This window comes from Arthrobacter oryzae, assembly GCF_031454875.1.
Taxonomy (GTDB): Bacteria; Actinomycetota; Actinomycetes; order Actinomycetales; family Micrococcaceae; genus Arthrobacter; species Arthrobacter oryzae_D.
Genome location: NZ_JAVDRQ010000002.1, coordinates 454,221 through 511,277 on the forward strand (window position 1 = coordinate 454,221; position 57,057 = coordinate 511,277).

Below are 57,057 nucleotides of genomic sequence, written 5' to 3' on the forward strand. Positions count from 1 at the left end.
GCAGCATGCAGGCCGGCCGGCAGGAAAGTTCAGCCATGGATATCACCACACGTCATCAAGGAGCGCAGTCATGAACGCCAACCATTCAACAGGCATGCTGGACACGCTGGTCATCGGCGGCGGGCAGTCGGGCCTGGCCATCGGCCACTACCTGAAGGAGCAGCAACGGAAGTTCCTCATCCTGGACGCGAGCCCACGCACCGGCGACGCGTGGCGCCGGCGGTGGGATTCGCTCCGGGTGTTTACGCCGGCCAAGTATGACGGGCTGCCGGGGGTGCCGTTCCCTGCGGATCCGCTGTCCTTCCCCACGAAGGACGACGTCGCTGGCTACCTTGAGGGGTACGCGGCCCGCTTTGACCTGCCCGTCCTGAACGGTGTCCGGGTCGAGCGGCTGTGGCGGGAAGCGGACCGATTCATCGCCGCCGCCAACGGCCAGCGCTGGGAGGCGCGCAACGTCGTCGTCGCCACCGGCTGCTCCCAGGCACCAAAAACGCCTGCGTTCGCCGCGGAGCTGGATCCCGCCGTCGTCCAATTGCACTCCTGCGACTACCTCAACCCGGACCAGCTGCAGCCCGGCCCGGTCCTGGTGGTGGGGCTCGGGAACTCCGGCGCGGAGATTGGCCTCGAAGTCAGCCGGACCCATCCCACCACTGTGGCGGGAAAGCCCGGCGGCGAGCTTCCGGTCAGGCACGGCCGGAATGCAGCACGCTACTTCCTGCCCGTGGTGCGCTTCCTGGGCCTGCACGTCCTCACGCTCGGCAACCCGGTTGGACGCAAAGCCGCGCCCTTCTTCCATGCCACCGCCACACCCCTGATCCGGACCAAATCCAAGGACCTCGCGGACGCCGGCGTGAACCTCGTGCCGCGGGTCGCCGGGGTGCGGGACGGGATGCCGGTCCTGGCCGATGGAACCCGGCTGGAAGTGTCCAACGTGATCTGGTGCACGGGGTTCAGGGATGATTTCGGCTGGATTGATCCGGCAATGCTCGACGGCGGGGCGCTGCCGCCGCAGCAGCGCGGCGTTGCGGCGGGAACGCCGGGGCTGTTCTTCCTGGGCCAGGAATTCCAGTACGCCGCGGCATCGGCCACCCTCCCCGGGGCCTGCCGGGACGCCCGATACCTGGCCGGGAGGATCCCCGCGGCGCGCTAGCCTTGGGCACGCAGCGCCTGGTTCCTGAGCCGGCGGGCCATGTTCTCCGGCAACCGTCGGGTGATCACTCGGTAGAAAATCAGTACGGCCAGTGCCGCAGCCACAATTCCCACGAGGTTCAGCAGCAGCTGAATCGCCGATCCTGCCGCCTTTTGGTATTCGCCCAGGACCAGTGCAACCGCCACGAAGCCTGCAGCCGGAACGGTGGTCACGGAGATGAAGACTCCCACGAGGGCGGCTGAGCGGCGACTGATCATGGAGAGCATCCCGGCGGCGCCGGCCAGGACTGCAACGATCAGCGAGTAGGGGCCGGGGTGGTAAATGAACTCGACGGCGGACCCGGTGTCGAGGGCGTTGGCCGGAAAGAGCCCCAGCGGCACTGAAAGCCAGGCTGCCAGGGCAGCCAGGAGCATGGCGACAGGGAAGCCGATGCCTAGCGCCAGTGCGGCGCTGCGTCCCAGCTTCCATTTGCGCTGGGCCAGCGCAACAGCCAGGGCGGCGAGCGGCCCGAACTCCGGCCCCACCGCCATGGCCCCGACAATGGCGATGGTTGAATTCGTGACGATGCCTATGGCGGCCAACTGGGTCGCGAGTACCAGGAACGCCAAATAGCTCCAGGTGAGGCGCGCATCCTCGCCGGTCTGGCGGGTCACCTCGTCCCAGATCATCGCATCGGCACCGTCGCCGGGTGCTGCGGCTTCGGCCTGCTCGGCACGCCGGGAAAGCATCAGCTGCGGCATGGAGATGGAAATGGAACCCAGCTCCTGCACCTTCAGGACATGCAGCTTTTCCAGCAGCTCCTCCACCGATTCCCTGGCGACGTGGACCACCACCACATCGCCGGGCGGCTGGATGGAGGCCCCTTTGTGGACAGCCACTTCCGCTGCCCCGGTCTGCTGCGTGCAGCTTTCCACCACAAGCTCCGAGAGCTCCGCGGGTATGCAGATCCGCACCTGAACGATCACGTTGGCCACTCCTCAGTGTTTGCCGGCCCGTCCGGCCTCGCCACCAGCCTAGTTTCCGGACCCGGCCGGGGGCCCGGAGCACTCCTCTGGATACTCCCAGCTTGCAGTGACTTAATGGGATGCGGGGCTCCTTCGCCTGCTCGGCGATTGGCGATGAAAATTACGATTCGGTAACATGGATGCTTTGTCTATCCGCTTGAGGGGTTTTTCTATGTCTGTAGCGAGAGCCCTGGCCTCGCCGCGCCGTAATGGCGTCGGTGTTGAGTCGAGCCGGAAATCAAAGTTCCGGCCCGAAATCCAGGGCCTGCGTTCCCTGGCCGTGCTGATGGTGGTCGGCTACCACGTGTGGTTCGGGAGGGTATCCGGCGGGGTTGATGTGTTCCTGCTCATCTCGGCTTTCCTCATGACGCTGCAGTTCGTAGGCAAGTACGAGCAGAACCGGCCCATGGCATTGCTCAAGCACTGGCTGCACCTTTTCCGGCGCCTTTTGCCGGCAGCCGTGACGGCCATCGTCGCGACCCTGGCCGCAAGCTACATCCTTTTGCCCCGCACCCGCTGGCTGGACATCGTGGACCAGGCCTGGGCGTCCCTTTTCTACTATGAAAACGCGTTGCTCCAGGCTCGTGCGGTGGACTACTACGCGACCGACCACAGCCTGGCCAGTCCGTTCCAGCACTTCTGGTCCCTGTCCATCCAGGGCCAGGTCTTCATTCTTTGGCCGCTGGCGTTCGCCGGTGCCGCATTACTCGCCAAGCGGTTCCGGCTGCATTACCGGATCCTCCTCTGCTACATCTTCGCCGCCGCCTTCCTGGTGTCACTCGTCTACTCGATCGTCTTCACCATCACCAACCAGGCACAGGCGTACTTCGATACCGGCGCCCGCTTGTGGGAATTCGCGCTCGGAACCCTCGTGGCGCTTATCCTGCCCGGTCTCCGCATTCCCCGGACGGGACGCATCGTCCTCGGCTGGCTGGGCATTCTGGCCATGCTCAGTTGCGGCATCCTGCTCAACGTCCAGGCGGCCTTTCCTGGCGTGGCGGCGCTGTGGCCGACGCTCGCGGCGGCCAGCGTGATCGCGGCGGGACAAACCGGAAGCCGCTTCGGAGTGGACAGGATCCTGAGTGCCGGTCCGCTGGTCCGGCTCGGGGACAATTCCTACGCCCTGTACCTGTGGCATTGGCCCGTCCTGGTCATTTCCCTCGCAGCAACCGGACGCGACCACGCCGGACCGCTCTCGGGGACCGTCATCATCGTCGTGTCGCTGGGACTGGCGTACCTCACCACCCGGTTCATCGAGAAGCCCTGGCGTGAGTGGAAATGGCCCGAGGTCAACCGCCGTCGTGCCGTTGTTTCCGTGGCCGCCTGCCTGCTCACCGTTGTGGTCCCCCTGACCGGAATCCAGCTGCAGCAGCACCTCGCGGCTGAAGCGGCAAAGGCCGCTGCGCAGCGAAACAACCCCGGCGCGCAGGCATTGCTTCCCGGATTTGTTGACCAGAGTGACCGCGACGCCGCGATACTGCCGGCCGCGGAGCAGCTGCCCGTGGACTGGGCAACCCTGTCCGGACCCTGCACCGGCGAACTGGAGCCGGCTGACGATGCGGTCCGGAACACCTGCAGCCAGAGCCGGGAATCCGATGGCTCGACGAAATCCGTGCTGGTGCTGGGTGATTCGCACGCGCAGCAATGGCTCGCAGCCATTGCGGGCGTCGGGGAGCAAAAAGGCTGGACCGTCTACGCCATGCTCAAGGGCGGATGCCAGGTTCAGCCGTCGACGGACGAGCTCCGGGCAGCGAACCCGGACTGCGCCAGCTACAACGATGCGGTACGGGAGCAGATTGCCAGGAACCCGCCGGATGCCATCATGCTCGTCGGTACCGCAGCCGCACCCTCATCCCCGGCGGAAGTCCTCATCCCCGGGCTCGAAGAACTTGCCACAGCCTGGACGGGCCAAGGCATCGACGTGATTGCCATCCGGGACAATCCACGTTTTAACTTCAACATGGCCGACTGCGTGGTGACGAAAGGCAAGGACAGCCCTGATTGCCGGCCGGCCCAAGCCGACCTGCTGGCGAGCGAGAGTCCCTTCGCAGCTCTCGAAGGGAAAGTCCGCGGCATGGCCTTCATGGACATGACCGACCTGATCTGTGACGGCACCTACTGCCCGGGAGTCGTTGGAAACACCTTTGTCTACCTGGACAACAATCACCTCAGCCGCACGTATGTTGCCAGCATGTCTCCCGCATTCGGGGAGCGGCTGTTGGCGGCAACCGGCTGGAAGGAACAATGACGGCGCAAACACTCAGCGAATCCAACAAAGCAAACGGCGGCAAGGAAACCAGGAAGGGGTACCGCCCGGAGGTCCAGGGCCTTCGCGCCCTCGCCGTGCTGATGGTGGTCACGTACCACGTCTGGCTGGGCCGGGTGTCGGGCGGTGTGGACATCTTCCTGCTCATCTCCGCGTTCCTGCTCACCCTCTCGTTCATCCGCAAGGTGGAAAACGGCAGGCCGCTCAAGCTCGTCAGCCACTGGCTGCACCTTTTCAAGCGGCTGTTGCCGGCCGCCGTCGTGGTGATCCTGGGAGTCCTCGTCGGCACGTGGGCCATCCTGCCGCAAAGCCGCTGGCCGGACGTCCTGGACCAGGCCTGGGCTTCCCTGCTCTACCGGCAGAACTGGTTGCTCGCGGACTCGGCCGTTGACTATTACGCCCAGGACCACTCGGGTGCGAGCCCGCTGCAGCATTTCTGGTCGCTGTCCATCCAGGGGCAGGTCTTCATTCTGTGGCCCCTCGTGTTCGCGGGAGTGGCGGTCCTGCACAGGGTCCTCCGCCGCAGAGTCCTCCGCCAGCGGGCCGGCAGCTACCGGCTGCTCCTGGCCCTCGCCTTCGGGGCGATCTTTGCCGTATCGCTGGCCTACTCCATTGACCAGACCGCCACAAACCAGGCCTACGCGTACTTTGATACCCGGACCCGGCTGTGGGAATTCGCGCTGGGCTCCCTCCTGGCCCTGGCCCTGCCCTACCTGAAACCGGGGAAAATCCTCCGCGTCATCCTGGGCTGGGCGGGCGTGGCGGCCATGGTCTCCTGCGGCCTGCTGCTGACCGTGGACCGGTCCTTTCCCGGTTTCGTGGCGCTGTGGCCCACGTTGGCGGCCGCTGCGATCATTGTTGCCGGACAGAGCGGCAGCCGCTTCGGCGCCGACCGCCTGCTGAGCTGGAAACCGCTCGTATCCCTCGGCGACAACTCCTACGCGCTGTACCTCTGGCACTGGCCGCTGCTGGTGCTTGCCCTGGCCGGCACCGGGGTGGTGTCACCCAACCTTGTCCAGGGCCTCGCCATCGTGGCGGCGTCCGTGGTCATGGCCGTGCTCACCACCCGCTTCGTGGAGAAGCCTTTGCGGGAATGGCACTGGCCGCAACGGCGGATCTGGCGGAACGCCGTCGTGATTGTGGCCTGCGGAGCGCTGCTCGCGGGGCCGGTGTCCCTTTGGCAGACGAAACTCACTGCGGACGAAGCCGCCGCCGCGGCGCAGCCCAGGGAACTGACTCCCGGTGCCGCCGCCCTGACGCCGGAAAACGCGGGGAAGCCGACACCGGAGGCGAAGATCATTCCGGCACCGGCCGCCATGAAGGATGAGTGGGCCGATATCGACGGACTGTGCACCGACGGCAACGTGCCCAGCGACCCGCTGCTGTCCGGCTGCCTGCAGAACAGCAAACCGGAAGTTGTCACCAAGCGGATCGTGGTGCTCGGCGACTCGCACGCGCAGCAGTACATGGCCGCGCTGGGCCCGATCGCCAAGGAGCACGGCTGGGAAGTGGTCACGCTCCTGAAAGGCAGCTGCCGCTTCGGCGCTGACTCAGCCGAGCGGGACGCGGAGTGCAATGCCTTCAACAGGGCCAGCACCGAATATGTGCTCGAGCACAAGCCGGACGCGGTGTTCACGGTTGCCTCGCTGACGCACGTCGAGGCGCCGTTCGAAACGGAAGTGCCGGGTTACCTTGACGGCATCAAGCCGTTCACGGACGCCGGAATGGACGTGGTGGGAGTCCGGGACAACCCGCGCTTCGGTTTCAACATGCCGGAGTGCGTGCAAAAGAGGGGCGCCGCCGCGGAGGAGTGCAACCCGCCGCTCAGTGAGTCGCTCGCGGGCTCGTCACCGCTGGATGAGTACCGCGGCAAGGTGGATGGCCTTCACCTGATGGATCTCAGCGATTTCATCTGCGCAGACGGCATATGTCCGGCCGTTGTGGGCAATGTTTACGTCTATAAGGATGACAACCATCTGACCAAGACGTACGTGCAGAGCATGATCCCCATGTTCGAGCAGCGGCTGCTGGCCGCCACTGGCTGGACCTGAGCCCTCCGCGAATACTGGGGCCACGCCCGCAAGGTTCCCTGGCCGAGCTTGCGAGGCTGGGGAGCGGGTGGTGGGGCCACGCCCGCAGGGTTCCCTGGCTGAGCTTGCGAGGCTGGGGAGCGGGTGGGGAGGGTGCGGTTCCTCACATTACCGCCGCGGAATATGGGGATCGCCGCCGAGGTTCTAGAATTTATTCAATACTTCCGCACGAACGCAGCATCCCCCGCACCACATTCTGCACAGGCCAGTCCCGTAATGACGGGCTGGTCATCAGCTGCAACCCCTACCCGTGAACCCCAGAAATTAAGGTAAGAGGCGCACTCATGACCCAGCCCGAACACAACCCGTTCGGCTTCATCGGCCTGACCTACGATGACGTCCTGCTCCTGCCCGGGCACACTGACGTCATCCCGTCAGAGGCAGACACGTCCTCGCGTATTTCCAAGCGCATTTCCGTCCAGACCCCGCTGCTGTCCGCGGCCATGGACACCGTCACGGAGTCCCGGATGGCCATCGCCATGGCCCGCCAGGGCGGCTTGGGCGTGGTTCACCGCAACCTGTCCATCCAGGACCAGGCCGATCAGGTGGACCGCGTGAAGCGCAGCGAGTCCGGGATGATCACCAACCCGCTGACCATCGGGCCGGAAGCGACCCTGGCAGAGCTCGACGAGATCTGCTCGCAGTATCGTGTCTCCGGCCTGCCCGTCGTGGACGAGGGCATGAGGCTGCTGGGCATCGTGACCAACCGCGACACCCGTTTCGTGCCGGAAGCGGATTTCCCGATCCGCCTGGTCAGTGATGTCATGACCAAGATGCCCCTGGTCACCGGGCACGTGGGCATCAGCCGCGAGGAAGCCTCGCACAAGCTGGCCACCAACAAGATCGAAAAACTTCCCCTCGTGGACGAGCAGGGCCGGCTCAAGGGCCTCATCACCACCAAGGACTTCACCAAGGCCGAGCAGTACCCGCTGGCCACGAAGGACGACGAAGGCCGCCTGCGCGTCGGTGCCGCCATCGGTTTCTTCGGTGACGGCTGGGAACGCGCCATGGCCCTTATCGACGCCGGTGTGGACGCCCTGTTCGTGGACACCGCCAACGGGCACTCCCAGGGCGTGCTGGACATGATCCGCCGGCTGAAGTCCGATCCCGTGGCGGCGCACGTTGACATCATCGGCGGCCAGGCCGCTACCCGCGAAGGTGCGCAGGCGCTGATCGACGCCGGTGCCGACGGCATCAAGGTGGGCGTAGGCCCCGGTTCCATCTGCACCACACGCGTTGTTGCCGGTGTGGGCGTTCCGCAGATCACCGCTATCTACGAGTCCGCGAAGGCGGCCATCCCGGCCGGCGTTCCGCTGATTGCCGACGGCGGCCTCCAGTACTCGGGCGACATCGGCAAGGCGCTGGTTGCGGGCGCCGACACCGTGATGCTCGGTTCCCTGCTGGCCGGCTGTGACGAATCACCCGGCGAACTCATCTTCGTCAACGGCAAGCAGTTCAAGAGCTACCGCGGCATGGGATCGCTCGGAGCCATGCAGACCCGCGGCAAGAACACGTCCTACTCCAAGGACCGCTACTTCCAGGCTGACGTGTCCGGCGACGACAAGCTGATCCCGGAAGGCATTGAGGGCCGGGTGGCCTACCGCGGCCCGCTGGCATCCGTGGCCTACCAGCTGGTGGGCGGCCTCCGCCAGACCATGTTCTACACCGGCGCCCCGACCGTGGCTGAGCTGAAGGCGCGCGGCAAGTTCGTCCGCATCACGCCGGCCGGCCTCAAGGAATCGCACCCGCACGACATCCAGATGACGGTGGAGGCACCGAACTACGGTTCACGCTAATCCCCACCGGCACCCTCGCCTCGCAAGCTCGGCCAGGGAACCCTGCCGGCGTGGGCCCAACCGGCACCCTCGCCTCGCAAGCTCGGCCAGGGAACCCTGCCGGCGTGGGCCCAACCGGCACCCTCGCCTCGCAAGCTCGGCCAGGGAACCCTGCCGGCGGCCCAGCCCACCCAAGAGGCCGCGGGAACCTTCCCGCGGCCTCTTTTGTGTCTGTGCGCGGAACTAGGCTGTAATCATGCCCGAACCACGCCATCCCGCCGAACTGAGCCCCAAGCGGGATCCCAAGGGAAAACTCGCCGTCAGGCCCTACGCCCGGGCAGTGGCGCAGGTGCTGCGGGTCAGCTTCCGGGCCTCGCCGGCGGCCGTTGTGATGAAGGTGGTCGGCTCGCTGATCTCGGCATTGCTGCCCCTGGTCACCACCTACTTTGCTGCGCTGACCACCACCGCCTTGGCCGCCGCTTATTCTGGTGATGCCGCTGCGGGCCAGCAGGCCATCGTCTACGTGATCATCACCGCGGCCCTGGGCCTGTTCTGGGGTGCTTTCAGCAGTGTGGACCGCTACATCCAGCAGCTCATGAGCTTCAAGGTGGGGGCGATAGTCGGCGACCAGATGTACGAGCGGTTCCTGGCGCTCGAGTTCTGGCGGTACGACGACAAAGAGACCGTTGACCTCTATGACCGCGCCAAGCGGTTCTCCGATTCCTACGCCCGCGTCCTGGACCGGATTGCCGCAATCTTCACGCAACTCGTTTCGGTGATCCTGGCTGTCGGAGCGCTCCTGCTGGTGAGCTGGTGGATTGCGGTGATTGTGCTGGTGGCCATCGTCCCCAGCGTGTACCTGCAGTTCAAGCTGTCCCGGGAACAGATCGCCCACTGGAACACGCAGGTCGATTCCCGCCGCCAGCGGCGGATGATCGAGACCAACCTGCTGCGGCCCCAGCACATTGCCGAGATGCGCCTGTACGGGATAGTCGGGCATCTCATGGGGCTGCGCTCCCGGCTCCGGGACGCCGATGAGAAAAGACGTCTGGATTTCCAAAAGCGCTATATCCCCAAGCAGCTCGCGGCGGACGCCCTGCAGTACGGGGCCGAGGTTGTTTCGCTGATCTGGGTGGTGGGCCAGATCATTGCCCGCGCCCAGCCGGTGGGGCAGTTCCTCTACGTCCAGCAGATCGTCAGCAGGGCACTGTCCACGGCCAACAACCTGGTCTCTTCGCTCAGCTCCATCGACGAGGACTTGGCGAACCTCAAGGACTACGAGCTATTTATGGCCATGCCGGTTCACTCGGAGCATTCGCCGCCGCTGCTGCAGGCTCCCAAGACTGTGGAGCTGCGGGATATCCGTTTTACGTATACCGGCAGCGACATCGAGGTGATCCGCGGCATCACCATGACCATCCGCGAGGGCCAGCACATCGCCATCGTGGGGGAGAACGGCGCCGGGAAGTCCACGCTGATCCGAATTCTCGCGGGGCTCTACCGGCCCGATTCCGGGCAGGTGATGCTCGACGGCGTCGACCTCGCCGCCGTCGACGTCAAGTCCTGGCACCGCCATCTGGCGGTGCTGAGCCAGGAATTCCTCAAGTACGAATTCGCCACGGCTGCGGAAAACATTCTTTTTGGCGACGTCGATTCGCCGCGGGACGATGAGCGGATCCGGCGGTCAGCGTCCGACGCCGAGGCCCTCGAGTTCATCAACAAGCTGCCCAACGGCCTCGACAACCACGTCAGCAACTGGATGGAAGATCCGCGGGGCCGGAAGGGCAGCGGACTCAGCGGCGGCCAGTGGCAGCGGCTCGCGATGGCCCGTAACTTCTACCGGAACGCCACCTTCATGGTCATGGACGAGCCGACGTCGGCCATCGACGCCCTGGCCGAACACCGGATCTTCACCAGGCTCTTTGCCGACCGCAGCAGCACCATCATCGCCATCAGCCACCGGCTCGCAACGATCGAGAAGGCGGACATCGTCTACATGCTGGAGGACGGCCGGATCGTGGAACAGGGCACCCACCGCGAACTCGTGGCCCTCCGGGGCCGGTACTTCCGGATGTTCGAATCGCAGCTCTCTGTGGACGAAGCGGAGGGGATCTGACTCAGGGCGAGTGTTGGGCGGGGCTAACGGCGGGCCAGCCAGCGGGCGTACAGTTCCTCGCGCCGGGTCAGCAGGTGCCGGCGCGAATAGAGCAGGCCTGCGGATATCGGGACGGGAAAGACCGCGAGGGCCGACAGGATCGGCAGGACTTCCGGCGATGTGCCTTTAGGCGTGAGGGTCACTAATGCGACCAGAATCGCCAGCATCGTAATCGGGGCTCCGGCGGCAACTCCGGGTGCTATCCCAATTTCCCAGTCCGTGCGGGCAAAGTCCGTTGCCGGCCGCGGCGGCTTCCGCGTGAACCTCGGGCCAATGGTCAGCAACCAGCCGACGCCGGAAAAGACGAGGCCCAGGGCCGCTGTCATAAGGCCGGTTTCGGGGGACTGCCCGGTGGCCGCCGCTGCAATGGCATACGCCAATCCCGGAATCGCGAAGACCATGCCAATCCACCAAAAACAAAACACGCGGTTGCGGCGGTGTGCGTGTCCCAAGGCGAGTTCCTGGAAAGTGGATGGCTGAGCAGCAACCGGTGTCATCAATGCGTCCTTCATGGGTTGTCCCGTCGGTTCACCCAGCGGGAGTAAAGTTCAGTGCTGTTCTTCATAAGCCATCCGGTGTGGGCCAAGCCCGCGGCCGCGCCCAGCAGGACCGCCGCGAGCATTCCGACCAGGGGGACCGCCTCCAGCGAGCCGCCCATTGGCGTTAGCAGCACCAGGGCGCCGATACCCAGGGCTCCGGCGATGAGCACGGTCCGGATCATGCCTGGGGTGATCCGGATTCCCTGCTCCACCCTGGGGATGTCCGAGGCGGGCCTTGGCAGCTTACGGGTGAACCGCGGCCCGAGGGTGACGACCCAGCCCAGGGTCGCCAATACCCCGCCAAGGATCGCCATGACGATGCCAGTTTCCGCACTTCGTCCAATGACGGTGGCGAGTCCGGCGTTCACGGCTCCGGCCATAGCAAGCACGGCCGGGTACCACCATGCCCAGAAGACCCAGGATCGGCGCTGGGCGAAACCAAACGCCGGCGCGCGCGGATCCGTGGCCGTCGTGATGGTGCTGACAGGAGTGCGCGCCATGAGTTCCCCAAACTATTCGTGCCCGCATCGCCTGCCCGCGGTTCTTCATTTCAACCTATTCCATCCACGCCGGACCCCGCGATGGGGACTAGTCCCCTCGTGGGCGCCGAGGCGTAGGGCGGGAGACGGCAGGCAAGAAACCGCCGGCCGCGCACCCTGCGCGGCCGGCGGTTCCAGGATTTCTCCCAGCCAGGAGCTAGGAAGTGGTCACAGCGGTGTCATCGAGGAAGAAGTACGTCGACAGCGATGAATCCTCGACGCCCAGGAAGCGCAGCGTCACGCTCTTGCCCTTGTAGGCGCTGAGGTCCAGTTGTTTCTGGACGTAACCGGTGGACTCGTTGAGGTTGGAGTACGTTGCCAGCGTGGCGGTGGTGCCGCCGCTGATCACCTGGACTTTGAGGGTGTCGTAGGCCGAGGTGGCGGTTGTCTCGTCCGACTGCACCTTCAGGTGGAAGGACAGCGAAGCGGCCGACACTGCGGAGGGGACAGCAAAAGACTGGTCGAGTTTGTAGGACGTGGCCTGGCCCCAGCCGTTGAGGCCGGCGAAACGGGAACCCGTCCTGGCGTTCGCGCCGGTCTCAAACGTGTCGGCGTGATCGGACGTCCAGGAAACCGCGCCCTCTTCGAAGCCCGGGTTGAGCAGGAGATTGCCCGTCGGCGGGGGAGTGGTCCCGCCGAGCAGGCCCATGGTCTTGGTGGCGTCCGACAGTCCCGCACCGCAGCCGGCGGTGCAGCCGCCCGGCATGGCCCGGGTTCCCTGCTTGAGCGTGGACTCAACCTGGGCCGGCGTGAGGGAAGGCGTTTTGGATTTCATCAGCGCGGCCAGGCCTGCGACATGCGGAGCCGCCATGGACGTGCCCTGGTAGTTTGCGTAGCCTGCCGAGGCCGGTGTGGTGGTGCCTGTGTTGATGGTGGAGAGGATTCCGCCGCCGGCCACCCTGACATCGCCGCCCGGTGCGGTCAGGTCAACGGTTGCGCCGAAGTTGGAGTAATACGAGAGGCTGCCGCTCGGATTGCTGGCAGCCACGCTGACAACGCTGCTGCAGTTGGCCGGGCGGAAACCGGAAGCGTCCTGATTGCTGTTGCCGGCCGCGACAACCACCGTCGCGCCGCGGGAAACCGCGGAGTCGATGGCTGCCTGATAGGTGCTGCCGCAGGCGCCTGATCCGCCCAGGCTCATGTTGATGACCTTGGCGGGATTGGCGTTGGCCGGGATACCTGCAACGGTTCCGCCGGCTGACCAGATGATGGCATCGGCAATGTCGGACAGGGAGCCGCCGCACTTGGCCAGGACACGGACCGGCACCACCTTGGCGTTGGGAGCAACACCGGCCACACCGGAGGCATTCCCGGTGACGGCTGCTACGGTGCCCGCGACGTGGGTGCCGTGCCAGGAACTGTTGCCTGCCGTCGCCTGGCCGCACTCGCCGGCGGCGTACCAGTCGCCCTGGTCCTGCGCATTGGCATCGCGGCCATTGCCGTCACGGGCGGCGGTGGCGTCCGCCACGAAATCATAGCCGGGGAGCACATTCGCGTCGAGGTCGGCGTGGGCCGTAATGCCGGTGTCGATGACCGCCACGATCACGCCGGTCCCCGTTGCGACGTCCCACGCGCCGGGGACCCGCATGCCGTTCGTGGCGGTGAAATCCCACTGTTCGCCGTAGCGCGGGTCGTTCGGGGTGAGCGCCACGGTCATGCGGGCGTCAGGCTCCACGGACTCGACCGACCCGGATGCTGCAATCTCGGTCATGAAGTCTTCGGCAGCCTGGCCGGATAGGGCCCGGCCCGCCTCAATCAGCGTTCCGCCCGTGGCCAAGGTACGGACCTCCTTCACGGCGACTCCCTGTTCCCTGGCCGCCTTGCCCCAAGCGTTGGCGCGGCCGTTCGGGGTGTCGTTTGCCGCACCCTCCTTGTAGTCCACGATGAACTTGGTATAGGCCTCGCCGGCGGATACGTCCGGCACGGTAGCGCCTTGGACGGTTGCGGTTTGAACAGTCGCGCGCCCGGCCGCCGAGGAACCGTCCCCGCCTTCAGTGGTGGCGAAGACGGGCGAACTGGCGAAGGCCAGAGTGCCGACTGCAGCTGCGAGCGAAAGGGCCAACATGCGGTGGCGCCTGATTGATGAACTTCCTGCTTTGACCAAGAGGGTCTTCTTTCTCGGATCGGGCACACGGGTGGCCCGGATAATGGAGTGATGGGTGGTCACATGGTGAATCAGGTGGTAACCGAGAGTAAACGTAAAGGTATTTTCATAACTTGTAAATGGTTGACAAATCATGTCAATAAAGTGTGGACTATCAGTTTCTGGGCGGCGTTCGGGGGAGTCGCCCCGTCGTATCCCGCGTGGTCAAGTAAAGTGGTCACGTGACTTATGAGATTGAGATTGGCCGTGGCAAGCGTGGGCGTCGTGCCTACTCCCTGGATGACATCGCGATCGTCCCCAACCGTCGGACGCGTGATCCCAAGGACGTTTCGGTCTCGTGGCAGATAGATGCCTACAAGTTCGACATGCCTGTTATTGCCGCGCCCATGGACTCGGCCATGTCGCCGGAGACCGCCATTGCCCTGGGTCGCCTCGGCGGACTCGGCGTGCTGGACCTCGAGGGGCTCTGGACGCGGTACGAGGACCCTCAGTCCGTGCTCGACCAGATCGGAGCGCTGGAGGACGAGACGAACAGCCCGGCCGTTACCCGGCGGATGCAGGAGCTTTACCAGGCGCCCATCCAGCCTGAACTGATTACGTCCCGCCTGGCCGAAATCCGGGCCGCCGGCGTGACAGTCGCCGGCTCGCTCACCCCGCAGCGCACCCAGGAGCACTACAAGACCGTCGTCGCTGCCGGCGTGGACATCTTCGTGATCCGCGGGACCACCGTTTCCGCGGAGCACGTCTCCAAGGATCATGAGCCGCTGAACCTGAAGCAGTTCATCTACGAGCTCGATGTTCCGGTGATCGTGGGCGGCGCCGCAGGCTACACCCCAGCCCTCCACCTGATGCGCACCGGCGCTGCCGGCGTCCTGGTGGGCTTCGGCGGCGGAGCCACCACCACCACCCGCCGTGCCCTCGGCATCCACTCGCCGATGGCATCGGCGATTTCCGACGTCACCGCGGCCCGCCGCGATTACATGGACGAGTCCGGCGGCCGTTACGTTCACGTAATTGCCGACGGCGGTATGGGCTCTTCCGGCGACATCGTGAAGGCCATCGCCATGGGCGCAGACGCCGTGATGCTCGGCCATGCGCTGGCCAGGGCGGAAGAAGCTCCGGGCAAGGGCTGGCACTGGGGCCAGGAGGCCCACCACCTGGAACTCCCGCGCGGCGACAGGGTCAACGTCGGCACGGTAGGCCCGCTCGAAGAGGTCCTCTTCGGCCCCGGCCACCACACCAACGGCACGTCCAACCTGATCGGTGCCCTCCGCCGCTCCATGGCGACCACCGGCTATTCGGACCTGAAGGAATTCCAGCGGGTCGACGTCGTCGTGTCCCCGTACTCCGGAATCTGACGCTCCAGCCGGTCCCGGGATGCCCGGGGCCGGCGGCCATTGCGCCCTGCCCATCCGCATGCCTAACAAGTAGTCTGGTGAACTACGAGGTTTGATGCGGATGGAGGCTCGAAATGTTCAGTTCTTCCGGTGGTTCGTCCTTTCCCCAAGGGGCCCTCGGCCCCGCCGCCCGGGAAGCATCGCTTGCCGCGCTCAAGGCGACAACGGAACCGGGCAAGGAACTCGACATCCTCATCGTCGGCGGTGGCATCGTTGGCACCGGTGCTGCCTTGGACGCGGTCACGCGCGGCCTGAGCGTTGGCATCGTGGAGGCCAGCGACTGGGCCGCAGGCACGTCGTCGCGTTCCTCCAAGCTCATCCACGGCGGACTGCGCTACCTCGAAATGCTGGACTTCGGGCTCGTCAAGGAAGCTCTGCATGAGCGCGGGCTGCTGCTGTCCGAGCTGGCTCCGCACCTGGCCAGGCCGGTACCTTTCCTCTACCCGCTCACGAAGCCATTCCTTGAGCGGCCCTACGTTGGCGCGGGCATTGCCCTGTACGACGTCATGTCCATTTCCGGCGGGCATAAGCGCGGCGTGCCGTTCCACAAGCACCTGTCCCGCCGCGGCACCCTTCGCGCCGCGCCGAGCCTGAAGGACGACGCGTTCGTCGGGTCCATCCGGTACTACGACGGGCAGGTGGACGACGCCAAATATGTGGCCAACCTCGTCCGCACCGCCGCGCACTACGGCGCCCACGCCGTCAACCAGACGGCGGTTGTCGACTTCTTGCGCGAAGGCGAGCGGGTGGTGGGCGCCAAGGTGGTCAATCGCGAGGACGGCTCCACTTTCAGCATCCGCGCCAAGCAGGTCATCAACGCAACGGGCGTGTGGACCGACGAAACCCAGGCCATGGTGACGGACCGCGGCCAGCTCAAGGTGCGGGCCTCCAAGGGCATCCACCTGGTGGTGCCGCGCGACCGCTTCCAGTCAACCGTCGGACTGATCCTCCGGACCGAGAAGTCCGTGCTCTTCGTGATTCCCTGGGGCCGGCACTGGATCATCGGCACCACGGACACTGACTGGCACCTGGACAAAGCCCATCCGGCGGCGTCCAGCAAGGACATCGACTACATCCTTGAGCACGTCAACAAAGTGCTCAAGCGGCCCCTGACCAGGGAAGATGTTGAAGGCGTCTACGCCGGGCTTCGTCCGCTCCTGGCCGGCGAGAACGACTCGACCGCCAAGCTTTCCCGCGAGCATGTGGTGGCCCATCCGGTGCCGGGCCTCGTGGTGGTGGCCGGCGGAAAATGGACCACCTATCGCGTCATGGCCAAGGACGCCGTCGATGAGGCCACACGGAGCATGGATGAACGCGTCCCGCCGAGCTGCACCGATACCATCCCGCTGCTCGGAGCCAACGGCTTCAAGGCGGCCTGGAACCGCCGTAACCGGACGGCGGAGGAGACCGGCGTGCATGTGGCCCGGATCGAACACCTCCTCAACCGGTACGGCTCCATGGCCACCGAAGTCCTGGCACTCATCAAGGAAAACCCGTCGCTGGCTGAGCCGTTGCCGGGCGCCGACGACTACCTCCAGGCCGAAGCCGTCTACGCGGCCACGCACGAGGGGGCCCGTCATGTACATGACGTATTGACGCGCAGAACCCGTATTTCCATTGAGTCCTGGGACCGGGGTGTGTCCGCTGTCCCGGTTGTCGCTAAGCTGATGGGAGAAATTCTTGGCTGGAGCGATGCGCAGCGCGAAAGCGAAATCAAGCATTACCTTGCCCGGGTGGAAGCCGAACGGCTCAGCCAGGAGCAGCCTGACGATGAATCTGCCGACGCCGCTCGCCTGGGCGTCGAGGACATCGTCCCGTTGCGGTGACAAGGTGAATGACTGACGTGCGCCTCCTGCCTCACTGAAGGGAAACACCTCTTGGCGGAACCACTGGACCGGTACGATGCCGAACTCACCACACCGGAAATGGTGATTCTCGAGCTTGATGCCAAGGACAAGGCGGACGCGGCAACCCAGCTCGCGGAACGCCTCTATGCGGCAGGGCGGGTTTCGGACCTGGACGGCTTCCTGAAACACGTGAACGCCCGTGAGCACCAGCTCGCCACCGGGCTGCCGGGCGGCGTCGGGTTGCCGCACGCCCGCAGCGAGTTCGTGTCCCGGACCTCCATCGCCGTGGGGATCACCAAGTACGGCAAGGCCTTGGACTTCGGGGCAACTGACGGGCCGGCAACCGTGATCCTGCTGATCGCGACGCCGGCAAGTTCGTTCTCGGACCATCTGGAGGTCCTGGCCACACTGGCCCGCTCGCTGTCCAAGGAGTCGTTCCGGGAATCCCTGCGCCGCGCCTACGATGCCGAAGTCATCGCCGAACTCATCAACTCAAGCCTGGTGTTCTTCGACCACTAGGGGATCAAGCTGCCCCGCAACAGCGCGAACGGACAGTTGAGGCCCTCCGCGAGGGGCCCTAACTGTCCGTTCGCGCTACCCCCGTTTCGTTGTTCTACGCAGGGACGAAGTACGGTTAATGTGTGTTGAAAACTGCCCTCAAACCCCGCTGGATCGCAGGCCTGGTCTTTGCGATCGTCATTTCCGGGGTTTTTGTGCTGCTGAGCCAGTGGCAATTCGGCCGGTCAACCCAGCCTGAAGCCCCGGTTTCGACCGGGACCGAGGACACCAAGCCGCTCATTTCCGTGTTGCAGCCGGGTGATTTCTTCCACGGGTCCGTGGCGGACCAAATGGTCGCCGCCACAGGTTCCTACGCTCCCGAGAAGCAGGTGCTGGTCCCGGGCCGCCTCCACGAGGGCGCCACCGGATACTGGGTGGTCTCGGCGTTTTCGGTGCAGGACGCCCCCGTGCTGAGCGGAGTTGCTGCGTCGCCCAAGACCTGGATCCCGGTGGCCCGCGGGTGGGTGGCCGATCCCGCGGACGCGGGCCCCCCGCCGTCGGGCACTATTGAACTGACCGGACGGCTCCTGCCGTCCGAGGCCCCGCTGCCGAACACCGCTCCGGAACCCGGACGAGCCACTGCCGTATCCGTCGCCGAACTCATCAATGCCTGGGAAATCAGCAGCTATCCGGGCTTTGTGGCCGCCACGTCCGAGGTTGTTGGCGGCAGCGATGCCAGTGCTGCGGCCGTCAGCAGCGAGCTGAAGCCGTTGCGCATCGGCCCGCAGCCTCCGGCCCAGCAGGTGAACTGGCTCAACCTGTTCTACTCCGTGGAGTGGATCGTGTTCGCAGGCTTCGCCCTGTTCATCTGGTGGCGGATGGTGAAGGACGACTACCGCCGCGACCTCGAGGACGAGTTCGACGACGATCACGATGAACACACCGAAGACCCTCCGCAGACCCAACAGCAAACCAACCCGCCGGAAAAATCCAGCCCGTCTGAACAAAAGGTACAGCCATGATCGATCCCAAGCCGGCCATCCAGCCCGAGCAGTCCCGGACCACCGGATCAGGCACCGTCAAGAAGCGTCGGTTCGGCGGCACGGAAGCCCAGATCCGGTCCGCGCTGAAGTTCTACAAGGTCATGGCATACCTGACCGGTGCGATGCTTCTGCTGCTCTGCGCCGAACTGGTTGCGCGGTACGGCTTCGGCCAGTATCTCTTCGCAGGCGGAACCAATGCGGTAACCGGCCAGCCGTTTGGCTTCGGGTTCGCCGATGCCGAGCCGCAGGGCGTCCTCGGCGGTGTGAACCTCTCGGTGGCCGTGCTGATTGTCCATGGCTGGATGTACGTCGTGTACCTGATGTCCAACTTCCGCCTGTGGTCGCTGATGCGGTGGCCGTTCGCGAAACTGATCCTCCTGGCACTGGGCGGCGTGATTCCGTTCCTGTCGTTCATTGTGGAGAAGAAGTTCCATGCCGAGGTGGAGGCGGAACTCGCCGCGAACCCGCAGGCGTCCAAGCGCTACTGACTCGCAGCTGACCGAGCCGGTGGTCTCCCGGGGTCCATGCAGCCGCCCGGGAGTTCACGCGGTCGCCCGGAAGTCGCCTGTCCGGGCGGGGCGGTGTGAGATCGCTAACGCCGGGGGCCGATTCAGGCCGTGGACGGCCGTCTCAACGTGCGACTCGTCAAGCGCCCAAGTAGTCTTGGACGGTGACTACTCCCACTGCATCCCAAACTTCCCAGAAGCCGGTGCTGGTTGTTGACTACGGTGCCCAGTACGCGCAGCTGATTGCCCGCCGCGTCCGGGAAGCAAATGTGTATTCGGAAGTGGTTCCGCATACGTACAGCACCGAGCAGCTGCTGGCCAAGAACCCCGCCGCCATCATCCTTTCAGGTGGCCCCTCCAGCGTGTACGCGGACGGTGCGCCGAGTGTCGGTGCGGACCTGTTCGAAGCCGGGGTTCCCGTTTTCGGCATCTGCTATGGCTTCCAGGCCATGGCGAACGCGCTGGGCGGCAAGGTGGACAGGACCGGCCTGCGCGAGTACGGCTCCACCCAGACCACCATCCTCGGCGAGGGCCGCTCCGTTCTTGAGGGCATGCCGCAGCACCAGAACACCTGGATGAGCCACGGCGACTCCGTGCACGAGGCACCGGAAGGCTTCGAAGTGCTGGCCACCACCGCCGGAGCCGAAGTGGCAGCCTTCGCGAACGAAGAGAAGTGCCTGTACGGCGTGCAGTGGCACCCCGAGGTGAAGCACTCGGCCTATGGCCAGCAAGTCCTCGAGAACTTCCTCTTCAAGGGCGCCAAGCTTGAACCGAACTGGACCACGGGGAACATCCTCGAGGAACAGGTTGACCGTATCCGCAAGCAGATCGGTGATGCCAGGGTCATCTGCGGCCTCTCCGGCGGCGTCGACTCCGCCGTGGCAGCGGCCCTGGTCCAGCGCGCAGTGGGCGACCAGCTGACCTGTGTGTTCGTGGACCACGGACTGCTGCGCGAAGGCGAAGCAGAACAGGTCGAACGAGACTTCGTGGCAGCCACGGGCGTCAAGCTCTACGTCGCCAACGAGCAGGAGCGGTTCCAGGCAGCCCTGGCCGGGGTCAGCGATCCCGAGACCAAGCGCAAGATCATCGGCCGCGAGTTCATCCGTGCGTTCGAGGAAGCGGAGCTGGCCATCATTGCCGAGGCGGCTGCGCACGGCGAAAAGATCAAGTTCCTGGTCCAGGGAACGCTGTACCCGGACGTCGTTGAATCCGGCGGCGGCGAAGGCGCGGCCAACATCAAGAGCCACCACAATGTGGGCGGCCTGCCGGAAGACCTGCAGTTCGAGCTCGTCGAGCCGCTCCGTGCCCTGTTCAAGGACGAGGTCCGCGCTGTCGGCGCCCAGTTGGGCCTGCCGCAGGAAATCGTCGGCCGGCAGCCTTTCCCCGGGCCCGGCCTCGGGATTCGCATCGTCGGTGAGGTCACCAAGGAACGCCTGGACCTGCTGCGGAAGGCTGACGCTATCGCGCGTGCCGAACTGACCGCCGCCGGACTGGACAACGACGTGTGGCAGATGCCGGTTGTCCTCCTGGCCGACGTCCGCAGCGTTGGTGTCATGGGCGACGGCCGTACCTACGGTCACCCGATCGTGCTTCGTCCCGTTTCGTCCGAGGACGCCATGACCGCTGACTGGTCACGGCTTCCGTACGACCTGCTGGCGAAGATCTCCAACCGCATCACCAACGAGGTGGAAGGCGTTAACCGCGTGGTGCTGGACGTAACCAGCAAGCCGCCGGGAACCATCGAGTGGGAATAGCACTTTGAGTGGCCGGTCTCAGCGATGAGGCCGGCCACTTTGCTTTATTCACGCTAAATCCGGCGCAATTTTGTGCCGTCCCAGTGTTGCGGTCTCTCACTGGGCCCCGATTCGGGCTACGCTCGAAAGTATGCCGGTATGGTCCAGGGCGTCACGTGCAAGCGCAGAAAAGAAGGCAGTAGTGTCAGTTGGTCAAGGCCTCCCAGAGGGCTCCGAGGAGCTCAGGAAATGGCTGTCGGGGCTTAAACCGGTCACCGGAGCAGACACCATGCTGCGCTTCACCAAGACGCCGGAAGGTTCCATCGACCTGACGCACGCCCACCCGTCCGGGCTGGCTCAGCTGATGGCCGGACGGCGCACGCGCCTGTCCACCCTGATCCGCGACCACGATCAGTACGTTGTCGCCGCGAGGGCTTCGCGCAACCTCCGCTCGAAGATTTTTGAACTGGGAAACGACCGCGGCATCGATGCCGGCTATTTTTCAGCCGGGACAGTGTCCTGGACATCTGCAGTCGGCGGTAAACCCCAGCGGGTGTCTGCACCGGTCATGCTCACCGCCATTTCCCTGACCGTCCGTCCGGGCGAGGATGACTACGAGCTCCAGCTGACGGAGCAGGCGCACATCAATCCGGCCCTGATCCGGCACCTGAAGAGCATCCACGGCATCGTTTTCGACGTAAACGCCGTCACCCGGATGGCTTACAGCACGGCCCGGTTCGATCCCCAGCCGGTCCTGGACCGCCTGGGCACCCTGATCAAGCCCATCCACGGGGCCGAGGTGGAGCACAACCTGCTCGTGTCAACGTTTGCAGACCTTTCCGGGAACCTCGATGACCCGTGGATCAACCAGAACAATGCCATCGTGGCAGCCCTGGCCCGTGCCGCCGCCGGGGAGGCCGTGGAAGTGCCCGAGCTGGCGGAAGACCGCTTCCAGGACATCGACCAGCGTGATCCCGCCGACGAACTGCTGCTGCTCGACGCCGACGCCGATCAGCAATACGTGGTGGACGCCGTGCGGGCGGGGGATTCCCTCCTTGTCAGCAGCCCGCCGGGAACGGGCCAGACCCAGACCGCCATCAACACCATCGGCGCGCTGGTGGACGAAGGCAAGACGGTCCTGGTGGTGGGCGACCGCCGCGCCAGCCTCAGCGAGATTGCGGCCCAGCTCGAGACACTTGGCCTGGAGTCCATCCTGTTCGCGCTGTCCGGCACGGCCACACCCCTGCAGCTCAAAGGGCAGCTGGTGCGGGCCATCGTACGGAATGAGAAGTCCCTCCAGCCGCAGCTCGAGAACCTGCACACCACGCTGGCCGAGCACCGGCATGCCCTCATGGACCACGTGGCCTCGCTGCACAACGTACGCCAGCGCTGGGGCTGCTCGCCCTACCAGGCCATGCAGTCGCTTGCAGAACTGACGTCAATCCAACCTGCTCCCGCCACCACCGTGCGGCTGAAGCGGAGCGTCCTGGACAACATCCGCGACCGCGAGGAACTGGCCGGCCGGCTGCACCGCGCCGCCGAACTCGGCAGTTTCAGCCGTGCATCCACGGCCAGCCCCTGGCACGGCGCACGGCTGCTGACCCGCAAGGAAACCGAGGAGGCGCAGGACGTCGCGCGCTCGGTGGAGAAGAACCTGCCGGTGCTCCGGAACCGCATGAACGAGGTGGCCGAGCACGCCCAGATTCGCCTGGGCGCCACCTTTGCAGAGTGGGGCGCCCAGCTCGAGCTGCTGATGGCCGTCCGGGAGAGCCTGGACAAATTCACCCCCGATATCTTTGACCGGCCGGTTCACGACCTCATCTCCGCCACGGCCACCTCCCCGTGGCGGCGTGAGCGGAATATTGAGATGCCCTCCATGCAGCGTTCGCGGCTACGCCGTGTCGCCAAGGAATACGTCCGCCCCGGCGTGCACATCTCCGACCTCCACAGCTCGTTGGTGCTCGTCCAGGAGCAACGGGCCCTCTGGGCAGGCTACGCGACCACGCAGCGCCACCCTGCCGTGCCGTCCGGCCTGGGCGAAGTGAACGTGATGTACCGCAGCCTCGAACGCGAACTGGTCCAGCTGGGTGCGGCAGTGAAGCACACGGCAGCCGGCGGCGACCTCCAGCACACTCCGTATGAAGAACTGATGGAGCGCCTGGAACGGCTGGTGGCGGACACCCGGACCCTCAAAACGCTTCCGGAGCGGACGCTGCTTATTGAGAACATGCGTGAGCACGGGCTCGGCGAGTTGCTGGCCGACCTGGCTGACCGCGAAGTTCCCGCGGACTCCGTCGCATCCGAACTGGAGCTTGCCTGGTGGCAGTCCGCCCTGGAAGCGATGATCAGCGGCGATGACTACCTGGCAATGTCCGACGGCGACGCCCTCCGCCAGCTCGAAGCCGAGTACCGTTTGGCGGACAACGCGCACATCGCCAGCGGGGCCGCCCGGCTGCGGTGGACCCTGGCCGAGCGCTGGCGCGCCGGCATCGCCGAGAACCCCCGCCAGGCCGACCTGCTCCGGAGCCTCCTGAAGGACGGCCGCGTCACCCTGGCCGCCCTCACCGCGCAAGCCCCTGCCCTGGTTCCCATGCTGGTGCCGGTATGGTCCGTGAGCCCCTACCTCATGACCGGACTGCTGCCCGCGGAGCAGAAGTTCGACGCCGTGGTCATCCTCGATGCTGAAGCGACGTCCCTGCAGGCAGTCCTTCCGGCGATCGCACGGGCCAGGCAGGTCATCGCCTTCGGCGACGACAAGATCGCGAGCCCCCGCACTTTCACAGTGGGCGTTGAGCGGCTGGCTGCGGGCGAAACCGCCCACCAGAGCGTTGAGAGTGCCTACACGGCCCTGTCTGCTGTGCTGCCCACGCGTCGGCTGACCTGCGTATACCGTGCCGTCGACGAAGACCTCGTGCTGCAGCTGAGCAAGAGTTTCTACGGCGGCCGCCTCCGCAGGCTTCCCGAAGGGCAGACTGCGACCGGCCTGGACCGGGCGCTGCTAGTGGAATATCTGCCCGACGGTACCGGGCTCCCGAGCGCCGACCACGAAGGCGTGGAATCCGCCGTCGCCGAGGTGAACCGGGTGGTTGGCCTCGTGTTCGAGCATGCCCGGCTGCGGCCGCGGACCTCGCTCGCCGTGGTCACGGCAAGCCTCCGCCACGCTGCCAGGATCGGTGAAGCCATCCGGCTGCAGCTGCCCAACTACCCGCTGCTGGCAAGTTTCTTTGGCGCCGGACCGGAGTCCTTCCGGGTGGTGGACCTGGAACGCGCCCAGGGCCTGGTCCGCGACCACGTGATCTTTTCACCGGGGTACGGCCGTACGCCGCACGGCCGCGCGCTGCACAACTTCGGTCCGCTGTCCGCCGAGGGCGGCAGGGCGAAATTTGCGCTGGCCATGACCCGTGCCCGGCGTTCCCTGCACGTACTCAGCTGCTTCAAGCCGGAAGACCTTGACGTCAGCCGCCTCAGCCACGGCGCCGCCGATTTCTATGAACTGCTCGACCGTGAGATTGCCGGCAACACCGACCTCGGTACCCCGGCTTCCCGCGCGGCTGCGAGCGAACAGGCACTTGGCGCCGACCCCCTCGTGGCCGACCTGGGCGACAGGTTGCGTGCCCGCGGCGCCAGGGTCTGGCACCAGTACGACGGCGTTATTGACGTGGCTGCGGCCGCGGACCCGGTGAATTCCATCGGTCATGATGATGCCGAAATCCCCAGGCCCGTAGCCATCGAGTCCGACGGTACGGAGCAATACCGGCGAATGAGCGTCCGGGAACGGAGCCGGCTGCGTCCGCAACTGCTGGAGCGGCTGGGCTGGCGCTACATGCCCCTCTGGACCATCGAAGTGTTCACCGACCCGTCCGCGTGCGCGGACCGGATCGGCGGCTACCTGGGGCTGGAGAAGCCGCCAGCAACCGGCTTCTCGCCCACCTCACAAGGGTTCTTCGAGGACGACGTGGACAACCTGACGCTGACCAGTGCAGAGCCTGGCAACGGCGCTCCGGAGGGGGACGCGACCGACGTCGAGTTCCGAGCTGAACCTGGCGCTGAGCCCCCGACAGGGTCATACGGCGTGGCATACGACGGCGTGCAGTCCGACAGCGTGGCATCCACAGGAGGGCCCTCGGTACCCTTGGAACAGGGCGGCACGAGGGGGGATGAGCCCCTCAGGGCCGGAACCGGTTCAGTGGAAGACAGCAAGGAAGACGGTATGGACACGAACAGCAGCGAAGCGGACCGCAACGGAGTCCCTGGCCCAAGTGCCGATGAAGCGGCGCCCGACCGGAGCCTCCGCACGGCAGGTGCCGCCGTGCCCGCGGGAGTGCTGCCGAACAAGGCAGCTGAGGATGACCCGAAGCGCTGGGGCGACCATTCATCGGATTACGACCACGATGCGTGGCTTCAGGAGCAGAAACCGCCGCACTGGGGCTGACGGGCTCCTACTACGGGGCTGGTAGCACAGGGCTGGCCGCTTCATCGCTAGCCCGGCGTTCCCACGAGCACGAAGAAGAGTTTGCCCTGCGTCGAGGCACCGGCGAGGCGGCGGGCCTGGTCGGGATCCGCGGCGACCACCATCAGCCCCTCGGTTTCTCCCGTACCCAGCCACTGCCCGGTTTGTCCGCCCTGGCCGGAGGTCCACAGGACCGGCACAGCGGCCGCCAGCACCTCAGATTCCGCCGTATGTCCGTAGTCGGTGCCGTTGGTCATGACGATGTTGACCAGCTGGCCGGGTGCCACCAGTTGGATGGAGGACGGATCCGCCATCCTCAGGGGCACGGCCACCGAGCCGGGGGCAGTTCCCGCCAGCAGCCCGGGGCCGAGCAGCTGGGTGTCGGAGATCAGCTGGCCTTTGCGCAGCGGGGCGGCAAGCTGTTTGCCCTGGATCGCGGCGGTGTCGGTGAATGCGCCGGCGGGAACCATCCCGGGCGGCACCCTGACGGCCACCACCTCATTGCCGGACAGGGTTGCTCCGGCAGGCAGGTCCCGGGCTGAGGCCATGGCGGTCACAGTGTGGGCCGGCGCCGGTGTCAGTTGCTGTACGGCGATGCCGGCGGCAGCGCACAGCAGGAACGCGACGGCGAGCCTGCGGTTGCGGTTGAGCCATGCAGCAAAGCGTCGCCGGCCGGATGGGTCCGGCCGCCCGGAGCGTCCCGACCGAAAGCTGCGCCGGCGTAGCGAAAATCCGTTGTTGCGGAGGGTGGATGGCATACCGTCAGGCTAAAAGGGCCTGCGTGGTGCGGACAGCCCGGTCCAGGCCTATGTGGAAAAAAGCCCGCTCCGCGAAGAGAGGGGCCGCCGGGTGTGCGGCAGCCCAGGACGGAAGTGCTGGCTAGCTGGCGGCGGCGGCAGCAGGCGCGGGAGCCGCTGCCGGGGCGGGCGAGACGCTGCTGCCCTTGGTGTCGCGGGAGTCGGTCCGGTAGAAGCCTGAGCCCTTGAAGACGACGCCGACGCTGTTGAACTTCTTGCGCAGCGTCCCCTCGCACTCGGGGCAGGACGTGAGGGAGCTGTCGGTGAACGACTGCACGATCTCGAAGGCGTGGCTGCAGTCCTTGCAGGCATATGCATACGTGGGCACTGGAAATCCTCCTCTGGGACAAACGAACAGGTCCCGTGCTGCCGGGTGCGGATTCCAGCCGATGTTTCCATCAGCGTCTTCCGTCCCTTAGCAGTCGCAGGGCCTGAGTGCCAATTCTATCACCAGCGGCAGGGGAGCATTACATCAGCCGGGTGAGGCCCGACGGAGTGACTGCAACGGGGACCGGGCGGTCGAAGGACTCTGCGGCGATGCTGCCGGCCGGAAGGACCTCGGCGTCGTAGACCACCGCAGCCGCGGGCAGCGCCAGGCCTTCAGCGTCCAGCCCCGCCAGGAACTTGTCGTAGTAGCCGCCGCCCTGGCCGATCCTGTTGCCTGACAGGTCCACAGCGGTGGCGGGGACAAAGATGCCCGTCACGTCGCGCATGACATCAATACCGTGCCGTTCTCCCACCGGTTCCTCGATGGGGGCGTAGCCGCTCCGGACGAACTCGGTGGCCGGTGTCCAGTAGACCCAGGCCAAGCTAAGCGCCGGTCCGCAGACCGGCAACAGCACCCGGTGCCCGGTGGCGTGAAGTGCGGCGATGAGCGGAAGCGTCGGCGGTTCGAATGCCACGCCCAGGTATGCGGCAAAAGTGCCTCGCTCGCCGGCGGCAACCGTCGTTGCCCACTGGAGTCCGTGGCGGGCGATGCCGGCTCCTGCGGCTTCCAGCCCTGCGGCAGAGGCGGCGGCACGTTCGGTTCTATGGGCGGAGCGGATCTCTTCCTTCGATGGCATAGCGCCTGTCCTTCCATGCCCGGAGGCCTCAGTGCGGGGTGAAACCGGGCGGTCCGTGCAATTACCCAATGTTTGGTCCCTGACGTTAGATTAGTCCAGTGACTACCACCAATACTTCCGTCCGCAAGGCTGTCATCCCTGCTGCGGGTCTCGGCACCAGGTTCCTCCCGGCGACCAAGGCCATGCCCAAGGAAATGCTGCCCGTAGTGGACAAGCCCGCGATCCAGTATGTCGTGGAGGAGGCAGTCAGTGTTGGCCTCAATGACATCCTGATGATCACCGGCCGGAACAAGCGCGCCCTGGAAGACCACTTCGACAGGGTTCCCTCCCTGGAGTCAATGCTGGAAGCCAAGGGCGACACCACCAAGCTCGAATCCATCCAGGCCGCCAGCAACCTCGGCGACATCCATTACGTCCGCCAGGGCGACCCCATGGGCCTTGGCCACGCTGTGCTGCGTGCCAAGCAGCACGTCGGCTATGAGCCCTTCGCCGTACTTCTTGGCGATGACCTCATCGACGCCCGGGACGAACTGCTGAGCACCATGATCGAGGTCCAGGCCAAAACCGGCGGCTCCGTGGTTGCCCTCATTGAGGTGGAGCCGTCCCAGATCAGTGCCTACGGCTGCGCAGACATCGACGAAACCGATATGAACGGCTACGTGCGGATCAGGAAGCTCGTGGAAAAGCCGGACGTCGATGAAGCGCCGTCCAACCTGGCCGTGATCGGCCGCTACGTCCTGCACCCCGCCGTCTTCGACGTCCTCGAACGTACCGAGCCGGGCAGGGGTGGGGAAATCCAGCTCACCGACGCACTCCAGGAACTTGCTGCGGGAACCGGTGAAGGCTACGGCGTCTACGGTGTGGTGTTCCGCGGCCGCCGCTATGACACCGGGGACAAACTCAGCTACCTCAAGGCCTGCGTCCAGCTCGCCTGCGACAGCGATGACCTCGGCCCCGGGCTGCGCGAATGGCTGCCGGAGTTCACTTCCTCGCTGGCCAAGTAACAGTCCCATGCGGGGCAGCATCTGGCCGGTGACGCTGGAGTGCGGCGACCTTGTGCTGCGCCCCATCCGGTACCGCGACCGTAAGGAATGGATGGCGGTCCGTTCCCGGAATTCGGAATGGCTGGCACCGTGGGAGGCGTCCAACCCGGCTCCCGGAGGGGCCCTGCCGGACTACCGGCAGATGGTCAGGTCGCTCAACGCGCAGGCGGCGCAGGCCACGGCATTGCCCTTCGTGATCACCGAGCGGACACCGGGGCAGCGCGATCCCGTGATTGTTGGCCAGCTCACCGTGTCCTCCATCATCTGGGGCTCAGCGATGATGGCGACGCTGGGCTACTGGGTGGACAGGTCCTGTGCCGGCCGGGGGATTGCGCCCACTGCGGTGGCCATGGCCACGGATCACTGTTTCGGCACCCTCGGGCTGCACCGGATGGAAATCAACATCCGACCCGAAAACTCGCCAAGCCTCCGGGTGGTCGAAAAGCTCGGCTTCCGTGACGAGGGCTACCGGCCGCGGTTCCTGCACATCAACGGGGAATGGGCGGACCACCGGTCCTTCGCCCTCACCGCCGAAGAAGTTCCCGAAGGGCTGCTGGCGAGATGGCTGAAGAACAGGCCGTCCTGACCGTTCCGCCACGCCCTTTCCGACACCCTTACTGACTCCGCCCCGGACGCCCGCCGCTGTGTCATTTGTCATAAATCCATTGATTTGCCAGCTGCCCGGCGACACACCGGAGGTAATGCGAGTGCGGGGGGCGAATTGCTCATACGGTTTTGATTGTGGACTTCCCCCTTAGCAGCTCAGTGATCCTTGTTGTCGCTGTCGCGCTCTGGATTGTTTGGGTAGCCCCATATGTACTCCGGAACCGCCGGCATCAGCTGCAACCCGCCGTCGAGCTGATCCCCGAACTCAACTTCGCCGAACCCGCAGACCCCCAAGCCGGAAACGTCATGAAAATGGCCGCCCAGCAGGAGAACTCAATGGAAACCAAGCAGGCCACCGGATCCGCCCAGGGATCCCGGACCCCCGCCGCCGGCCCGGTCCCGGCGAAGGCGCGTCCGGGAGCACTAAGGATCCGGTACGGACGATGTGCGATTGCGCTCATGGCGCTGGTGTCCCTGCTGACCGGCATCGTATCCGGCGTCCTCCTCGTGTTCGGGATTGGTTGGTCGTGGCTGCCTGCAGGTTCCCTGCTGACAGCTGTGGTGGCCCTGGCATTGCTTCGACGGCTGGCCGTACGCGACAGGCGCGCCAGGATGAACGCGGCTTTCCGTGCAGCCATGACTGCACCGGAGCGCCAGATGCGTGCAGCTGTCCCGCGTCCCACGCGGGAACCGGCCGTGGATGCCCCGGAAAGCCAGCTTTTCGACGCTGAGGCGGGGAACAGGCCCACCGTGAAGCCGCTGACGGCGCTGGAACTTCGTGAAGCCGCCCTCGCCGAGGCCAAGGCCTCGGGCGATACGGCCCTGCGGACCGCCACCGCGCCGGGATCTGCGGTCAGCGCGGAATCGAGCTGGGAGCCGGTTGATGTTCCCAAACCCACCTATGTGGAGGCAGCCAAAGCCGAACGCGCAGCCCCCGAGCCGCTTGACCTGCCCGAAGCCCCGAAGGCTGCCGGCAAGCCGTCCCTGAAGCAGGGGCCGGCGGCGGCTCCGGCCGCCGGAGCCGCGTCCGCCAAGCCCCTCACCAAGGCGCAGAGCGCACTGAGCAACCTGGACGACGTCCTCCAGCGCCGCCGCGCCTGACTTGTAAATTTTGTCCCGGGCAGCCCACGCGGCCGCCCGGGGCTTTTTTGCGCCCGCAAAGAACCAGCGCGCTGCAACGCGACGTGCGCCGCGCGCCCGCCGGGCTTGCGTCGTGGGCCCGTGCCTGCCTGTAGCCTCGGAGCATGACTCGCATTTGTGTTGCCGGCGGTACCGGACAGGTTGGCCGTCAAGTCGTGCGCCAGGCGCTGACGCTCGGCCATGACGTTTCCGTCATCTGCCGTAACCCGCCGACTTCCGGCGGTCCAGGGTACGACGACGGCGCCACATACTTCCGTGCAGACGTCACCACCGGGGAAGGCCTGTCCGACGCGCTGGCCGGTGCCGCCGCCGTCGTCGTCGATTGCCTGGAAGGCAAGTCAGGCAGTGCCCTGAAGAACTTTGCCGACGGCGGCGCCCGGCTCCTTGGAACGGCGCACGCGGCCGGTGTCCGCAAAGCCGTTCTGCTATCCATCATCAACTGCGACCAGGTGCCGCTGCGGTTCTACCGGTCCAAGGCGGACAAAGAGGATGTCTACGCAGGATCGCCCCTGGAGACGGTCACCGTCCGCACAACCCAGTTTCACAGCCTTCCTGTGCAGCTGTTCGCTGCCGGCGCCCACATACGGCTCATTCCGGTGCTCAAGGGCGCGCGCTTCCAGACCATCGCTCCGGCTGAAGTGGCTACCGCACTGCTCGATGTAGCCCTCGAGGAGCCCGCGGAGGAACTCCACAGGCTCCGGACCGTGGGCGGACCCGAAGTAATCGGGATGGGTGAACTGGCGGAGACCTGGAAGCGCCACACCGGCTCCCGCGGCCGGCTTGTACGACTGCCCCTCCCGGGTGCCGTGGGCAAATTCCTGCGGGAGGGGCGGAACCTGATCCCGGAGCAGCGCTACGGAAGCGAGACATTCGGGAGCTGGCTGGCGAAGCAGGCAGATAGTTTGTAGCCTAGGGACACCGGTTTGCCTGTTTCTGAGGGAAGATCCCAAGGAACGGCGGCGGCCCGGGGGCTATAGCTCAGTTGGTAGAGCGCTTCGTTCGCATCGAAGAGGTCAGGGGTTCGAATCCCCTTAGCTCCACAAAATCAGCTCCCTGATCCGGCGCCAGCGCTGGGTCAGGGAGCTTTCTCTTTGCCGGGCACGCCCTGTGCGTCCATGCACCACCCCCTCGAGAGGACAGCAATGAGCCTTATCCGGCTGCACGACGTCAGCGTGCGATTCGACAACCACCAGATCCTTCGCGAGGCGTACTTTCGCCTGGAACCAGGCGACAGGGTGGGGCTCATCGGCAAAAACGGTTCCGGCAAGACCACGATGCTCCAGCTGATCCTTGACCGGATCACGCCGGAATCCGGAACCGTCACCGTGGAACAGGGAACCACGGTCGGTTACTTTTCGCAGTTCTCCGAGCTGAACGGGGAGTCCAGCATTACGGACGTCCTGGACGGGCTGTTCGGGGAGATCAAGGCCGTCGAAGCCGAACTGGCGTCCATCGATGGTGCCATCGCCGGGGACCCCGCCGGAGCAGAACTCGACCGGCTGATCTCCCGCCAGGCCGAACTCTTCGAGGACATGGACCGCCTGGACGGCTGGGACTACCCGCGGCGAATCGACAGGGTCCTGACGACGCTGGGGTTCAGCGACGCCCACCGGCTCTGCGCCATCGACGAGCTGTCCGGCGGCTGGCGCAACCGCGCGGCCCTGGCGAAGATCCTCCTTGAGGACCCGGACGTGCTGCTGTTGGACGAGCCCACCAACTTCCTGGACGTGGCCGGCGTCGAATGGCTCGAAAGCTGGTTCCGGGACTTCAAAGGCGCGGCGATCATCGTCTCGCACGACCGGAAATTCCTCGACGCCGTGGTCACCCGGATCATCGAAGTGGAAAACTTCCACCTGCACGAGTACCCCGGAAACTTCGGCGAATACATCATCCAAAAACAATTCCGCCTCAAAACCCTCGAGCAGCAGTTTGTGCACGAGTCCGAGCTGCTGGCGTTCGAGGCTGAAGGGATCGCCGACCGCCGCGAGGCTGCCAAGGCGGCCAGCCGCGGGCTCGGCAACCAGCTGGCGAAAATCAAGAAGTCCCGCACGCCCCGTCCCGTGGACCAGATCGTCACCGAGATCTACGGCGGCCTGCATGTCAAGGACGTCCTCTGCCGCGTGGAAGGGCTGGGCAAGTCCTACGGCGACAAGGAACTCTTCGCCGGCCTTGGCTTCGAGATCAGGCGCGGCAACCGGATCGTGGTCCTGGGCTCCAACGGCAGCGGCAAATCAACCCTCCTGAAGGTGCTCACCGGCGAGGAAGAAGCGGACACCGGCGTCGTCACCTGGGCCAAAGGACCCGGCTTCGTGTCCTACAACCGGATGCTCGAAGAACTCGACGACGCCGACACTGTTTCGCACGCAGTCAACGCGCTGCCGGACAGCCTGGCTTTCAGCGCCACCAGGAAATCGGTCAACAGGTTCCTCGCGATGTTCCAGTTCTCCGAGGCGGACCTCAAACAGAAGATCGGAAACCTTTCCGGAGGCCAGAAGGCGCGCGTCGCGATGGCCCAGTGCCTGCTTTCCGGCGCATCGGTCCTGCTGCTGGATGAGCCCACCAACCACCTTGACCTGTCCAGCACCCAGGTCATGGAGCGGGCGCTGCTACATTTCCCCGGAGCCGTGGTGGTGGTCAGCCACGACCGGTTCTTCAGCGAGAAGATCGCCAACCGGTACTTGGTCTTCGGTGCTGACACTGCCCTGCCCGGCGAAGTCGAGGTGCGCGCCGCCTGACCGTCCGCGGCCGGCGGAGCGCCCTGATCCGCCTGCCCTTGACGCCCGCCGAAGGGGAGGGGCAGAGTTATGGTGCTGCGACTGGGGGCAGATGTGTGATCTCCGGGAACCTGAGGTTCGTGATGGTTCCTTCGCCACATCCGCGATCTACCTTCAGGCAATGATGAGGAGCCACCTCATGCGCAACGGCAAGCCCACGCAGACCACGCCCAGCAACAGTGACACGATCCAGGCACGCTCCGGACGCCGCCGCAGGCGACCCGTTGCACAGCTGCTGTCGGTTCTCGTCACCGCAGTCCTGACGGCCGCAACAGCGACACCCGCACTCGCAGTATTCAACGGCAGCAGGGCGGATTCGGACGATTACGCGTGGGCGGTCAGGGTGCAGTTGGCCTACCCGGAAGGCGTTGCATCCTGCACCGGGTCCCTGATCAAGGAGGACACCGTGGTCACGGCCGCGCACTGCATCCGGAACAACGGACGCAGCCCCTCCGCCATAGACGTGACATTCCACTATGGCCAAAAACGCGATCAGTACACCATCGGCGTGGCAAGGGCCGTGCCCATGCCGCACTACGACCCGGCACTGATCAAGGACGATATCGCGCTGCTCTTCCTGCAGTCGGCCGTTTCCGAGCCGACCATCGGGCTGGCCTCCACACCGGCGCCGGTCGGCGCTGAGGTCACCGTGGCCGGTTTCGGCTGCACGGGGGACCCCTTCAAGGCGGTGGAACCCTGCGATGCGCCGCGCAGGCTCATCGAAACCCAACTGACGACGGTCCCCTCGGCGTCATGTCCGGACATCGCCGGACCCTGGCAGTTCTGTACGTATTCGCCGTACACATCGGCGAACCGCGGCGACAGCGGCGGGCCGGTCATCTGGTCCGATCACGGCGAACAGAAGCTTGTGGGGGTTACGAACGCCATTGAACTGCCGCCGGCCCCTGCCTACCTGAACCTCTCGGCGTCCATTCCCTATGAGCTGGACTGGATCAGGGCTACCGCCGGCTTGCGCTGACGGTTTTGTTTGCACCGGCCGAACAGGAGGCGGCTCGCTCATGGGCTACATCAGTGAATTGCGCGAGGTTGGCCGTGACGACGTTGCCGTGGCGGGCGGCAAGGGCGCAGGGCTGGGCGAGCTGGTACGCGCGGGAATGCCCGTACCGCGGGGATTCCTGCTGAACACAGCCGCCTACGAGCTGTACGTTCGGGAGAACGGCCTGACCAGGCTTATTCAGGCGGAAGCCGCCTTGCCGGCTTCCGCGACAACGCAGGACTACGAGGAGGCCTCCGGGCGGATCCGCGGTCTCTTCAGCGGCGGCGGGATGCCGGCGGTGGTAGCAGCCGAGCTCCGCGACGCCTACCACCAGCTGGCGGCTGGCGCAGGCGGGGAAGCCGCTGTGGCAGTGAGGTCCTCCGCCACCGCCGAAGACCTGGCCTCGGCGAGTTTCGCAGGTCAGCAGGACACATACCTCAACGTTCGCGGCAGCGATGCCCTCACGGAGGCGGTCATCAACTGCTGGGCCTCCCTCTGGACCGCGCGAGCGATGGCATACCGGGCCCGGGAGGGCATCCGGCCGGAGGACGTCCGGTTGGCCGTTGTGGTTCAGGAAATGGTGGAGGCGGATGCAGCGGGAGTGCTGTTTACCGCCAACCCTGCCACGGGACGCCGCGACCAGATCGTGATCGGCGCTGCCTGGGGACTGGGGGAGTCCGTGGTGAGCGGCGCTGTTTCCACGGACGACATCGTCGTCGACGGCCCGACAGGCAGCGTGGTGTCCCGGCGCACGGCCGACAAGGACACCATGACGGTCTACGCGGACCGGGGTACGCGCGAGGTGCCGGTGCCGCCTTCCCGCCGTCGTCAATCCGTGCTGGACGACGCCGCCGCGGCCACGCTGGCCGGCTACGGGACACGCATCGCGCAGCACCTTGGTTCCCCGCAGGACATTGAGTGGGCGCGGCGCGACGGAGAATTCTTTATCCTTCAGTCCCGGCCCATCACGGCGCTGCCCGAACCCGCGGGCGAAACGCCGACCGACTGGAGCGTGCCGTACCCGAAGGGGCTTTACTTCCGGGCGAGCATCGTGGAGCAGCTTCCCGATCCGCTGTCACCCCTGTTCGCGGACCTCATCGACGGGTCAGTCTCGCGTTCGCTGAATGCCCTGCTGGATGAGGCGTTCGGCAAGAGCAGCCTCCGTGACGGCGATCTGGGCCTGCCGGTCATCAACGGCTACGCCTATTACTACTACCGCACGTCCGGACTGTGGCGCATGATGGGCAAGCTCCCTGCAGCGGTCCGGGCCCTTATCCGCGGTGACGCCCACATGGGAATCCCCGGCTGGCGGGACTACTCCCACCCGCGCTACGTGCACGTGGTGGAATCCTGGTCCGCCAGGCCCGTTGCGGAACTCACCGGACAGGAGCTGCTCGAGGGCATGTCGGCGCTGCTTGACGCCGGTACGGTGTACTACACCGCCGTCCAGTCCATCATCCCGGTCGCTTCATCCAGCGAACTCGCCTTCCAGAAGTTCTACGACGCCTTCGTTCGGCGCGAGGCCGATCCGCCCGCCCAGACGTTCCTGCTCGGCTACGAGAGCGAACCCATCCGGGCCGAAACGGCCCTCTTCGACCTTGCCGGGTGGTCCCGCGGGGTCCCGGGACTCTCGGACGCCATCCTGGCGACGCCGACAAAATCGCTTGCCGCGGCACAACTGTCAGGAACACCTCCGGCCGGCATGGACGAAGGACTGTGGCAGCAGTTTGAACACCGCTTCCAGCTGCATTTGGACCGCTTCGGCCATGCGGTCTACAACCTGGACTTCATCAACCCCGTGCCGGCCGATGACCCGTCCCCGCTGCTGGACACACTGAAGTTCTACCTCCGCGGCCAGGGCAACGACCCGCACCGGAGGCGGGAGCTCGCGGCTGCCCGCCGGGAGGACAGCACGAATCGAATTCTGGCCCGCCTGCACCCTGCTCGCCGTGCCGCCTTCGTACGGCTGCTCCGGTGGGCCCAGGGGTCCGCGCCGATCCGCGAAGATGCTCTGGCCGACGTCGGACTCGGCTGGCCGCTGATGCGCCGGATGCTGCGTGAACTGGGGCGGCGGCTGGTCGCGGCCGGACTCATTGCCGAGCCCGATGACGTGTTCTGGCTTCGGCGCCAGGAAGCCGGCAGCGCCGTCGAATTCGGACTTGCCGACCCCAGCGGCCCGGCGGCAATCACAGGTGCTCAGCGGCCCGTGCTGGCTGAGGCGGTCGCTGACCGCAGGATGCGCTGGCGGGGCCAGCGCAAGGCCGCAGCCCCGCAGATGCTCCCCGAAATCCGGTGGCTGCAGCGCTCCATGGCCGGAATGATGCCGGAGGGATCCCAGGACCAGCAGGGGAACACGATCAAGGGTGTGGGCGCCAGCCAGGGCCGGGTCAGTGCTCCGGCCCGGGTGCTGGCCGGTCCCGAGGACTTCGCCCGGATGCAGCCGGGGGAGGTGCTGGTGGCCCGCATCACCACTCCGGCCTGGACCCCGCTGTTCGCCATGGCCTCGGCCGTAGTGACGGATGTTGGCGGGCCGCTGAGCCACAGTTCCATCGTGGCCAGGGAGTATGGCATCCCCGCGGTGCTCGGGACCGGGGTGGCGACCCGCCGGATCGCGAGCGGCCAGCAGATAGAGGTCGACGGCGACGCCGGCACCGTGACCCTGGGTCAGCCCGGAACGGCCTAGCTGCCGGAGGAGTGCCCGGCCGGCAGCTCTTCGTCTGACTCCACGCGCCGCAGCCGGGACAGCGGGCTGTCCGTGCCGAAGTCCGGGAGCGCCGTGCCGATGAGGAACAGGGTGACGTCCGCAGCGAACAAGGCGTCCATAATGTCCATGAACTTCCGCCACTCCGGCGAACCGGCAACGGCGTCGGCAGGTGCCGGAACGCCGTCCACCACCCATTCCGCGAACCGGCCCGCAAGCGATGCCACATCCCCTGCAGCCGCCCGCGTCAGTTCGGGATAGCCGATCCACAGGAGGTCCCCCTCGGCGCTCTTCGCGTCCAGCGACGTGCCCGCCACCTCCACGGTTCGCCGCTGGCCGGGGGCCGGGACGAACAGCCCGAACGTGCCCAGCTGCCGTGCTGTGCCGGGAATGATGATCCGTCCCGGCCGAAGCCCGGGCTGCGGGTCGCCCGCAAATGAATTGGTCATGCCGACGGCTCCTAGAGCCAGCCCTTCCGTTTGAAAATGATGTACATCAGTGCCGCGGTCGCGGCCATCATGGCGATGGCGAGAGGATAGCCGAGCGTCCAGTGCAGTTCGGGCATGTGATCGAAATTCATGCCGTAGACGCCGGCCACGAAGGACGGCGCGAAGAAGATTGCCGCCCACGACGAGATCTTCTTGACCTGCTCGTTCTGCTCGGCGCTCGCCTCGTTCTGCCGGTTGGCGGTCAGCGTGCCGTCCAGTGTGAGCGCATTCTGCAGGATGTCGCGGAACGAGTCCGCCCGGGAGACCAGCCGTTCCACGTGGTCCTCCACATCGCGAAGGTGGTGCTGCAGATCGGTGACCACATCATATTTGTCGAACCCGCGCTTGAGCAGCTGCATCATTGCGGGCAGCGGATGGATGGCGCGCTGGAACTGGATGACTTCGCGGGCCAGCTCGTAGATCCGGCGGGAAACAGCGGAATCGCCGCTGAACAGCTGGTCCTCGATCTCATCAATGTCGTTTTCCAGTCCTGCCACGACGGGAACGTAGTCATCCACCACCTGGTCCATGAGTGCGTAGAGCACCGCCTCCGGTCCGTGCTTCAGGAGGTCCGGGCGCTCCTCCAGGCGTTGCCGCACCCGGGCCACGCCGGCGGTTTCCGCGTGCCGGACGGTGACCACGAAGTTCTTGCCCGTGAAAATGTGGAGTTCGCCGAACTCGACGGTTTCCGTCGCGTCCAGATACCTGGCCGGACGGAGCACCGTGAAGAGGACGTCGTCATACCGTTCCAGCTTGGGGCGCTGGTGCGCGGAGATCGCATCCTCCACGGCGAGCCCGTGAAGGTTGAACTCCTTGGCCACGGCGGACATTTCAGCCTCCGTGGGCCGGTACAGTCCGATCCAGGCCATGCCCCCATGGTCCGCCAGGGTCTCGAAGGTCTGTTCAAGATTGTGCGGCTCGGCGGTGCGGTGGCCGTTGACGTACACGGCGTTGTCGATGATGGTCACGGGCCATTATCCCAGTCACTTGGCGCGTATGGCGGGCGCGGCGCTCTGGGCGAGCCTGCTGATCAGCGGCTCCGTGCGGTAGGGAATGTGCGTATGCAGCGCCAGGACAGTCTCCGTGCGGATCACGCCTTTGATCCTGAGGATTGAGCGCAGCGCCGTCTGCAGGTTGTGCGTATCCGTGGCCACCACCCGGCACCAGACATCGCCCCGCCCGGAAATCTCGTGGACCTCCAGGACCTGCGGGATCAGGCGCAAGGTGCCCACCACGCCGTCGAGTTCCCGGTGGCTGACTTCGATTGTCACGAAGGCGACCACGTCGTACCCCACCGCCTCGAGGTCGATCTCCCGCCCGCCGTCGTGCAGCAGGCCGGAGCGGAGCATCCGGCGGATGCGGGACTGCGCCGTATTGCGGGCGATGCCCAGCGAGTCGCTGAGTTCGCCGATCTGGACCCGGGGGTCCCGGATCAGTTCCAGCAGGATCTTCAGGTCCGTGCTGTCCAGGCTGTTCAAATCGTCACTCCGGTTCATCGTTGCCAGGGATCATTGACTGTTTTGATCAATTTTGGCATGGTTTTCGGTGCTGAGGGTCAGCCGTGTCCCATTCTGTAGGTATCAATTGTTTCGCCCGGACTTCGGGGCTGTTCCCATCAGGAACGGACCGGTCCGGCACTGCAGGCAAAGGCACGCTCATGACTGTCTTCAGCGAACTGCGCATGCGTCCGGCCACCGCCGGACGCTGGGCATGGGACGCTTCCACCACGGCGCGGCTCGTTATGGCGGGCGTTGTGATCTTCACGCTGCTCGTTGGCGCGAACCTCGCAACCCCGCTCTACCCGCTGCTTCAGGCCAGCCTTGGCATCGGGTCATTCGGAATCACGGTGGCGTTCTCCGCCTACGTGCTGGCTCTCGTGTCCACGCTGTTGCTGGCCGGGCACTGGTCCGACCACATCGGCCGCCGGGCGGCTCTGCTCCTGGCGGTGGTCGTTGGTCTGGCCGGCGGCTTGATTTTTGCCAACGCGGACAACCTGGCGATGCTTTCCGCCGGGCGTGCCCTTCAGGGCATCGCCGTGGCCCTGGCCACCGGTGCCAGTTCCGCTGCGCTGCGTGAACTGCTTCCCGCCCGCCCCGACTGGGCCTCGCGATTCACCCTGCTGGCATCCGCCGGGGGAGTGGCCGCCGGACCGGCCATTGGCGGCATCCTGTCCCTCCTGCCGGGACCGACATCCACGCCGTACTACCTTCACTCACTGGTTCTCATCGCCATGCTCGTCCCGCTTTGCCTGCTGAAGGCGCGGCCGGCCATCTCTTCCGTTGCCGGCCCCCAGCCGCTGAAGGTGCTCGCGCCGCGCCGTCCGTCCGTTTCGAGCGAGGCCCGCGGCGCCTTCTGGCTCGCCTCAGCCGTCGGGTTCCTCAGCTTTGCGGTGTTTGGCTTCTGCCTTTCGCTCGCTCCCGGCTACTTTGCCCAAATCGTCGACGCCGATTCCCGCCCGCTCATCGGCGTGCTCGCCGGACTCACGCTCGGCGCTTCCGCCCTCAGCCAGTTGCTGGCAGTCCGTGGGAGGTTCGTGGCGCCTGCCGGCCTTGCCGTGCTCGCCGTGTCGGTGCTCCTGATCGCCGCTGCCGCTGCCTGGAGCAGCCCGTGGCTGCTTATTGCGGCCAGCCTGGCCGCCGGCGTGGGCCAGGGGGTGTCTTTCCGGACGGTGTTCAACGACGTCGCAGGGAAAGTGGAGGCGTCGAGGCATGCGCAGATCATCAGCACTGTTTATGTGATCACCTACCTTGGCAGCGCCCTCCCCGTTATTGGTCTGGGGCTGGCGACGGCGGCGTACGGCCTGCAGGCGGCAGTCGCCGGCTTTGTGGTGATCTGCGCACTCCTGGCGTTCGTCCTCGCCGCCGTGACGACTACCCAGGCGGTCCGCCAGGCGGGCTGAGCGGACCGCCCGAACCAGGCTGGGGTCTGGGGAACGGGGAGCGCGAGCGCGGGAAGAACCGGTGGCCCTGCCGGGCTCTCGATCGGCCCGCTTGCAAAGAAATTGTTGCAAACAAAGCATTGCAAAGAAATGCTTGCAAAGGTTTCTTTGCAAGAGTATTTTTGGAGGCATGAACAGTTCAGCTGATGTCGATCTCCCGGCAAATGAGGACCAGGAGTTCCCTGTCCGCCGTGTGGACACCGTGTCGCTGAAGGCGCTCGCGCACCCGCTGCGCGTGCAGATCCTCGAGATGCTCTCGCGCTACGGGGCGCAAACGGCGTGCAGCCTGGGCGAACTGCTCAACGAGTCCAGCGGTTCCACGAGCTACCACCTTCGCCAGCTGGCCAAGCACGACTTTGTCAGGGAAGTGGAAGGTAAGGGCACGGCGCGGGAGCGCTGGTGGGAACGGCCACGCGGGGCAATCCAGATCACGTCACCGGAGCTGGCAACGTCGCCGGCAACGGAGGAAGCCTCCCGGCTGGTCACCCGCGAGTTTGAACACGGCAGGCAGGCCGTGCTGGCGGACTTTATGGCGCACGGCAACGAAAGCCTTGACGCCGAATGGCTCCATGCGGCCCTCATCAGCACTGCGAATGCGCGCCTGACCGCGGACCAGCTGGCGAGGTATACCCATGCACTGGAAGCCTACGGACACCGCCTGTTGGAGGACATCAGGAGTGAAGGCGAGCAGGAAGGCGCCCGCCCGGTGCAGATCCACCTGAATGCCTTCCCCATCCTTGGTGTACCCGCTTCGGCGGGAGGCCGGAGCCGCTCGCCGCAGCGTGCGCAAGCAGAGCGTGCGCAAGCAGAGCGTGCACAACCAGAGCGTGCACAACCAGAGAACGCACAACCAGGAAGTCCTGAAAGGAAAGTGCCATGAGCACAGCCTCCGCTACCGGTTCAGTGGCCTGCAGCCCCTACCGCCGCCCGACCGTCGTCGAGTCGGCCGCGGCCGGACTGGGCTCCGCTCTGGTCCGTTGGGCCGAACGCCGGCGTGTCATTCTCTCCGACTGGGCTCAACGCGAACGCGCCGCAAGGCTCCGCCGCGAGCAGCTGGACGTGCTGCGAAGCGACATCATGGGCGCCGCGCACTCCGGGCTCCACATCTGGCGCTAGGAGCCAGCCGCTGAGCGCGATCCGGCCGTCCTCCAGGAAACTCAGTCGGGCAGCGGCCCGTGGTTGCCCTGGATGTGGTCGAATACGAGCGTGGTCTCGGTGTGGCCCACCACGGGATCGGTTGCCAGGTTATCCAGGACCCAATCGCGCAGGTCCTCGGTGGTCGCCACAGCGATGTGCAGCAGGTAATCCACCGAGCCGGACGTGTGGAACGTGGAGAGCACGGCCGGGAGCCTCGGCACCCGGGACGTAAACCGGTCGATCTGTTCGCGGTCGTGGGCACGGAGCCTGACGGCGATGAGGGCCTGGACGGAACGCCCGATGGCCGACAGGCTCAGTTTGGCTTCGAAGCCCTGGATGATGCCGCGTTCGGACAGTGCCCGGGTACGCATCAGCGCCGTGGACGGGGCGATGCCCACGAGCTCGGCCAGCTGCTTGTTCGAAATCCGGGCGTCGTCCACCAGGGCGGCGAGCAGCCGCTCGTCGATGGCATCCAGCGGTTCGGTTCCCGCGCCGAGCCGAATATTCTTCGCACCGTTGCTCACGGGGCCTCCTCAAAGTGTGATGAGTTCATCATAAACTTCAATTTCCGACAGTTCTATTCACCGGCCCTATAAAACTCCGAATTATTGCCAGATACTTGCCGGATTCAATGGCGAATAATTCAAAGGAGTCCCGTGCATTCCCTAGACACACTGGCTGTCCACGCAGGCCGGAACGGCCTCACCGAGCAGGGCGTCCACGCCGTGCCGATTGACCTCTCCACCACGGCACCGCTCCCGTCAGTACACGACGGCGGACGGGCCTACGAACAGATGGCCACCGGCGGGGTGCACCTGGAAGGCCAGAGCACCGTCTACCAGCGCCTGTGGAACCCCACGGTTGCCCGCTTCGAAGAAGGTGTGGCGGTCCTGGAGGGCGCGCCCGAGGCTGTGGCCTTCGCAACCGGTATGGCAGCCCTCTCGGCAGTACTGCTCGCCACGGTGGCCGCCGGCAAGAAGCACGTGGTGGCGGTCCGTCCGCTGTACGGCGGCAGCGACCACGTCCTCGCCTCAGGCGTCCTGGGCACGGACGTGACCTTTGCGGCGCCGGACGGTGTCCGGTCCGCTCTGCGGCCCGACACGGGGCTGGTGATTGTGGAGACACCCGCCAACCCCAGCCTGGAGCTCGTGGATATCGCGCGGCTGGCGGCCGACGCCGACGGCGTCCCGCTCCTGGTGGACAACACGTTCGCCAGCCCCGTGCTGCAGCAGCCGCTCAGCCATGGCGCCTCGCTGGTGCTGCACAGCGCCACCAAGTTCCTCGGCGGCCACGGAGACGCGATGGGCGGAGTGGTGGCGGCTTCCCCGGAGTGGACCACGCGGCTCCGTCAGGTCCGGGCCGTGACCGGAGGCATCCTGGGCCCCTGGCCGGCGTACCTGCTCCACCGCGGCCTGGCCACGCTCCCGGTCCGCATCCGGCAGCAGCAGGCAACCGCGCACAAGGTCGCCTCGGCGCTCGCCGGCCACGGGCTGGTGAAGGCTGTCCGCTACCCGGGACTCCCGGAGTGCGATCCCCTGGGGTTAGTGGGAACCCAAATGTCCGGTCCGGGTTCGCTGATGGCATTCGAACTGTCCAGTGCGGAGCACGCTGAGAGGATCCCGGCGGCGGTCAGGATGATCACCCATGCCGTTTCGCTCGGCGGAATCGACACCCTCATCCAGCACCCGGCGGGGCTGACGCACCGGCCCGTTGCGGCCGAGGCAAAGCCCCATGCCCGGCTGCTGCGGCTGTCCGTGGGGCTGGAGGACGCCGCGGATATTGTGGCGGACCTGGTGCAGGCCATCGAGGGAACGCAGTAGCTTACTGCTCAGGCCGGCTCCGGCTGCCCGGCATTTTTCTTTCGCCGGTCACCCGAGGCGGGATGTACGACGGCGGTGATCACCGCCGTCGTACATCCCAACCCGATGACCGACAGGGCAAGCGCCGTCCAGCCGAATGACTGGAAGACCAGGCCTCCGGCCCAGCCGATGGCGCTGGAGCCCAGGTAGTACGCGAGGTTGTACAGTGAGGCTGCTTGCGCCCTCCCCGTGGCGGCGATTCCTCCGGTCCAGCCGGCCCCGATGCTGTGCGCCGCGAAGAATCCCCCGGTGAAGATCAGCAGCCCTGCCAGGATCAGCACCAGCAATTGCGTCAGGGTCAGGGCCAGGCCCAGGACCATCAGCACGATGCCGGCCAACAGGATGGTCCGCCGTCCGAACCTCACGGTGAGGCCTGCGGCCAGCCGGGACGTGACCGTCCCGGACAGGTACGCCACGAAGATGAGGCTTATCAGGGTGGCAGGAAGCCCGAACGGCTCTCCGGAGAGCCGGAATCCGAGGTAGTTGTAGACGGCCACGAAGCCGCCCATGAGCAGGAACGCCTGTACGTAGAGAGCCAGCAGGCGGGGATTGCGGAGGTGGCCGGCCAGGGTGCTTGCCGCGCCCCGGAAGCCGCTGGCCGGTGCCGAGGTGAAGCCGCGGGCGCGGGGCACCAGGAGCAGGAAGAGGACGGCGGCGGCTGCGGCCAGGATCGAGACGGCCAATGTTGCGGCCCGCCATCCCCAGAGTTCCCCCACGGGGCCGGCAACAAGCCGCCCCGCAAGTCCGCCCAGCGTGGTTCCAGCGACGTAGGTCCCTGCGGCCAGCGCGGCATGCGCCTTGTGGACTTCCTCGTTCAGGTAAGCAATGGCGATCGCCGGTATCCCGCCCAGCGCCATGCCCTCCAGCAGCCTCAGGCCCAGGAGCACGGGAAAAGTGGCGGCCAGGGGCGTAAGCAGGCCCAGGACGGTCGCAGCAGACACGCCCAGTGCCATGGCGCGGACACGGCCGATCCTGTCCGCGAGGAAGGACCACGGGATGACGGTGACGGCCAGCCCCACGGTCGCGAGGGAAATGGTGAGGGCCGCTTCGGCCGCCGTGATTTGCAGGTCTGACGCCATGATGGGCAGCACGGCCTGGGTGGAGTAGAGCTGCGCGAAGGTTGCCACCCCGGCGAACGCCAATCCCGCCAGCAGCCTTCCGTAGGCCGACGAGCCTTTCGGATGGCCCTGCCACGGCTCCGGTTTCGGAGTGGTCTGAGTAGAAAGCGCGGGCATAAAACAAGCGTAAGTGGCCGGAAGACATGCTTCCAATGCATGATTTACATAGAATAGATGGCAGAAACGGATCAATATACGGGAGGCTGGAGATGGACATCGAGCAAAAGCAGCTGGCGCAGCTGCTGCCCCTGCTTCCCGTCCTGTCCGAGCTGGGGCGGACCCAGCACGTAACGGAAACAGCGGAATTGCTGGGCATTCCGCAGTCCACCGTCAGCCGTGCGCTCGCCCGCGCCAGCGCCGTGGTGGGCACAGACCTGCTCGTCCGGGAAGGCAGGGGAGTCCGGCTGACTCCGGCGGCCAAGGTGTTGCTGCCCTATATCGACTCGGCCCTCAATGAGTTCCGGACCGGGCTGGACCTGGTGCGGCACGAGTCCGAAGTGGTGCGAGGCAGGATTGCAGTGGCGTTCCAGCACACCTTTGGCGAGGCGACGCTGCCCCTGCTGATCAGCTTCTTCCGCAGCCGCCACCCGCAGACCGCTTTCGACCTCAGCCAGGGCGCCCGGGACACGTGCCTGGCGGATCTCGCGGCGGGCGCCGCTGACCTCGCCCTGACGGCGCCCATCGCACCAGCGGGGCGGGGCATCGGCTCCGCGGCGCTGTACCGGGAACCACTGCGTCTGGTGGTGCACCATGAACACCCGCTGGCGGGCCGGACCAGCGCCCGGATGGCGGACATCAGGCAGGATCCTTTTGCGGCGATGAGGCCCGGATACGGCCTGCGCTCGCTGACGGACGCACTGTTCCGCGAAGCCGGCATCCGCCCGCGGATCGCCTTCGAAAGCCAGGATTCCCATACTGTCCGCGGCCTGGTGTCCGCCGGGCTCGGGGTCAGCATCCTGCCGCCCGGCGGGCCGGCTCCCGGCCGGACTGTTGCACCGCATACCGGCAACCTTGGCTGGGTGGAGGTGCCGCTGGTGTCTGACCTGGCATTCCGTGAAATCGGCCTCGCATGGCGGGAGCGCCGCGGCGGGCCCGAGGCCGAGCCGGACCAGGTCAGGCTGTTCCGGGAGCTGGTGGTGACGGAAGGGCCGGGGCTGCTGACCGGACTCGTCCGGTCACGTTCGGAAGGCTGACGCCCACTGCCTCATCGGGCCGGGTGTGCCGGCAGGACAACTTCGAACGTTCCGGACAGTTCAGGAACGTTCGGACCTGTCCAGCAGCCTGGCAATGATTGCCGAGACCGGTCCCTCTGCCGCCTGCCGCCAGCCGGTTCCTGCCCAGAGATTTAGCCGCTCAGCATCGCCTGCCGCAGCTGCCGCCGCGCGTATCGGCGCGGTGAGGTGGTGGATGGCGGGGTACCCCTCCGGGGCATCCTCATGGTCCCTGACGAAGGAATTGGCCAGGGCCCGGGCGTGCCTGCCGGTGAAGGCACGGGTCAGGCGGGTCTCGGTGAAAACAGGGCTGCCGAGGGCGTCCTTGTGCAGCTGCCTCGCACCGCTTTCGTCACTGCGGACCAAGGCCGTGCCCAGCTGGGCTGCTGTGGCACCGGCGGCCAGCACGGAGTCAACGCCCGCGGAGTCCATGATGCCGCCGGCCGCCACCAGGGGAACGCCGACGGCGGCCCGCACTTCGGCGATCAGGTCCGCCGTCGTGCGGGGTCCGGGGGAAACCGCTGCGGTGCCGGGGGTCAGGAAGGCCCCGCTGTGACCGCCTGCGCTCCCGTGCTGGACGGCCAGGGCGTCCGCTCCGCGCTCTACGGCCAGCACGGCCTCGGCTTTGCTGGTGACCGTGGCAATGACCACGGAGCCGGCCCGCTTGAACGCGCGTATTTCATCCTGCTCCGGCAGCCCGAAAGTGAAGCTGACGAACTCCACCGGGTCCGCCAGCAGGGCGTCCACCTTGTCCTGCCACTCGTCATCGTCGTCGAGCCGCAGGGCGGGAACCGATACCCCGTACCGCCGGGCGTCCGGCTCAAGACTCCGCCGGTAGTCCTCCAAAGCCGCTTTGACGGGCGGCGGCGGATTCAGCTGCGTCCGGTCAGGCACGAAGAGGTTCATGCCGAATCTTGCACCGGAGGACCGGACCTCATGTACCTCGGCCGCCATGGCCTCCAGGCTTTTATAGCCCGCGGCGAGGAATCCAACGCCTCCGGCGTGGTGCACTGCCTGCACGAACCGGGACGTAGACGTGCCCCCGGCCATGGGAGCCGCAACGATTCTTGTACCGAATATGGCGCCTGTCATTCCCTGCTCCCTGTAGCGACTCAGTAGTCTGTTCACGTGACTAATTCTGACAACCTGCCGGCAACGGATTCTGTTCCTTCCACCGTTGGTGCCCCTGCCGCGCCGCCCGCTCCCCAGGCCGGTGCGCCGGCCGGCGCAGTGATCGGCCTGGACATCGGGGGAACCAAGACGCGCGGTGTCCGATTCGAGGACGGGCGGGCCATCGCCGATGAAAGCGTCGGCAGTTCAAACGTACAGAACGTCAGCCGTGAGGAAGCGGTGCTGAACCTGGCCGAGCTCTTTGCCCGGATCGGCGGAGGCACAGTGACCCAGGTCTACGCCGGAGCCGGCGGAATCGACACGGACGAAGACGCAGCTGCGCTCGCGGCGCTGATCGCTCCGCACGTGCCCGGCGCGAAAATCACAGTGGTCCACGACTCCCGGCTTTTGCTTGCGGCCGGCGGGGCAAGCACCGGCGTAGCCGTGATCGCAGGCACCGGTTCCGCGGCCTGGGGCAAGAACGCACAGGGCGAGGAGGCCCGCGCCGGCGGGTGGGGCTACCTGCTCGGGGACGAGGGCAGCGGATATTGGCTGGGGCGCGAAGCTGTCCGTTACAGCCTCCGCCGAATGAACCAGGGATTGGAGACCGACGAACTCACCACGGCGCTGCTGCAATCCTGCCGCATTGACGATCCCAACAAGCTGATTGCGCTGTTCCACTCGCCAGAGACCGGGCGCCGCTTCTGGGCGCAGCAGGCACGGCTCGTGGTCGAGGCGGCGGACGCCGGTCACCAGGCCAGCCAGGCGCTGATTGAGCAGGCGGGCCGGGACCTGGCGGACCTGGCCGGGCAGGCGTTGAAGAAACTGGGAATCCACGGTCCGGTCATCCTGGGCAGCGGCCTCGGCATGAACGTGGCAAGGCTCCAGGAATCCTTCAGGCGCAGCCTTGCCGCCGAAGGCGTAACGGATGTGCGTGTCCTGGAGCAGGATCCCGTTTTCGGCGTCCTGCAGTTGGTGGCCGAACAGCGGTAGCGGTCAGGAACGCGTGCGGGGCCGTAGCCTGACGCCGGGGAGTGCCGGAGCAGGGATGCGTCCGGCCTCGGCCCCCGCGTCCGGGCCGTGGCCCCGGACCAGGCCAAAGCGGGATGCCTCGGCGTCAGGGTCCGGTAGCTCTGCCTGCGCCTCCCAGTCCTGGCGCGCCTGAGCCACCTCGTCGTGGGTCCGGCCCACGAAGTTCCACCACATCAGCAGCTCCTCCTGGAACGGTTCCCCGCCCAGCAGGACAAAGCGGGTGTCCGGCCGTGCGTCCAGTTCAAGCACATGGCGGCCCGTGCCGAGGTAGCCCAGAGGACCCGGCGGAACGTCCTGGCCGTCGATGGTGATGCCGCCGTCGAGCACAAGCACCGCGTGCTCAAACTTCGGGTCGAGCGGCAGCGTGACGGGGCCGACGCAGCTGATATCCGCTCCGACGATCGGAGAATACATCGTGGCCGGTGAGGCCACTCCGGCGAAGCTTCCCACCATGACTGTTGCGGTGAAGCCGGCTCCGGCAACTTCCGGCAGGTCCCGGTGCTGCTCGAAGGCCGGGGCCCGGTGACGCTCGCCGTCCGGCAGGGCGACCCACAGCTGAAGGCCCCGCTGCAGCGGAAGCTCCACCCCGCCGTCGTCCTGCCCGGACGGAAGCACGGCGAACTCGGAGTGCGACACACCGTGGCCGGCCGTCATGATGTTGAGCTCGCCGGGTCGAACGATCACGTCGCTGCCCACGCTGTCGCGGTGCCTGATGTTGCCGGCGAGCGGCCAGGTCACTGTCTGCAGGCCGGTGTGCGGATGCGGCAGGACGGACATGGCCACACGGTCCGGACCAAAGCTGTCCAGGAAACACCAGGCGCCCACCGTGGGGAGGCCGCGTTGCGGAAGAGTCCGCAGCACGTTCATGGCCCGGACTCCTCCCAGCGGCACTTCCCGCGCCGGCCAAAACTGCAGGCACGGTCCGTTACCGGAGTAACCTCCGGGCTGTCCGGGCGGGCACAGTTCTTCCCTGGGGCTGACTTCAAGGTTGGTCACAGACCAACTCTAGGCCCAACGCCCGGGTTACCGCAGCAGCCCTGCCCGCGACCCCTAGCCAAGTTGGTGCCCGGCGGTTTACCCTTGAAAAGCCGCCGGCGGGAGTGCCGGTGCAGCGGACGGCGCCACGCGAAGTCGTGGCCGTAGACACGGGGAGGTGGAGACGATGACTGCAATATTCCTGCGCGCCAAGCGCCTCAGCAAAGTCATTATCCCTGCCCCGGACCATCGCATGTCCTGAACCGCACTCGCCTGAATCCCAGGGCCTGAATCATCGGGCCCGAGCCACCGCGAACGAATTCCGCGCCGGCTGACTCAAACAGCGGAGTCCATGCAACGGGGCCTCACCAGAGGTTTTCCATTGAATACAACTTCCGGTCACATGCTGACCGCAGATTATTTGGCAACCAACAACTCAACTTCACCTCACGGGTCTCCGGCATTGGCCGGTCCCGTGCAGTTCGGTTTCACACCTTCAACGGCAGCGCTGTTTGAGGCACATCCCGTTCCGGGCGGAGAGAACCCGGGCCGGGTGGTCCGCGTCGACCGGAACAGGGTCCTGGTCGCCGGAGCGGCGGAATTCCGGCACTTGCCTTATCCGAGCCACGGAGACGTTCCTGCTACGGGGGACTGGGTTTGGCTCGGTGCCAACGCCGTGGGGGAACCAGCCATCATCAGCGTGCTGCCGAGGCAGTCGGCGCTCAGCCGCAAGCGGGCGTTTGAAGCGTCCTCGGAAGCCCAGGTCCTGGGCGCCAACGTGGATGTGGTGGGCGTCGTGGTGCCGGTGGACCGGCCGCTCACCCACAACCGGCTCGAGCGGACGCTCGTGGCCGCGTGGGATTCCGGGGCTACTCCACTGGTGATCATCACCAAGGCGGATCTCGCCGACATCGCGGACGACGTCGTCGGAAAGGTCATCCTGCAGGCCGCCGGCGTGGAGGTGGTCACCACCTCCGCAGAACACGGCGATGGCCTCGATGAACTGCTCGGTCACCTGCCGGCCGGCGGGACGCTGGTCCTGCTGGGGCCTTCAGGCGCGGGGAAATCCACGCTGATCAACGCCTTGGCGGGGCACCGCGTCCAGGAAGTCGGTCCGGTCCGGGCGGGCGACGGCAAGGGCCGGCACACCACCACGTCCCGCGAGCTGGTGCCGCTGCCAGGGGGAGCCGTGCTCATGGACACCCCCGGGGTGCGCGGGTTCGGGCTCTTCGACGCGGACGACGGGATGGGGGAGATGTTCGGCGACTTGGAGGAGCTGTTTGGACAGTGCCGCTTCGCCGACTGTGCGCACGACCGGGAACCCGGCTGCGCTGTCCAGGGAGCGATCGCCGTCGGGACGCTGGACATGCGCCGGTGGGAGAGCTACCTCAAGCTCCAACGTGAGCTTGCGGCGCTGAACCGCCGGCACGACGCGGCGGCGCGGCGGGCCTACCAGCGGGAATGGCACCAGAAGGTGGTGGTAGCCGGCAAGAGCCAGCGGGCCGCCGAGCGCTATGGACACGAATCGTCAGGCGACCGCGCAGGCGGGGACGGAAAGCGGGGTAAACGGAAGCGCAGGTGATCCGCGGCCAGGAGCAGCAGCGGTGCCGGATTGATCATTACTGGCTTCCGGCGCCGCCACCCATCCAAAAGGCGCAGGTCACCGAATGCTTACGGTAGCCGCGACACCGCTGACTTTGGCGGGGCCGCTGGTTACGCTGTGTAATACCTGCTTTACAGCCGAAAATCAGTGAGCTTATGATCTTCTGGCCCGTCCGTCCGATGTTGCCGCCAACAGTTAGGTAAGCCCGGAAATGGCTGAAGCCATGATCGAATTCCAGAGCGTCACCAAGCAGTATCAGAGCGGGCAGCCGGCCGTGGACAACCTGACCATGTCCATCGACAAAGGCTCCATCACGGTTTTTGTTGGTCCGTCCGGGTGCGGAAAGACCACATCACTGCGGATGATCAACCGTATGGTGGAACCCACCTCGGGCACCATCACCGTGGGCGGAAAGGACGTCACGTCCGTCCCCGCCGCGCAGCTGCGCCGGTCCATGGGCTATGTTATGCAGTCCTCGGGCCTGATGCCGCACCGTTCCGTGCTGGACAACATCGCCACGGTCCCGCGGCTGAACGGGGTCTCCAAGGCGGAGGCGCGCCAGCGCGCCCAGGAACTGCTCGACGTCGTGGGGCTCGCTTCGGTGCTCGGAAAGCGCTACCCCTCGCAGCTGTCAGGCGGCCAACAGCAGCGTGTGGGCGTGGCACGCGCCCTCGCGGCCGACCCGCCCGTTCTGCTCATGGACGAACCCTTTAGCGCCGTGGATCCGGTGGTCCGCGACGAACTGCAGCAGGAACTCCTCAGGCTGCAACGCGACCTGGCCAAGACCATCGTGTTTGTCACCCATGACATCGACGAGGCTACGGTGCTCGGGGACAAAGTGGCCGTCTTCGCCACCGGCGGCAAGCTGGCACAGTACGCCACACCGGAGGAAATCCTGCGCGCACCGGCCAACGACTTCGTGGCGTCCTTCGTGGGCAAGGACCGGGGGTTCCGGCACCTGGCGTTCAGCCCGTCCGACGCCGTCATCCTCCATGATGTGCCTACCGTAAGCCACCGCGATCTGGCGGCCGGCGCGGCGAATTCTGCCGCCGACGACTGGCTGCTCGTGGTGGACACCGAATCCCGGCCGCTGGGCTGGACAAACCCCGGGGCGGGCTCGGCGCTCATCCCCGGCGGATCGCTTTTCCGGAAAGGGGAGACCCTCCGCCGGGCCCTGGACGCGGCGCTCTCCTCACCCTCAGGGCTGGGTGTTGCCGTGGACGCCGACGGCCGGCTTGCCGGCGTCCTCAAGGCGGATGAGGTGCTGGCGGTCATTGAATCGGCCCGGCTGGTCCGGCAGGGTGCCCACTGATGGAATGGTTCCTGGCCAACAGCGGACGGGTGTTCGAGCTCGCCGGCCAGCACCTGGTGCTGGCCATCCTGCCTATGGTCTTTGGTTTGCTGCTCTCGATTCCGCTCGCCCAGTTCGCCCGGCGTAGCAGGACCGTGCGCTCCGTGGTGGTTACGGCTACGTCCCTGCTCTATACGGTGCCCTCCCTCGCACTGTTCATCATCCTGCCCTCAATCCTGGGGACCAGGGTGCTGGACCCGGTCAATGTGATTGTGGCACTCACGATCTACGCTGTGGCCCTCCTGGTGCGGGCGGCCCTGGACGCCTTCGACTCGGTGGATGACGACCTCCGCCAGGCGGCGGTCGCGATGGGCTTCAGGCCCGGTGCGCGGTTCCTCCAGATTGATCTCCCGCTGTCCCTGCCGGTGCTGTTCGCCGGGTTGCGCGTGGTGTCGGTCAGCAACATCTCGCTGGTGAGCGTTGCCGCCCTGCTGGGCATCGGAAACCTGGGAATGCTTTTCACCTCCGGCCTCCAACGGGGCTTCATCACCGAGGTAGTGGTCGGCATCATTGCCATTTTGGTTCTGGCACTGGTGATGGATGCCGTGCTGGTGCTCCTGGAACGGCTCCTGACCCCGTGGACCAGGGCAGCAGCCAGAACGGACAAGGCTGATCTCCCCTCGGCGGCCGAGCGCCTGTCCGATGTCAGGACCGGGGGTGCCTCCGCATGAGCAATGTCTTTACCGACACGTTCGAGTGGCTGGGCGACCCGCTGCATTGGACCGGGAGTACGGGAATACCCGTCAGGCTGGCAGAGCACCTCCAATACACCGGCCTCGTGATGGTGATCGCCACGGCCATCGCAGTCCCGATCGGCCTCTATGTCGGCCACACAGGGCGCGGCCGGGTGGCAGTTGTTGCGTTGGCAGGGGCTTTGCGGGCCCTGCCTACCCTTGGCCTGCTGACTCTCTTCGTCCTCCTGGCGGGCATCGGACTGATGCCTCCGATCTGGGCCCTGGTGATTCTCACGGTGCCCCCGCTCCTCGCGGGGACTTATGCGGGGATTGCCAGCGTGGACCGGAACGTGGTGGACGCCGCCCGCGCCATGGGTATGACTGAATTGCAGGTGCTGTTCCGGGCGGAAGTCCCGAATGCCCTGACGGTGATGTTCGGTGGGTTCAGGACCGGCGTGCTGCAGGTGATCGCCACCGTTTCAGTCGTTGCATACATCAATCTGGGCGGCCTGGGCCGGTACCTTTTCGACGGCCTGGTGCTGTCCGACTTTCCGCAGATGCTGGGCGGTTCGCTCCTGATAGCAGGTCTGGCCATTGCCGTCGATCTGATTCTCGCCGTTTTCCAGAGGCTGTTCCTGTCCAGGAGAGCCGCTGCCACGCCGGACCGGAGCCAGCAGGCGCCGGTTGATCTCACAGAGCCCGTGTCCGCGGAGCCTGTTGTTCAAGGAGGTACGTCATGAAGGAAACCCACTCTAGAGTCCTGGGCCGGCGCGCATTCGGCGGTCTGGCCGCCGGCGTCGGGCTTGCCCTGACTTTGTCCGCGTGCGGCGGAGGGTCTGACCCCCTGGGAAGCGCACCTGCCACGGGCGGCTCGGGATCAGGTTCCGCGTTGGTGATCGGTTCTGCCGACTTCCCCGAAAGCCAGATCATTGCCGAGGTCTACGCCGGAGCCCTGAACGCGGCCGGCGTGACTGCAAGCACCAAGCCCAACATCGGCTCCCGCGAGGTCTACTTCAAGGCCGTCCAGGACGGTTCCGTCGACGTCATCCCCGACTACAGCGGCAACCTCCTGCTGCATGTGAACAAGGAGGCCGCCGAAGTGTCCGCGGAGGACATTTACAAGGCCCTCCCGGCCAAGCTGCCCGAAGGGCTGGCCGTGCTGGAGGCTTCCAAGGCTGAGGACAAGGACGCCATGGTGGTGACCAAGGCGACGGCCGAAAAGTACCAGCTCAAGTCGATTGAAGACCTCGCGAAGGTCTGCAGCGAGCTGGTGGTCGGTGCCCCGGCTACCTTCGCCGAGCGCGCCTACGGACTCCCCGGCCTGAAGAAGAACTACGGCTGCGAGCCCAAAAAGCTGGAACCGTTCAGCGACGGCGGCGGCCCCATTACCGTTAAGGCACTGCTTGAGGACCAGGTTCAGGTCGCGGACATCTACACCACGACGCCCGCGATCGCCGACAATGACCTGGTGGTCCTGGAGGACCCCAAGAACAACTTCATCGCCCAGCAGGTCCTTCCGCTGTACAACAAGGCCAAGATGACGGACAAGGCCAAGGAGGCGCTCAACTCCGTGTCCAAGATCCTCACCACGGAAGACCTGATCAACCTTAACCGGGCGGTCAGCGGAAGCCAGAAGCAGAACCCGAAGGACGCAGCCGCGGCCTGGCTCAAGGACAAGGGCCTGGTTAAGTAGCTCGAAGCGCACCACGGGCTCCACTCCGGAACGCACGACGGCGGCTGCCGGACCTCACGGGGTCCGGCAGCCGCCGTCCTTGTTCCGACGGTCAAGGGAGCTTTGCCGGGCGGGAGGCTGCCGGTTTCCCGTGTGAGTCAAGTCTCAGCTGAAGTACATCCTCCATATGGCATATTTGATGGATGGCAGAATTCAAGCAGTCCACCAAGCTTCATAATGTCCTCTACGACATCCGTGGACCGATTCTTCAGGCCGCCCAGCAGATGGAGGCAGAGGGTCACCGCATCCTCAAACTGAATATCGGAAACCCGGCCCCGTTTGGTTTTGAAGCGCCGGACGCCATTTTGGTGGACATGATCCGCCATCTGCCCCATGCCCAGGGCTACAGCGATTCCCGCGGCATATTTTCCGCCCGGACCGCGGTGTCGCAGTACTACCAGACCCGCGGGATCCAGAACATCCACGTGGACGACATCTACCTTGGCAACGGCGTCAGTGAGCTCATCACCATGTCGCTCATGGCGCTCCTGGACGACGGCGACGAGGTCCTCATCCCGACGCCGGACTACCCGCTGTGGACCGCCTCCGTGGCCCTCGCGAGCGGCCGGCCGGTGCACTACCTCTGCGATGAGGACTCCGGCTGGCAGCCGGACCTGGACGACCTCGAAGCCAAGATCACCCCGCGCACCAAGGGAATCGTGGTGATCAACCCGAACAACCCCACCGGTGCGGTGTACCCGGAAGAGACGCTCAAGAAGATCGTCGCACTGGCCGAAAAGCACGGGCTGGTGCTTTTCGCGGATGAAATCTACGAGAAGATCCTGTACGAGGACGCCGTCCACGTGAACCTGGCCAGCCTCACCGGCGACGACGTCCTGTGCCTGACCTTCAGCGGACTGTCCAAGGCTTACCGGGTGTGCGGCTACCGGGCCGGCTGGATGGCGATTTCCGGGCCCAAAAAAGACGCCGCTGATTACCTAGAGGGCATCAGCCTGCTGGCCAACATGCGCCTCTGCGCCAACGTGCCGGCACAGCACGCCATCCAAACGGCCTTGGGCGGATACCAGAGCATCAACGACCTGATCCTGCCCGGCGGGCGCCTGCTGGAACAGCGGAATAAGGCCTACGACATGCTGAACGCCATCCCCGGAGTCAGCACGCAGCAAGCCAGGGGGGCGCTGTATCTGTTCCCCAAACTGGACCCCGAGGTATTCCATATCCGCGACGACGAAAAGTTTGTCCTGGACCTGCTCCGCGAGCAGAAGATCCTCGTCTCCCATGGGCGTGCCTTCAACTGGGTGCGGCCGGATCACTTCCGGATGGTCACGCTGCCGAACGTGAAGGACATCGAAGAGGCAATTGGCCGCATGGGGGACTTCCTGAGCCGGTACCAGGGGAACTAGCCTGATGGCAGCACGCCGCCCGGTGGATCCCGGGCGGCGGCAGCCGGAAGTGCGCCGCCGGGACGCGGCGCTCCGGACTGGTGGCACAGCGGCGGAAGGCTAGTCATGGCAAGCATCGAAACGTTCAAGGAAAACCCCTCCGGGATCCTCGCCGCCGGCGACGGATTCAAGCTCGCGGATGTGGACCCTGATTCAACGCCGGGATATGCGGGCGCCAAATCGGACGGGCAGGCCCTTCTTGCCGAACTCGACGGCAAACTGGCGACTTTGCAGGAGAAATTGTTCGCCGAAGCCAAGTTTGGTGGCACTAAGCGCGTCCTGCTGATCCTCCAGGCAATGGACACCGCGGGAAAAGGCGGCGTCGTGGCACACGTCGTGGGGGCCATGGACCCGCAGGGTGTGCAACTGAAGGCGTTCAAGGCGCCCACCGACGAGGAGAAAGCCTACGATTTCCTCTGGCGGATCGAGAAGGAAGTGCCCGCAGCCGGGATGGTGGGTGTCTTCGACCGGTCCCATTACGAGGACGTCCTCATCCACCGGGTCCGCGGCTGGGCCTCCCCGGACGAGCTGGAGCGACGCTACACGGCGATCAACGAATTTGAGGCAAGGCTCACGGCGTCCGGCACCCGGATCGTCAAAGTGATGCTGAACATCAGCCGGGAGGAACAGAAAGCCCGCCTCCTCGCACGGCTGGATGATCCCTCGAAACACTGGAAGTACAGCAGCGGCGACTTGCAGGAGCGCGCCTTCTGGGACGACTACATGGCCGCTTACCAGGCAGCGTTCGAGAAGACGCACACCGAGGTGGCGCCTTGGCATGTGGTCCCGGCGAACAGGAAGTGGTACGCGCGCATCGCCGTGCAGCAGTTGCTGCTCCACGCCTTGGAAGACCTGAACCTGCAGTGGCCCGCCGCCGAGTTCGACGTTGCCCTGGAGCGCGCTCTGGTGGAAAAGTCCTGACGCGCACTTTCGGCAACGCCTTTCGCCGGCACGGGAGGTACTCGAATGCGCAAAATCATACTTTTGTCGTCGGTGTCTGTGGACGGATTCTTCGAGGGGCCGGACCGGGACATCAGCTGGCATCTGGTGAACGAGGAAATCCTCCGTTACCTGAATGAGCAGTTCCGGGCGCTGGGCGCCTTCATGTACGGGCGAGTCACCTATGAGCTGATGGCCGGTTTATGGCCCACGGCCCGCCGGAATCCGGACCTCTCGGCGCCCCTGGTCGAGTTCGCCGGGATCTGGTGCGACATGCCCAAGTTCCTCTTTTCGCGGACCCTTACGCAGGCGGGCTGGAACACATCGGTGCTGCACGACGTCGTGCCGGAACAGATCACGGAACTGCAGGAGCAGCCCGGCGGCGACATCGTCCTAAGCGGCGTCAATTTGGCCTCCACCTTCATGCGGCAGGGCCTGGTCGATGAATTTCAGGTTTTCGTCCATCCCGTGGTGCTGGGGCAGGGCCGGCCGCTGTTCGAGGTCCCTGATGTCCGGATGAACCTCAGCCTCAAGGGGACGCGAACGTTCGGCAACGGCGTGGTTTTGCTCCACTATTCGAGCAGCGGCTAGGACTCCGGACCGGCCTGGTTCCTGGCCGCGGCCAGTCGTTTGCGCGCGCCTTCCAACCATTCCTCGCAGCGCTTGGCCAACGCTTCGCCCCTCTCCCACAAAGCGAGTGAATCCTCCAGGCTGGCGCCGCCGGCTTCCAGCTTGCCCACCACGGCCACAAGCTGTTCGCGGGCCTCCTCGTAGCTCAGTCCATCGATGTCCGCGTTCGGTTTCTGTTCTGCTGCCATTGTGCTGCTCCCTGCTGGTGTAAGTGGACTGGACGGTGCCGGCAACTGGCCGGCACCGCGCTGATTCAGTTGTCGGAAACCCGGTGGTTGCCGGTTGAACGGGCGGAAAAGCTGCCGCCGGCGACGCGTACGAACAATTCGGAGCCTTCCGGTGCCTGCGACGGGTGCCGCACCACGGCCCTCTGCTGATCCGCGCGTTCCGCGTCAGCCACCTGCACGACGGCGTAGCCGCGGTCCAGCGTTTGTTGCGGGGAGAGCGAACGCACCTGGTTGCGGAGGTGAACGATCTGGTCGGCGGCCCTCAGCACTGCGGTGCCGATGGCAGCGCGTGAGCGGCTGCTTAGACGGGCTACGTCTTCTGCCCGGGTGCTGACCATGACTTCCGGTGAGGCGAGGACAGGCCGCGAACGCAACGAGGTCATCCGGTCGGATTCACGTTCCACCAGCCGCG

General features: G+C 66.0%; 50 protein-coding genes and 1 tRNA gene (2 of these 51 running past the window's edge). 35 read left to right on the plus strand and 16 right to left on the minus strand.

Features of this window, described 5'->3' with window-relative positions; translation table 11 throughout:
• Together J2805_RS05390 and J2805_RS05395 are read left to right on the plus strand one after the other, a co-directional pair.
• Positions 1-74: the end of a hypothetical protein gene (locus J2805_RS05390; protein ID WP_309970289.1), read on the plus strand. Its footprint begins 274 nt before the window's first position; only the last 74 of its 348 coding nucleotides appear in the window; its start codon lies beyond the left edge, outside the window; it ends in the stop codon at positions 72-74.
• Positions 71-1,150: a flavin-containing monooxygenase gene (locus tag J2805_RS05395; protein WP_309970292.1), complete on the plus strand. Its 1,080-nt coding sequence runs from the start codon at positions 71-73 to the stop codon at positions 1,148-1,150. The genes J2805_RS05390 and J2805_RS05395 overlap by 4 nt, the downstream gene beginning before the upstream one ends.
• On the opposite strand, the gene J2805_RS05400 is transcribed toward J2805_RS05395, so the two are convergent.
• Positions 1,147-2,115 (minus strand): DUF389 domain-containing protein, encoded by a 969-nt coding sequence (locus J2805_RS05400; protein WP_309970295.1) that lies wholly within the window; start codon positions 2,113-2,115, stop codon positions 1,147-1,149. The two genes, J2805_RS05395 and J2805_RS05400, sit on opposite strands and share 4 nt — an antisense overlap.
• Positions 2,116-2,326: 211 nt before the next feature.
• Here J2805_RS05400 and J2805_RS05405 point away from each other — a divergent pair, with 211 nt between their 5' ends.
• From J2805_RS05405 to J2805_RS05420, 4 genes are all read left to right on the plus strand, one after another.
• Positions 2,327-4,402 (plus strand): acyltransferase family protein, encoded by a 2,076-nt coding sequence (locus J2805_RS05405; protein WP_309970299.1) that lies wholly within the window; start codon positions 2,327-2,329, stop codon positions 4,400-4,402.
• Complete coding sequence (locus tag J2805_RS05410; RefSeq protein WP_309970302.1) at positions 4,399-6,471, plus strand: acyltransferase family protein; 2,073 nt, start codon at positions 4,399-4,401, stop codon at positions 6,469-6,471. The genes J2805_RS05405 and J2805_RS05410 overlap by 4 nt, the downstream gene beginning before the upstream one ends.
• Positions 6,472-6,794: 323 nt before the next feature.
• Positions 6,795-8,306: an IMP dehydrogenase gene (gene guaB, locus J2805_RS05415; RefSeq protein ID WP_309970305.1), complete on the plus strand. Its 1,512-nt coding sequence runs from the start codon at positions 6,795-6,797 to the stop codon at positions 8,304-8,306.
• 235 nt (positions 8,307-8,541) lie between these two features.
• Entirely contained in the window at positions 8,542-10,401 is a 1,860-nt protein-coding gene (locus J2805_RS05420) for an ABC transporter ATP-binding protein (protein WP_309970307.1), read from the plus strand.
• 23 nt (positions 10,402-10,424) lie between these two features.
• On the opposite strand, the gene J2805_RS05425 is transcribed toward J2805_RS05420, so the two are convergent.
• From J2805_RS05425 to J2805_RS05435, 3 genes are all read right to left on the minus strand, one after another.
• The gene (locus J2805_RS05425) at positions 10,425-10,937 is read right to left on the minus strand and encodes a hypothetical protein (RefSeq protein ID WP_309970309.1); all 513 of its coding nucleotides are present in this window, start codon (positions 10,935-10,937) and stop codon (positions 10,425-10,427) included.
• An 11-nt stretch (positions 10,938-10,948) separates the two neighbouring features.
• A complete protein-coding gene (locus J2805_RS05430; RefSeq protein WP_309970311.1) occupies positions 10,949-11,479 on the minus strand; it encodes a hypothetical protein in 531 nt (176 codons plus the stop codon).
• A 196-nt stretch (positions 11,480-11,675) separates the two neighbouring features.
• Positions 11,676-13,583, minus strand: coding sequence for a S8 family peptidase (locus tag J2805_RS05435; RefSeq protein WP_309970314.1), 1,908 nt, complete (start codon positions 13,581-13,583; stop codon positions 11,676-11,678).
• Between the two features lie 260 nt (positions 13,584-13,843).
• Between J2805_RS05435 and J2805_RS05440 the strand changes: the two genes are divergently transcribed.
• The 7 genes from J2805_RS05440 to J2805_RS05470 all read left to right on the plus strand — a co-directional run bounded on the left by J2805_RS05440 (position 13,844) and on the right by J2805_RS05470 (position 25,078).
• Positions 13,844-14,980, plus strand: coding sequence for a GuaB3 family IMP dehydrogenase-related protein (locus tag J2805_RS05440; protein ID WP_309970317.1), 1,137 nt, complete (start codon positions 13,844-13,846; stop codon positions 14,978-14,980).
• A 113-nt stretch (positions 14,981-15,093) separates the two neighbouring features.
• Positions 15,094-16,845 carry a glycerol-3-phosphate dehydrogenase/oxidase gene (locus tag J2805_RS05445; protein ID WP_309970319.1) on the plus strand — a complete coding sequence of 584 codons (1,752 nt, stop codon included), beginning with the start codon at positions 15,094-15,096 and terminating at the stop codon, positions 16,843-16,845.
• Between the two features lie 51 nt (positions 16,846-16,896).
• Complete coding sequence (locus J2805_RS05450; protein WP_309970322.1) at positions 16,897-17,385, plus strand: PTS sugar transporter subunit IIA; 489 nt, start codon at positions 16,897-16,899, stop codon at positions 17,383-17,385.
• Positions 17,386-17,507: 122 nt separating this feature from the next.
• Entirely contained in the window at positions 17,508-18,386 is an 879-nt protein-coding gene (locus tag J2805_RS05455; protein WP_309970324.1) for an SURF1 family protein, read from the plus strand.
• On the plus strand, positions 18,383-18,895 hold the full coding sequence (locus J2805_RS05460; protein ID WP_309970326.1) for a DUF3817 domain-containing protein: 513 nt from the start codon (positions 18,383-18,385) through the stop codon (positions 18,893-18,895). The genes J2805_RS05455 and J2805_RS05460 overlap by 4 nt, the downstream gene beginning before the upstream one ends.
• A gap of 182 nt (positions 18,896-19,077) precedes the next feature.
• Positions 19,078-20,667: a glutamine-hydrolyzing GMP synthase gene (gene guaA, locus J2805_RS05465; RefSeq protein WP_309970328.1), complete on the plus strand. Its 1,590-nt coding sequence runs from the start codon at positions 19,078-19,080 to the stop codon at positions 20,665-20,667.
• A 130-nt stretch (positions 20,668-20,797) separates the two neighbouring features.
• A complete protein-coding gene (locus J2805_RS05470) occupies positions 20,798-25,078 on the plus strand; it encodes an AAA family ATPase (RefSeq protein ID WP_309970331.1) in 4,281 nt (1,426 codons plus the stop codon).
• 47 nt (positions 25,079-25,125) lie between these two features.
• On the opposite strand, the gene cpaB is transcribed toward J2805_RS05470, so the two are convergent.
• From cpaB to J2805_RS05485, 3 genes are all read right to left on the minus strand, one after another.
• Positions 25,126-25,854 (minus strand): Flp pilus assembly protein CpaB, encoded by a 729-nt coding sequence (cpaB, locus tag J2805_RS05475; protein ID WP_309970334.1) that lies wholly within the window; start codon positions 25,852-25,854, stop codon positions 25,126-25,128.
• Between the two features lie 121 nt (positions 25,855-25,975).
• Positions 25,976-26,221: an FmdB family zinc ribbon protein gene (locus J2805_RS05480; protein WP_307045769.1), complete on the minus strand. Its 246-nt coding sequence runs from the start codon at positions 26,219-26,221 to the stop codon at positions 25,976-25,978.
• A gap of 139 nt (positions 26,222-26,360) precedes the next feature.
• Positions 26,361-26,957 carry a 5-formyltetrahydrofolate cyclo-ligase gene (locus J2805_RS05485; protein ID WP_309970338.1) on the minus strand — a complete coding sequence of 199 codons (597 nt, stop codon included), beginning with the start codon at positions 26,955-26,957 and terminating at the stop codon, positions 26,361-26,363.
• A gap of 98 nt (positions 26,958-27,055) precedes the next feature.
• On the opposite strand from J2805_RS05485, the gene galU reads away from it, so the two are divergent.
• The 8 genes from galU (at position 27,056) to J2805_RS05525 (ending at position 36,200) form a co-directional block, all read left to right on the plus strand.
• Positions 27,056-27,961: a UTP--glucose-1-phosphate uridylyltransferase GalU gene (galU, locus tag J2805_RS05490; RefSeq protein ID WP_309970341.1), complete on the plus strand. Its 906-nt coding sequence runs from the start codon at positions 27,056-27,058 to the stop codon at positions 27,959-27,961.
• Positions 27,962-27,968: 7 nt separating this feature from the next.
• Positions 27,969-28,586, plus strand: a complete 618-nt coding sequence (locus tag J2805_RS05495) for a GNAT family N-acetyltransferase (protein ID WP_309970343.1) — start codon at positions 27,969-27,971, stop codon at positions 28,584-28,586.
• A gap of 155 nt (positions 28,587-28,741) precedes the next feature.
• The gene (locus J2805_RS05500) at positions 28,742-29,707 is read left to right on the plus strand and encodes a dihydrolipoyllysine-residue succinyltransferase component of 2-oxoglutarate dehydrogenase complex (protein ID WP_309970346.1); all 966 of its coding nucleotides are present in this window, start codon (positions 28,742-28,744) and stop codon (positions 29,705-29,707) included.
• A gap of 143 nt (positions 29,708-29,850) precedes the next feature.
• The gene (locus J2805_RS05505; protein ID WP_309970349.1) at positions 29,851-30,654 is read left to right on the plus strand and encodes an SDR family oxidoreductase; all 804 of its coding nucleotides are present in this window, start codon (positions 29,851-29,853) and stop codon (positions 30,652-30,654) included.
• 59 nt (positions 30,655-30,713) lie between these two features.
• Positions 30,714-30,786: transfer RNA gene (locus tag J2805_RS05510), tRNA-Ala, on the plus strand.
• Positions 30,787-30,888: 102 nt separating this feature from the next.
• Entirely contained in the window at positions 30,889-32,481 is a 1,593-nt protein-coding gene (locus J2805_RS05515; RefSeq protein ID WP_309970352.1) for an ABC-F family ATP-binding cassette domain-containing protein, read from the plus strand.
• Positions 32,482-32,659: 178 nt separating this feature from the next.
• Positions 32,660-33,499 carry a S1 family peptidase gene (locus tag J2805_RS05520; protein WP_309970355.1) on the plus strand — a complete coding sequence of 280 codons (840 nt, stop codon included), beginning with the start codon at positions 32,660-32,662 and terminating at the stop codon, positions 33,497-33,499.
• A 40-nt stretch (positions 33,500-33,539) separates the two neighbouring features.
• A complete protein-coding gene (locus tag J2805_RS05525; protein WP_309970360.1) occupies positions 33,540-36,200 on the plus strand; it encodes a PEP/pyruvate-binding domain-containing protein in 2,661 nt (886 codons plus the stop codon).
• Here the strand turns inward: J2805_RS05525 and J2805_RS05530 are convergent.
• From J2805_RS05530 to J2805_RS05540, 3 genes are read right to left on the minus strand one after another with little or no spacing between them, the layout of a single operon-like run.
• Positions 36,197-36,667: a hypothetical protein gene (locus tag J2805_RS05530; protein WP_309970364.1), complete on the minus strand. Its 471-nt coding sequence runs from the start codon at positions 36,665-36,667 to the stop codon at positions 36,197-36,199. The two genes, J2805_RS05525 and J2805_RS05530, sit on opposite strands and share 4 nt — an antisense overlap.
• Positions 36,668-36,678: 11 nt before the next feature.
• Positions 36,679-37,674, minus strand: coding sequence for a magnesium/cobalt transporter CorA (gene corA / locus J2805_RS05535; protein WP_309970368.1), 996 nt, complete (start codon positions 37,672-37,674; stop codon positions 36,679-36,681).
• A 15-nt stretch (positions 37,675-37,689) separates the two neighbouring features.
• Positions 37,690-38,202 (minus strand): Lrp/AsnC family transcriptional regulator, encoded by a 513-nt coding sequence (locus tag J2805_RS05540; protein WP_309970371.1) that lies wholly within the window; start codon positions 38,200-38,202, stop codon positions 37,690-37,692.
• Positions 38,203-38,363: 161 nt separating this feature from the next.
• Here J2805_RS05540 and J2805_RS05545 point away from each other — a divergent pair, with 161 nt between their 5' ends.
• The 3 genes from J2805_RS05545 (at position 38,364) to J2805_RS05555 (ending at position 40,760) form a co-directional block, all read left to right on the plus strand.
• Complete coding sequence (locus tag J2805_RS05545) at positions 38,364-39,605, plus strand: MFS transporter (protein WP_309970374.1); 1,242 nt, start codon at positions 38,364-38,366, stop codon at positions 39,603-39,605.
• Positions 39,606-39,774: 169 nt separating this feature from the next.
• Positions 39,775-40,524, plus strand: a complete 750-nt coding sequence (locus J2805_RS05550) for a helix-turn-helix domain-containing protein (protein ID WP_309970377.1) — start codon at positions 39,775-39,777, stop codon at positions 40,522-40,524.
• Positions 40,521-40,760, plus strand: a complete 240-nt coding sequence (locus tag J2805_RS05555; RefSeq protein WP_309970380.1) for a 2-nitropropane dioxygenase — start codon at positions 40,521-40,523, stop codon at positions 40,758-40,760. The genes J2805_RS05550 and J2805_RS05555 overlap by 4 nt, the downstream gene beginning before the upstream one ends.
• A 41-nt stretch (positions 40,761-40,801) precedes the next feature.
• Here the strand turns inward: J2805_RS05555 and J2805_RS05560 are convergent, their stop codons facing one another.
• Positions 40,802-41,305 carry an Lrp/AsnC family transcriptional regulator gene (locus J2805_RS05560; protein WP_309970383.1) on the minus strand — a complete coding sequence of 168 codons (504 nt, stop codon included), beginning with the start codon at positions 41,303-41,305 and terminating at the stop codon, positions 40,802-40,804.
• A gap of 132 nt (positions 41,306-41,437) precedes the next feature.
• Here J2805_RS05560 and J2805_RS05565 point away from each other — a divergent pair, with 132 nt between their 5' ends.
• Positions 41,438-42,601, plus strand: coding sequence for a trans-sulfuration enzyme family protein (locus J2805_RS05565; RefSeq protein WP_309970386.1), 1,164 nt, complete (start codon positions 41,438-41,440; stop codon positions 42,599-42,601).
• Positions 42,602-42,609: 8 nt separating this feature from the next.
• Here J2805_RS05565 and J2805_RS05570 read toward each other — a convergent pair whose 3' ends face one another.
• Positions 42,610-43,875 (minus strand): MFS transporter, encoded by a 1,266-nt coding sequence (locus J2805_RS05570; protein WP_309970389.1) that lies wholly within the window; start codon positions 43,873-43,875, stop codon positions 42,610-42,612.
• 92 nt (positions 43,876-43,967) lie between these two features.
• On the opposite strand from J2805_RS05570, the gene J2805_RS05575 reads away from it, so the two are divergent.
• Positions 43,968-44,951 (plus strand): LysR family transcriptional regulator, encoded by a 984-nt coding sequence (locus tag J2805_RS05575; protein WP_309970392.1) that lies wholly within the window; start codon positions 43,968-43,970, stop codon positions 44,949-44,951.
• Positions 44,952-45,011: 60 nt separating this feature from the next.
• Here J2805_RS05575 and J2805_RS05580 read toward each other — a convergent pair whose 3' ends face one another.
• Positions 45,012-46,061 (minus strand): nitronate monooxygenase, encoded by a 1,050-nt coding sequence (locus J2805_RS05580; protein ID WP_309970395.1) that lies wholly within the window; start codon positions 46,059-46,061, stop codon positions 45,012-45,014.
• 36 nt (positions 46,062-46,097) lie between these two features.
• Here J2805_RS05580 and J2805_RS05585 point away from each other — a divergent pair, with 36 nt between their 5' ends.
• Complete coding sequence (locus tag J2805_RS05585) at positions 46,098-47,072, plus strand: N-acetylglucosamine kinase (RefSeq protein ID WP_396134227.1); 975 nt, start codon at positions 46,098-46,100, stop codon at positions 47,070-47,072.
• 3 nt (positions 47,073-47,075) lie between these two features.
• Here the strand turns inward: J2805_RS05585 and J2805_RS05590 are convergent, their stop codons facing one another.
• The gene (locus J2805_RS05590; protein WP_309970398.1) at positions 47,076-48,107 is read right to left on the minus strand and encodes a pirin family protein; all 1,032 of its coding nucleotides are present in this window, start codon (positions 48,105-48,107) and stop codon (positions 47,076-47,078) included.
• Between the two features lie 382 nt (positions 48,108-48,489).
• Between J2805_RS05590 and rsgA the strand changes: the two genes are divergently transcribed.
• The 8 genes from rsgA (at position 48,490) to J2805_RS05630 (ending at position 56,379) form a co-directional block, all read left to right on the plus strand.
• Positions 48,490-49,668, plus strand: a complete 1,179-nt coding sequence (gene rsgA, locus J2805_RS05595) for a ribosome small subunit-dependent GTPase A (protein WP_309970401.1) — start codon at positions 48,490-48,492, stop codon at positions 49,666-49,668.
• Positions 49,669-49,900: 232 nt separating this feature from the next.
• Positions 49,901-51,001: an ABC transporter ATP-binding protein gene (locus J2805_RS05600; RefSeq protein WP_309970403.1), complete on the plus strand. Its 1,101-nt coding sequence runs from the start codon at positions 49,901-49,903 to the stop codon at positions 50,999-51,001.
• Positions 51,001-51,711 carry an ABC transporter permease gene (locus J2805_RS05605; protein WP_309970405.1) on the plus strand — a complete coding sequence of 237 codons (711 nt, stop codon included), beginning with the start codon at positions 51,001-51,003 and terminating at the stop codon, positions 51,709-51,711. Before J2805_RS05600 ends, J2805_RS05605 begins: the two co-directional genes overlap by 1 nt.
• Positions 51,708-52,454, plus strand: coding sequence for an ABC transporter permease (locus tag J2805_RS05610; protein WP_309970408.1), 747 nt, complete (start codon positions 51,708-51,710; stop codon positions 52,452-52,454). The genes J2805_RS05605 and J2805_RS05610 overlap by 4 nt, the downstream gene beginning before the upstream one ends.
• Entirely contained in the window at positions 52,451-53,407 is a 957-nt protein-coding gene (locus J2805_RS05615) for an ABC transporter substrate-binding protein (RefSeq protein WP_309970411.1), read from the plus strand. The genes J2805_RS05610 and J2805_RS05615 overlap by 4 nt, the downstream gene beginning before the upstream one ends.
• 182 nt (positions 53,408-53,589) lie before the next feature.
• Positions 53,590-54,810, plus strand: a complete 1,221-nt coding sequence (locus J2805_RS05620; protein ID WP_309970414.1) for a pyridoxal phosphate-dependent aminotransferase — start codon at positions 53,590-53,592, stop codon at positions 54,808-54,810.
• Between the two features lie 105 nt (positions 54,811-54,915).
• A complete protein-coding gene (locus J2805_RS05625; protein WP_309970417.1) occupies positions 54,916-55,770 on the plus strand; it encodes a polyphosphate kinase 2 family protein in 855 nt (284 codons plus the stop codon).
• Positions 55,771-55,815: 45 nt separating this feature from the next.
• Positions 55,816-56,379 (plus strand): dihydrofolate reductase family protein, encoded by a 564-nt coding sequence (locus J2805_RS05630; RefSeq protein WP_309970418.1) that lies wholly within the window; start codon positions 55,816-55,818, stop codon positions 56,377-56,379.
• Here J2805_RS05630 and J2805_RS05635 read toward each other — a convergent pair.
• Together J2805_RS05635 and xseA are read right to left on the minus strand one after the other, a co-directional pair.
• Positions 56,376-56,606 carry an exodeoxyribonuclease VII small subunit gene (locus tag J2805_RS05635; protein WP_309970421.1) on the minus strand — a complete coding sequence of 77 codons (231 nt, stop codon included), beginning with the start codon at positions 56,604-56,606 and terminating at the stop codon, positions 56,376-56,378. The two genes, J2805_RS05630 and J2805_RS05635, sit on opposite strands and share 4 nt — an antisense overlap.
• Positions 56,607-56,671: 65 nt before the next feature.
• A protein-coding gene (gene xseA, locus J2805_RS05640) for an exodeoxyribonuclease VII large subunit (RefSeq protein ID WP_309970424.1) crosses the window boundary here: on the minus strand, positions 56,672-57,057 show its end. It continues 898 nt past the right edge of the window; the window shows 386 of its 1,284 coding nt (coding positions 899-1,284); the start codon falls outside the window, past its right edge; its stop codon occupies positions 56,672-56,674.

What these genes read in the sequence shown, in the direction of transcription:
- J2805_RS05395 (WP_309970292.1), top strand. Translation starts at nt 71, where the DNA reads ATGAACGCCAACCATTCAACAGGCATGCTGGACACGCTGGTCATCGGC.
- J2805_RS05405 (WP_309970299.1), top strand. Translation starts at nt 2,327, where the DNA reads ATGTCTGTAGCGAGAGCCCTGGCCTCGCCGCGCCGTAATGGCGTCGGT.
- J2805_RS05410 (WP_309970302.1), top strand. Translation starts at nt 4,399, where the DNA reads ATGACGGCGCAAACACTCAGCGAATCCAACAAAGCAAACGGCGGCAAG.
- guaB (WP_309970305.1), top strand. Translation starts at nt 6,795, where the DNA reads ATGACCCAGCCCGAACACAACCCGTTCGGCTTCATCGGCCTGACCTAC.
- J2805_RS05420 (WP_309970307.1), top strand. Translation starts at nt 8,542, where the DNA reads ATGCCCGAACCACGCCATCCCGCCGAACTGAGCCCCAAGCGGGATCCC.
- J2805_RS05425 (WP_309970309.1), bottom strand. Translation starts at nt 10,937, where the DNA reads ATGACACCGGTTGCTGCTCAGCCATCCACTTTCCAGGAACTCGCCTTG.
- J2805_RS05430 (WP_309970311.1), bottom strand. Translation starts at nt 11,479, where the DNA reads ATGGCGCGCACTCCTGTCAGCACCATCACGACGGCCACGGATCCGCGC.
- J2805_RS05435 (WP_309970314.1), bottom strand. Translation starts at nt 13,583, where the DNA reads ATGTTGGCCCTTTCGCTCGCAGCTGCAGTCGGCACTCTGGCCTTCGCC.
- J2805_RS05445 (WP_309970319.1), top strand. Translation starts at nt 15,094, where the DNA reads ATGTTCAGTTCTTCCGGTGGTTCGTCCTTTCCCCAAGGGGCCCTCGGC.
- J2805_RS05460 (WP_309970326.1), top strand. Translation starts at nt 18,383, where the DNA reads ATGATCGATCCCAAGCCGGCCATCCAGCCCGAGCAGTCCCGGACCACC.
- J2805_RS05470 (WP_309970331.1), top strand. Translation starts at nt 20,798, where the DNA reads ATGCCGGTATGGTCCAGGGCGTCACGTGCAAGCGCAGAAAAGAAGGCA.
- cpaB (WP_309970334.1), bottom strand. Translation starts at nt 25,854, where the DNA reads ATGCCATCCACCCTCCGCAACAACGGATTTTCGCTACGCCGGCGCAGC.
- J2805_RS05485 (WP_309970338.1), bottom strand. Translation starts at nt 26,957, where the DNA reads ATGCCATCGAAGGAAGAGATCCGCTCCGCCCATAGAACCGAACGTGCC.
- J2805_RS05495 (WP_309970343.1), top strand. Translation starts at nt 27,969, where the DNA reads ATGCGGGGCAGCATCTGGCCGGTGACGCTGGAGTGCGGCGACCTTGTG.
- J2805_RS05505 (WP_309970349.1), top strand. Translation starts at nt 29,851, where the DNA reads ATGACTCGCATTTGTGTTGCCGGCGGTACCGGACAGGTTGGCCGTCAA.
- J2805_RS05515 (WP_309970352.1), top strand. Translation starts at nt 30,889, where the DNA reads ATGAGCCTTATCCGGCTGCACGACGTCAGCGTGCGATTCGACAACCAC.
- J2805_RS05520 (WP_309970355.1), top strand. Translation starts at nt 32,660, where the DNA reads ATGCGCAACGGCAAGCCCACGCAGACCACGCCCAGCAACAGTGACACG.
- J2805_RS05525 (WP_309970360.1), top strand. Translation starts at nt 33,540, where the DNA reads ATGGGCTACATCAGTGAATTGCGCGAGGTTGGCCGTGACGACGTTGCC.
- J2805_RS05530 (WP_309970364.1), bottom strand. Translation starts at nt 36,667, where the DNA reads ATGACCAATTCATTTGCGGGCGACCCGCAGCCCGGGCTTCGGCCGGGA.
- J2805_RS05540 (WP_309970371.1), bottom strand. Translation starts at nt 38,202, where the DNA reads ATGAACCGGAGTGACGATTTGAACAGCCTGGACAGCACGGACCTGAAG.
- J2805_RS05545 (WP_309970374.1), top strand. Translation starts at nt 38,364, where the DNA reads ATGACTGTCTTCAGCGAACTGCGCATGCGTCCGGCCACCGCCGGACGC.
- J2805_RS05550 (WP_309970377.1), top strand. Translation starts at nt 39,775, where the DNA reads ATGAACAGTTCAGCTGATGTCGATCTCCCGGCAAATGAGGACCAGGAG.
- J2805_RS05555 (WP_309970380.1), top strand. Translation starts at nt 40,521, where the DNA reads ATGAGCACAGCCTCCGCTACCGGTTCAGTGGCCTGCAGCCCCTACCGC.
- J2805_RS05570 (WP_309970389.1), bottom strand. Translation starts at nt 43,875, where the DNA reads ATGCCCGCGCTTTCTACTCAGACCACTCCGAAACCGGAGCCGTGGCAG.
- J2805_RS05575 (WP_309970392.1), top strand. Translation starts at nt 43,968, where the DNA reads ATGGACATCGAGCAAAAGCAGCTGGCGCAGCTGCTGCCCCTGCTTCCC.
- J2805_RS05580 (WP_309970395.1), bottom strand. Translation starts at nt 46,061, where the DNA reads ATGACAGGCGCCATATTCGGTACAAGAATCGTTGCGGCTCCCATGGCC.
- rsgA (WP_309970401.1), top strand. Translation starts at nt 48,490, where the DNA reads ATGCTGACCGCAGATTATTTGGCAACCAACAACTCAACTTCACCTCAC.
- J2805_RS05600 (WP_309970403.1), top strand. Translation starts at nt 49,901, where the DNA reads ATGGCTGAAGCCATGATCGAATTCCAGAGCGTCACCAAGCAGTATCAG.
- J2805_RS05605 (WP_309970405.1), top strand. Translation starts at nt 51,001, where the DNA reads ATGGAATGGTTCCTGGCCAACAGCGGACGGGTGTTCGAGCTCGCCGGC.
- J2805_RS05610 (WP_309970408.1), top strand. Translation starts at nt 51,708, where the DNA reads ATGAGCAATGTCTTTACCGACACGTTCGAGTGGCTGGGCGACCCGCTG.
- J2805_RS05615 (WP_309970411.1), top strand. Translation starts at nt 52,451, where the DNA reads ATGAAGGAAACCCACTCTAGAGTCCTGGGCCGGCGCGCATTCGGCGGT.
- J2805_RS05620 (WP_309970414.1), top strand. Translation starts at nt 53,590, where the DNA reads ATGGCAGAATTCAAGCAGTCCACCAAGCTTCATAATGTCCTCTACGAC.
- J2805_RS05625 (WP_309970417.1), top strand. Translation starts at nt 54,916, where the DNA reads ATGGCAAGCATCGAAACGTTCAAGGAAAACCCCTCCGGGATCCTCGCC.
- J2805_RS05630 (WP_309970418.1), top strand. Translation starts at nt 55,816, where the DNA reads ATGCGCAAAATCATACTTTTGTCGTCGGTGTCTGTGGACGGATTCTTC.
- J2805_RS05635 (WP_309970421.1), bottom strand. Translation starts at nt 56,606, where the DNA reads ATGGCAGCAGAACAGAAACCGAACGCGGACATCGATGGACTGAGCTAC.